Source organism: Streptomyces phaeofaciens, from assembly GCF_014648915.1.
Classification (GTDB): domain Bacteria; phylum Actinomycetota; class Actinomycetes; order Streptomycetales; family Streptomycetaceae; genus Streptomyces; species Streptomyces phaeofaciens.
Genome location: NZ_BMSA01000034.1, coordinates 57,672 through 100,220 on the forward strand (window position 1 = coordinate 57,672; position 42,549 = coordinate 100,220).

37 protein-coding genes, 1 tRNA gene and 4 pseudogenes (1 of these 42 cut by a window edge) are annotated in these 42,549 nt (G+C 71.0%); 25 read left to right on the forward strand and 17 right to left on the reverse strand.

Translation table 11 applies throughout. The features are described 5' to 3' along the window. Positions 1–766 carry the 3' portion of a bestrophin-like domain gene (locus IE275_RS38705; protein ID WP_229871040.1) on the forward strand. 35 nt of this gene lie to the left of the window's left edge, so 766 of the gene's 801 nt are visible here — the last part of the coding sequence; its start codon lies off the left edge, out of view; its stop codon occupies positions 764–766. A 74-nt stretch (positions 767–840) separates the two neighbouring features. Here IE275_RS38705 and IE275_RS38710 read toward each other — a convergent pair whose 3' ends face one another. From IE275_RS38710 to IE275_RS38720, 3 genes are all read right to left on the reverse strand, one after another. Continuing rightward, positions 841–1,275 carry a VOC family protein gene (locus IE275_RS38710; RefSeq protein WP_189717375.1) on the reverse strand — a complete coding sequence of 145 codons (435 nt, stop codon included), beginning with the start codon at positions 1,273–1,275 and terminating at the stop codon, positions 841–843. Positions 1,276–1,381: 106 nt separating this feature from the next. After that, positions 1,382–1,702 (reverse strand): GYD domain-containing protein, encoded by a 321-nt coding sequence (locus tag IE275_RS38715; protein ID WP_189717376.1) that lies wholly within the window; start codon positions 1,700–1,702, stop codon positions 1,382–1,384. A gap of 120 nt (positions 1,703–1,822) precedes the next feature. After that, positions 1,823–2,743, reverse strand: coding sequence for an NAD-dependent protein deacetylase (locus IE275_RS38720; protein ID WP_189717377.1), 921 nt, complete (start codon positions 2,741–2,743; stop codon positions 1,823–1,825). An 836-nt stretch (positions 2,744–3,579) separates the two neighbouring features. Between IE275_RS38720 and IE275_RS46925 the strand changes: the two genes are divergently transcribed. Next, positions 3,580–3,714, forward strand: a complete 135-nt coding sequence (locus IE275_RS46925) for a hypothetical protein (protein ID WP_268255334.1) — start codon at positions 3,580–3,582, stop codon at positions 3,712–3,714. A 215-nt stretch (positions 3,715–3,929) separates the two neighbouring features. Further along, a complete protein-coding gene (locus IE275_RS38725) occupies positions 3,930–4,694 on the forward strand; it encodes an alpha/beta hydrolase family protein (RefSeq protein ID WP_189717378.1) in 765 nt (254 codons plus the stop codon). 156 nt (positions 4,695–4,850) lie between these two features. Here IE275_RS38725 and IE275_RS38730 read toward each other — a convergent pair whose 3' ends face one another. Genes IE275_RS38730 through IE275_RS38740 form a run of 3 tightly spaced genes read right to left on the reverse strand, consistent with a single transcriptional unit; the run spans position 4,851 to position 9,057 of the window. Continuing rightward, positions 4,851–6,128 (reverse strand): acyltransferase family protein, encoded by a 1,278-nt coding sequence (locus IE275_RS38730; RefSeq protein ID WP_189717379.1) that lies wholly within the window; start codon positions 6,126–6,128, stop codon positions 4,851–4,853. After that, positions 6,125–8,326 (reverse strand): bifunctional polysaccharide deacetylase/glycosyltransferase family 2 protein, encoded by a 2,202-nt coding sequence (locus tag IE275_RS38735; protein WP_189717380.1) that lies wholly within the window; start codon positions 8,324–8,326, stop codon positions 6,125–6,127. Before IE275_RS38735 ends, IE275_RS38730 begins: the two co-directional genes overlap by 4 nt. Before the next feature lie 53 nt (positions 8,327–8,379). Beyond that, positions 8,380–9,057 (reverse strand): hypothetical protein, encoded by a 678-nt coding sequence (locus tag IE275_RS38740; protein ID WP_189717381.1) that lies wholly within the window; start codon positions 9,055–9,057, stop codon positions 8,380–8,382. 805 nt (positions 9,058–9,862) lie between these two features. Here IE275_RS38740 and IE275_RS38745 point away from each other — a divergent pair. Both IE275_RS38745 and IE275_RS38750 read left to right on the forward strand, forming a co-directional pair. After that, a complete protein-coding gene (locus IE275_RS38745; protein WP_189717382.1) occupies positions 9,863–10,657 on the forward strand; it encodes a serine/threonine protein kinase in 795 nt (264 codons plus the stop codon). Further along, the gene (locus IE275_RS38750; protein WP_189717383.1) at positions 10,654–12,201 is read left to right on the forward strand and encodes a serine/threonine-protein kinase; all 1,548 of its coding nucleotides are present in this window, start codon (positions 10,654–10,656) and stop codon (positions 12,199–12,201) included. The genes IE275_RS38745 and IE275_RS38750 overlap by 4 nt, the downstream gene beginning before the upstream one ends. Before the next feature lie 67 nt (positions 12,202–12,268). Here the strand turns inward: IE275_RS38750 and IE275_RS38755 are convergent, their stop codons facing one another. From IE275_RS38755 to IE275_RS38765, 3 genes are read right to left on the reverse strand one after another with little or no spacing between them, the layout of a single operon-like run. Then, positions 12,269–13,414 carry a hypothetical protein gene (locus tag IE275_RS38755; protein WP_189717384.1) on the reverse strand — a complete coding sequence of 382 codons (1,146 nt, stop codon included), beginning with the start codon at positions 13,412–13,414 and terminating at the stop codon, positions 12,269–12,271. Next, positions 13,411–13,782, reverse strand: a complete 372-nt coding sequence (locus IE275_RS38760; protein ID WP_189717385.1) for a hypothetical protein — start codon at positions 13,780–13,782, stop codon at positions 13,411–13,413. Before IE275_RS38760 ends, IE275_RS38755 begins: the two co-directional genes overlap by 4 nt. Positions 13,783–13,835: 53 nt before the next feature. Continuing rightward, positions 13,836–14,321 (reverse strand): hypothetical protein, encoded by a 486-nt coding sequence (locus tag IE275_RS38765; protein WP_189717386.1) that lies wholly within the window; start codon positions 14,319–14,321, stop codon positions 13,836–13,838. Positions 14,322–14,668: 347 nt separating this feature from the next. Here IE275_RS38765 and IE275_RS38770 point away from each other — a divergent pair, with 347 nt between their 5' ends. From IE275_RS38770 to IE275_RS38790, 5 genes are all read left to right on the forward strand, one after another. Then, positions 14,669–17,026, forward strand: coding sequence for a bifunctional serine/threonine-protein kinase/ABC transporter substrate-binding protein (locus IE275_RS38770; protein ID WP_189717387.1), 2,358 nt, complete (start codon positions 14,669–14,671; stop codon positions 17,024–17,026). 83 nt (positions 17,027–17,109) lie between these two features. Beyond that, positions 17,110–17,185 (forward strand) — tRNA-Trp (locus IE275_RS38775). Between the two features lie 169 nt (positions 17,186–17,354). Further along, entirely contained in the window at positions 17,355–17,999 is a 645-nt protein-coding gene (locus tag IE275_RS38780; protein ID WP_189717388.1) for a dihydrofolate reductase family protein, read from the forward strand. Positions 18,000–18,206: 207 nt separating this feature from the next. After that, positions 18,207–18,638 (forward strand): DUF5958 family protein, encoded by a 432-nt coding sequence (locus IE275_RS38785; RefSeq protein ID WP_189717389.1) that lies wholly within the window; start codon positions 18,207–18,209, stop codon positions 18,636–18,638. Positions 18,639–18,730: 92 nt separating this feature from the next. After that, positions 18,731–19,471, forward strand: a complete 741-nt coding sequence (locus IE275_RS38790; RefSeq protein WP_189717390.1) for a VOC family protein — start codon at positions 18,731–18,733, stop codon at positions 19,469–19,471. Between the two features lie 91 nt (positions 19,472–19,562). Here the strand turns inward: IE275_RS38790 and IE275_RS38795 are convergent, their stop codons facing one another. The 4 genes from IE275_RS38795 to IE275_RS38810 all read right to left on the reverse strand — a co-directional run bounded on the left by IE275_RS38795 (position 19,563) and on the right by IE275_RS38810 (position 23,221). Further along, positions 19,563–19,976, reverse strand: a complete 414-nt coding sequence (locus IE275_RS38795; RefSeq protein ID WP_189717391.1) for an SRPBCC family protein — start codon at positions 19,974–19,976, stop codon at positions 19,563–19,565. Continuing rightward, complete coding sequence (locus IE275_RS38800; protein ID WP_189717392.1) at positions 19,973–20,992, reverse strand: aldo/keto reductase; 1,020 nt, start codon at positions 20,990–20,992, stop codon at positions 19,973–19,975. The genes IE275_RS38795 and IE275_RS38800 overlap by 4 nt, the downstream gene beginning before the upstream one ends. Before the next feature lie 85 nt (positions 20,993–21,077). Further along, positions 21,078–21,902 (reverse strand): aldo/keto reductase, encoded by an 825-nt coding sequence (locus IE275_RS38805; RefSeq protein ID WP_308435757.1) that lies wholly within the window; start codon positions 21,900–21,902, stop codon positions 21,078–21,080. 101 nt (positions 21,903–22,003) lie between these two features. After that, a complete protein-coding gene (locus tag IE275_RS38810; RefSeq protein ID WP_189717393.1) occupies positions 22,004–23,221 on the reverse strand; it encodes an MFS transporter in 1,218 nt (405 codons plus the stop codon). Positions 23,222–23,383: 162 nt separating this feature from the next. Here IE275_RS38810 and IE275_RS38815 point away from each other — a divergent pair, with 162 nt between their 5' ends. The 4 genes and pseudogenes from IE275_RS38815 to IE275_RS47335 all read left to right on the forward strand — a co-directional run. Continuing rightward, positions 23,384–23,851, forward strand: coding sequence for a MarR family winged helix-turn-helix transcriptional regulator (locus IE275_RS38815; RefSeq protein ID WP_189717394.1), 468 nt, complete (start codon positions 23,384–23,386; stop codon positions 23,849–23,851). 428 nt (positions 23,852–24,279) lie between these two features. Further along, positions 24,280–26,880 carry a rifamycin-inactivating phosphotransferase gene (gene rph, locus IE275_RS38820; protein WP_189717395.1) on the forward strand — a complete coding sequence of 867 codons (2,601 nt, stop codon included), beginning with the start codon at positions 24,280–24,282 and terminating at the stop codon, positions 26,878–26,880. 149 nt (positions 26,881–27,029) lie between these two features. Continuing rightward, positions 27,030–27,521: pseudogene (locus IE275_RS47330) on the forward strand (MMPL family transporter); the annotation flags it as partial. Positions 27,522–27,534: 13 nt separating this feature from the next. Beyond that, positions 27,535–27,825, forward strand: a pseudogene (locus IE275_RS47335) (helix-turn-helix domain-containing protein); the annotation flags it as partial. Positions 27,826–27,966: 141 nt separating this feature from the next. Here the strand turns inward: IE275_RS47335 and IE275_RS38835 are convergent. Beyond that, positions 27,967–28,536 carry a TetR/AcrR family transcriptional regulator gene (locus IE275_RS38835; RefSeq protein ID WP_189717408.1) on the reverse strand — a complete coding sequence of 190 codons (570 nt, stop codon included), beginning with the start codon at positions 28,534–28,536 and terminating at the stop codon, positions 27,967–27,969. 99 nt (positions 28,537–28,635) lie between these two features. Between IE275_RS38835 and IE275_RS38840 the strand changes: the two genes are divergently transcribed. Beyond that, a complete protein-coding gene (locus IE275_RS38840; RefSeq protein WP_189717409.1) occupies positions 28,636–30,831 on the forward strand; it encodes an MMPL family transporter in 2,196 nt (731 codons plus the stop codon). Between the two features lie 179 nt (positions 30,832–31,010). On the opposite strand, the gene eno is transcribed toward IE275_RS38840, so the two are convergent. After that, positions 31,011–32,294 (reverse strand): phosphopyruvate hydratase, encoded by a 1,284-nt coding sequence (gene eno, locus IE275_RS38845; protein ID WP_189717396.1) that lies wholly within the window; start codon positions 32,292–32,294, stop codon positions 31,011–31,013. A gap of 93 nt (positions 32,295–32,387) precedes the next feature. Between eno and IE275_RS38850 the strand changes: the two genes are divergently transcribed. After that, positions 32,388–33,257, forward strand: coding sequence for a winged helix-turn-helix transcriptional regulator (locus IE275_RS38850; RefSeq protein ID WP_189717397.1), 870 nt, complete (start codon positions 32,388–32,390; stop codon positions 33,255–33,257). A gap of 209 nt (positions 33,258–33,466) precedes the next feature. On the opposite strand, the gene IE275_RS38855 is transcribed toward IE275_RS38850, so the two are convergent. After that, the gene (locus IE275_RS38855; protein ID WP_189717398.1) at positions 33,467–34,153 is read right to left on the reverse strand and encodes a cysteine hydrolase family protein; all 687 of its coding nucleotides are present in this window, start codon (positions 34,151–34,153) and stop codon (positions 33,467–33,469) included. Between the two features lie 163 nt (positions 34,154–34,316). Between IE275_RS38855 and IE275_RS38860 the strand changes: the two genes are divergently transcribed. Together IE275_RS38860 and IE275_RS38865 are read left to right on the forward strand one after the other, a co-directional pair. Then, positions 34,317–34,610, forward strand: coding sequence for an ArsR/SmtB family transcription factor (locus tag IE275_RS38860; protein WP_189717399.1), 294 nt, complete (start codon positions 34,317–34,319; stop codon positions 34,608–34,610). Beyond that, a complete protein-coding gene (locus tag IE275_RS38865) occupies positions 34,607–34,993 on the forward strand; it encodes a VOC family protein (RefSeq protein ID WP_189717400.1) in 387 nt (128 codons plus the stop codon). Before IE275_RS38860 ends, IE275_RS38865 begins: the two co-directional genes overlap by 4 nt. A 7-nt stretch (positions 34,994–35,000) precedes the next feature. On the opposite strand, the pseudogene IE275_RS38870 reads toward IE275_RS38865, so the two are convergent. Beyond that, positions 35,001–35,192 (reverse strand): annotated as a pseudogene (locus IE275_RS38870) (molybdopterin-dependent oxidoreductase); the annotation flags it as partial. Between the two features lie 306 nt (positions 35,193–35,498). Here IE275_RS38870 and IE275_RS38875 point away from each other — a divergent pair. The 7 genes and pseudogenes from IE275_RS38875 to IE275_RS38905 form a co-directional block, all read left to right on the forward strand. After that, complete coding sequence (locus IE275_RS38875) at positions 35,499–36,560, forward strand: DUF6215 domain-containing protein (protein ID WP_189717401.1); 1,062 nt, start codon at positions 35,499–35,501, stop codon at positions 36,558–36,560. 284 nt (positions 36,561–36,844) lie between these two features. Beyond that, the gene (gene kdpF, locus IE275_RS38880) at positions 36,845–36,934 is read left to right on the forward strand and encodes a K(+)-transporting ATPase subunit F (RefSeq protein WP_016434100.1); all 90 of its coding nucleotides are present in this window, start codon (positions 36,845–36,847) and stop codon (positions 36,932–36,934) included. Positions 36,935–36,942: 8 nt separating this feature from the next. Continuing rightward, positions 36,943–38,643: a potassium-transporting ATPase subunit KdpA gene (gene kdpA / locus IE275_RS38885; protein WP_189717402.1), complete on the forward strand. Its 1,701-nt coding sequence runs from the start codon at positions 36,943–36,945 to the stop codon at positions 38,641–38,643. After that, the gene (kdpB, locus tag IE275_RS38890; RefSeq protein WP_229871041.1) at positions 38,640–40,772 is read left to right on the forward strand and encodes a potassium-transporting ATPase subunit KdpB; all 2,133 of its coding nucleotides are present in this window, start codon (positions 38,640–38,642) and stop codon (positions 40,770–40,772) included. Before kdpA ends, kdpB begins: the two co-directional genes overlap by 4 nt. Before the next feature lie 5 nt (positions 40,773–40,777). Next, positions 40,778–41,410 carry a potassium-transporting ATPase subunit C gene (locus IE275_RS38895; protein WP_189717403.1) on the forward strand — a complete coding sequence of 211 codons (633 nt, stop codon included), beginning with the start codon at positions 40,778–40,780 and terminating at the stop codon, positions 41,408–41,410. Between the two features lie 138 nt (positions 41,411–41,548). After that, a pseudogene (locus IE275_RS38900) lies at positions 41,549–41,827 on the forward strand (response regulator); the annotation flags it as partial. Positions 41,828–42,068: 241 nt separating this feature from the next. Continuing rightward, a partial coding sequence (locus IE275_RS38905) for a DUF4097 family beta strand repeat-containing protein (RefSeq protein WP_189717404.1) occupies positions 42,069–42,549 on the forward strand: 481 nt, incomplete at its 3' end.

A 42,549-nucleotide genomic window follows, 5' to 3' on the forward strand; every position in this document is an offset into this window, starting at 1 on the left:
GGTGGTGGGCGGGCTCCTCCTCGCCTTCCTGGTCGCGGCCGCTGCGCGGGTCGGCGTCCGGGCGCTCGTGCCGGTCGGGGAACAGGACCGGGTGCCGCAGATCGCCACACCCCTGATGCCGACACTCGGCGCCGCCTTCGCGATCTTTGCGGCACTCTCACTGGCCAGCGAGGCCGGCTACCTGCGCGCGGCGGAGGCACTGGTGAGCGACGAGGCGGCCGCGGCCTCCCGCCTGGCCTGGGCGGCGACAAGTCCACGAGTCCACTCGGAGCCGATCCACGCGGCCCTCCACGACTACTTGCGGACCACGCGTGCCCGGGAGTGGAAGGCCACGCAAACGGCGTCCGGCGGCGACGACGCGGCCACCGCTCGCGCGATCGCCCGGCTGGAGCGGATCGTGCGCGCCGAGGCGGCCCGGCCCGAGGTGGGAACCCCGACGGGCACGGAGCTGGTGGTCTCCCTGGACGGCGTCACCAGTGGTCGTCGCGCCCGCATCGCGGCCGCAGCGCGCGACGTTCCCGCGCTCTACGTCGTCACGCTCGTGGTCAGCGGGCTGGCCCTGATCGTGAACTCGGGCGCACTGGTCTTCCGCAGCAGCCCGCGAACGTCGTTGCTCGTCGCGGGTGTTGCGAGTGTGGTGGGGTTGAGCCTGGCCTTGCTCTTCGCGCTCAGCGCGCCCTGGAGCGGAGCCCTCGTCGTCACCGGGCACCCACTCGACGCCGTCATCGGAGACCTGAATTCCGGCTTCTTCGCCGGCAGTCCCTAGGGCGGGGCGCGACACCACGCACCGGGCAGGGGAACGGCCCCTGACCAGGCCGGGCGGTCAGGGGCCGTCGGTGCTCAGTCGAGACAGAACTCGTTGCCCTCGATGTCCTGCATCAGGATGCACGACTCGTTCTCCTCGTCGGCGGTCAGCAGTCGTACGCGCACCGCGCCGAGCGCCATCAGCCGTGTGCATTCGGCCTCGAGCGTGGCCAGGCGCTCTTCACCCACCAGCCCGGTGCCGACCCGCACGTCGAGATGCACCCGATTCTTGACGACCTTGCCTTCGGGAACACGCTGGAAATACAGTCGCGGGCCCTCACCTGTGGGATCGCCGCAGGCGAACCACGCACCCCGATCCTCGGGCGACCGCGAGCTGTGGAAATCGTCCCAAGTGTCGAACCCCTTCGGCGGCGGGGGCACGACGTACCCCAACACCTCGCACCAGAAGCGAGCGACGCGCTCAGGATCCGCGCAGTCGAAGGTGACTTGGAACTTCTTGATCGATCCCATCGGCTCACCGTACCAGGGGCACTCTGTGCTCAACTCCCGGTGCGCATCGGCTTGATGACGGGAGGACAGACCTGGCCGAGGCCGAGGTCCACAGGTCGCTCTCGGTTCACGCGCCGGGAGGGCGGAAGGAGACCTGCCGACGGGTCGCCTCGTCGATCTCGTCGAGGGTGAGCAGGGGAGTGGCCCGGGTGCGGAGCGCGCCGCTGGCCTTCACGCTGAGGCTGACCGCGGCCATGGAGACCGGGTCCGGGAAGTCGAGGATGCCCACGAAGTCGTCCTCACCGAAGGCGAAGTACATGGCCTCGACCGTCCCGCCGAGGCCGGCGACGACCTGTTCGACGGCCGCGCGACGGCCACTCGCCCCTTCCTCGAGCAGCCCCTTCGCGCCCTCGGGGGTGTAGGTGGCCTGGATGAGGTACTTCGGCATAGGGGGTGCTCCCTGCCCGCGACGTGACCGGTACGCAGGTTGGACTTCCCTCTGGCACGCCGACCGCCACCCGCCCTACGCCTGGATTCACCCGTTGGAAGCCGAACCGCTGCCAGGTGATCACGGCGTCACGAGATGCGGTGGTGGCGGCGCCTCGTCGTCGACGGGGATGCCCAGCCGGCCCGCGACCGTGGTCAGGGCCGTTCCCAGCGGGAGCGCGACCCGGGTGAGGGCGTGCCGGTCGCCCCGGGTCGGGTCCCGGTTGACGATCAGCACGGGCTTCCCGTCCTGGGCCGCCTGGCGGACGAACCGGAGCCCGGACATCACTGTCAGTGACGAGCCGAGGATCAGGAGTGAGGTCGCTTCGCGGACCAGGGTGCGGCAGTGCTCGACCCGCTGTGGCGGAACGGTTTCGCCGAAGAACACCACGTCCGGTTTGAGGATGCCGCCGCAGACCGCGCAGGGCATCACGCGGAAGTCCCCGATCTGCTCGTCGGTGAGGTCGGCGTCGCCGTCCGGGTTGATTCCCGCGGCCACCGGATCGAAGCCCGCGTTGGCCTCCTCCAGCCGTCGGGCGAGTTCCCGGCGCGGGCTGGAGGCGCCGCAGGAGAGGCAGACGACCCGGGCCAGGCTTCCGTGGAGCTCCACGACGTCCTCGCTGCCGGCGGCCTGGTGCAGGCCGTCGACGTTCTGGGTGATGACACCCGAGAGCAGGCCGTGCCGCCCGAACGCGGCCACGGCCCGGTGTCCGGCGTTGGGGTGGGCGCGGCCGAAGGTGCGCCAGCCGAGGTGGCTGCGCGCCCAGTACCGGCGCCGGGCCTGGGCGCCGGCGGTGAAGTCCTGGTAGGTCATCGGGGTGTGCCGGCTCAGGCTTCCGCCCTCGCCCCGGTAGTCGGGGATGCCCGACTCGGTGGAGATGCCGGCCCCGCTGAGCACCAGCAGGCCGCCGGCGCTCAGTGCGTCGGTGACCTGCTCCAGGTCCGTGGTGCCCGGCGGCAGGTCCTCGGTGGGGGTCCAGCTCAGAGTGGGGCGCATGCGCATGCCTGCCAGGGTACGAAACGGGCTGCCCACGGTGCCTCCAGTCGCTCACACCGATCGGCGGGGACCGCCGGTCCGTCGGCGGAGCGCCCCACCGCTTGAGATCACCGGCGGGCGGGCCGACAGTGGGATGCATGAGCCGTCACCGAAGCCCACCGCGCAGGACGCCGTGGATCGTGGGTGGGGCAGCCGTCCTCGTGGCGGGTGGCGTGGGCATCTGGGCGCTCACGGCGTCGGACGACGGCACCCCGCGACCGGCGCCGTCGGCCTCGAGCGACCTGTCCTTGCCCACGCCCTCACTGCCCCCACTGCCCTCCGCGACGGCTGAGCCGGAGACCTCCAGTACGGCGCGGCCGCCTTCCCCCACGGAGGCTCCGGCCCCTCTGCCGACCACACGGGCCCCCCAAACGGCTCCACGGGCCTCGCAGCCGGCTCCGCGGGCCTCGCAACCGGTTCCGCCGGCCTCCCGGCCGACGTCGACGGCCGGGCACGCCGTGCGTCCCGGCGACCATGCGGCAGGCACGCGCGTCCCCTCCACCCCGCACGCGTCACCTTCCCTCGCTCCGCGGAAGCACTCGGCGCCGGCGGAGTCCGCAAGGCCCGCACGGCCACCGCGGCCGGCGCACACGGCGACAGCCGTGCCTTCGTTCACCGCGAAACCACAGCCGCGACCGACGCCTACGGTGTCCGCACCACCTTCGATCCTGACTCCGCCCCCGCCCCCGCCCCCGCCCCCGCCCCGGACTCGGACCCCGGCTCCGACTCGGCCGCCGACGACCGGAAACGGCCAGGCGACGGTCTGGTACACGTCACCTGTCGCTCAGGCCGCCGCCCAGCGCATGGCAGCCTCCGGGACGGTCGGTGACCCGGCGTGCTCGATGTCGGCTCTGGGCGACCCCGACCCGCAGCTGGTCCCGCACGTCAGCCGTATCGGCATCGGTACATATCAGGGCTATTGGTGCCTGATCTGGTAGGCATCGCCAGGGGCGAGTCTGCCTGTCGGGGAAAAGGGTTGGACGACGTGATGTGCGGGCTTGTAGCTTGCGACCGACCGTGACGCCGCCCGAGGAGGTGAGACCCATGAACGCTGTATCGACGTGGGTGCTCCCCCTTTCCGTCACGGCCGGCGATTGACGTAGGTGTCGCCGGGAGCGCCTCGACAACTAGGCACTCCCGAAAGGCAATACCCATGCATTCTCTGCGGTTCACGGCCGAGTCGTCGTCCGACGGCATGGTCGAGCGCGACTTCGTCCTGGGCGAGGTCCCCGGCGTTCTCTGGTCGCCGGCCTCCGGCGCCGATCGCGCGCCTCTGATCCTGGTGGGCCACGACGGTGGCAAGCACAAGAAGCATCCGGCGATGACGGGCCGGGCACAGAGCTTCGTGAACGGCTGCGGCGCCCATGTCGCCGTCATCGACGCGCCCGGTCACGGCGACCGGCCGCGCACGGCATTCGACGAGCGGGTGAAAGCCGCGCTGGCCGAGGCGAGGGCGGCGGGCGAGCCGGTGGGCCCGATCGTCAGGCACCACAACGCGCGGGTGGCGGAGCTCGCCCTGCCCGAGTTCCGGGCGGCCCTGGACGCCCTCCAGGAACTCCCGGAGATCGGCACCGACGGTCCGGTCGGCTACTTCGGCATCCGCATGGGCACGTCCATCGGCGTACCGCTCGTGGCCGTCGAACCCCGGATCACCGCCGCGGTCTTCGGACTGCACTGGCCCGACGACCTGGCCGAGAAGGCGAAGCAGGTCACCGTCCCGGTCGAGTTCGACATGCAGTGGGACGACGAGCACATCCCGCGCGAGGCCGGTCTCGCGCTGTTCGACGCCTTCGCCTCGCAGGAGAAGACGTTGCACGCCAACGCGGGCAGGCAGGGGGAGCTGCCCCGGTTCGAGGTCGACAGCGCGGTCCGGTTCTTCGCCCGGCACCTGGGCCGGGCGGCCACCTCGCAGGCCTGACCCGAGCGGTCGCGGCGTCCGGCCGATGAGCCGGACGCCGCGACGTCGAGGAGGCGAGAAACGCCCGGCAGAAACGCCCGGCAGGAACGCCCGGCAGGAACGCAGGGAGGCCGCCGCGCGCAGCGGCGGCCTCCCTGACCACGGGCAGGCCGTCCGCTACTTGGCGCGTCGGGCCTTGCTCTTGCGCCCGTCGGGCCACAGGCGCGGCTTCCGCTTCGCCGCGATGTCCTCGATCCAGCCGGTCGCCAGGATCATGACTCCGATGAGGGGCCAGACCAGCAGCAGCATCCACACCATGTACGTGGAGTCGAGGGCGGCCGTGGCGCTCGGGTTCTCCATGAAGGGGAGGCCGTACGCCAGGTCGATGATCGGGACGGTGGCCATGATCAGCAGGTTGTGCCACAGGTAGATCGTGACGGCGCGGTTGTTGGAGAGCGTGACGAGCCTGTCCCAACGGGCCAGGCCGCGCGGCAGCTCCTGCCAGGAGGGCGAGTACAGGAGCAGGATGACCACGAACCCGAAGGACCAGGCCGCCTGGGCCATCGGGATGTCGTTGAGGTCCCAGCCGTCCGGCCCCAGGTGCCCCGAGGCCCACCACAGGCCGAAGGCCATGACGAGTGCGGAGCAGGAGACCGCGAGATAGCGGGGTACGCGCGCGAGCAGCCCGTCCTGGTGGGCGAAGCCCAGGACCCAGCAGCTGCCGTACATGACGAAGTCGGTGACCGCGTTGCCGGTCTCGCCGGGTATGGACACCAGGCCCGTACCCACCACGGCCGTCAGCGCCAGCGGCGCGAACAGCGTGACCCAGGGCGCCTTGCGGAACGCCCACAGCAGCAGGGGCGAGGCGAGCACGAACCACAGGTAGGCCCGCAGGTACCACAGCACGCCCGCCGCCTGCACCGCCCAGGTGTTCTCCAGCACGCCGGACTTGGAGCCGACGCTCCAGGGGAACGGAGGCGCACCGAGCGGGACGATGTAGTTGAGCAGTTCGACGACGCCCAGGGCGCCGCCGTGGTCCGGGTCGTCCAGCACATTCCAGCCGCCCGCGAACATCAGCGTGAGGACGACCGCGCCGAACACCCACAGCGGCGGCAGAAGCCGCCGGATGCGGCCCCGGATGACGCCCAGCGCCGGACGCTTCAGCGAGCGCGCCATCAGCGAGCCGGCCAGGGCGAACATGACGCCCATGGACGGGAACAGCACGGTGAGCCAGGCCCAGCCGAACAGGTGGTAGACGACGACGCGGACCAGGGCGATCGTGCGCAGCAGGTCGAGGTAGCGGTCGCGGCCCGGCTTCTTCGCGGCGGTCGCGCCCGTGGTCCCGTCCGCGGCGGGCGGCTCCGCGAGGGGCTGCGCGCTCCGCTGCCGGGGGACGCCGAACGCCGGTGTCCGCTCGGAACCCGCGCTCGTCCCGGTCGGGTGTCCCTGGGTCATGCGACGGGCCTCCGATCGTTGGTGCTGCCGGTGCGCTGACGCGGCACGGGGCCGCCCGGCGCCTCGACGACGCCGGTGCGGCGCAGTTTCTGCCAGCGCAGCCGGCCGCCGGTGAGGGCGGTGATCCAGGACTGGAGCAGGACGACGTACATCAGCTGGCGGTAGAGGATCTGCTGGAGGGGCAGCGAGATCAGGTGGGTCATGCGTTCGCGGTCGAGCCGGAAGGCGTAGGCCGCGCAGACCGCCTGGACGGCGAGGACGCCCAGCCAGGCCACGATCGTCTTCTGCGTGGGGCCGAAGACGACTCCGTAGAGGAGGAAGACGTCGATGAGCGGGGCCAGCAGCGGGGCGACGACCATGAAGAGCGAGACGAAGGGCAGTCCGACGCGGCCGAACCGGCCGGACGGGCCGCGTTCGACGAGCGCCCGGCGGTGCTTCCAGATCGCCTGCATGGTGCCGTAGGACCAGCGGTAGCGCTGGGACCACAGCTGCTGGACGGATTCCGGGGCCTCGGTCCAGGCGCGCGCCTTCTCCGCGTAGACGACCTTCCAGCCGTCGCGGTGCATGGCCATGGTGATGTCGGTGTCCTCGGCGAGGGTGTCCTCGCTCATGCCGCCGACGCGCTCCAGGGCGGAGCGGCGGAACGCGCCGACCGCACCGGGGATGGTGGGCATGCAGCCCAGGACGTCGTACATCCGGCGGTCGAGGTTGAAGCCCATCACGTACTCGATGTGCTGCCAGGCGCCGATCAGGGAGTCCCGGTTGCCGACCTTGGCGTTGCCGGCGACGGCGCCGACCTTCGGGTCGCCGAAGGGCTGCACCAGTTCGCCGACGGTGGACGGTTCGAAGACGGTGTCGCCGTCCATCATCACGATGATGTCGTGCCGGGCGTTGGCGATGCCGCGGTTGAGGGCGGCGGGCTTGCCCGCGTTGAGCTGACGGATGACCCGGACGTTCGGCAGGCCCATGGCCTCCACGATCAGCGCGGTTCCGTCGGAGGAACCGTCGTCGATGACGAGCACCTCGATGGGGTGCTCACTCGCCATCAGCGAACGGACCGTGCTCTCGATGCACTTGGCCTCGTTGTACGCGGGGACCAGCACCGACACCGGTTCGGTGACCGCGGGGCCCCAGCTGAATCCGGGGCGGCGCACCCTGCGGGCGTGCAGGGCGGACAGCAGCAGCATGAGCACGAACCGGCTGATGACCAGGACGCCGATCACGGCGAGGCCGACCATCAGCACCCCGGTGATGTTCTCGGCGGCCCCCACCAGGAAGATCCACGCCGTGCCCTTCCACAGGTCGAGGCCGGTGACCGGGGTGTGCGCGCTGGGCGCGCCGAGAGCCTCGGTGAGGTTCTCGAACTCGTAGCCCTGGGACTGCAACTCGGGCAGGAACCGGTCCAGCGCCTGGACGGTCTGGTGCCGGTCACCGCCGGAGTCGTGCATCAGGACGATCGCGCCCTTGCCGCCCTTGGGCGTGGCGCGCCTGATGATCTCCTCGACGCCGGGCTTCTTCCAGTCCTCGCTGTCGGTGTTGTTGACGACGGTGAGGTAGCCGCGTGAGCCGATGTACTCGGTGACCGGCCAGGACTTGTCGTCCATCGCGTCGGCGAAGGACGAGTACGGCGGACGGAACAGCGAGGTGCGGATGCCCGCCGCGCCGGCGAGGGCGAGCTGGTTCTGCGACAGCTCCCAGTCGATGCGTTTCTTCGACTGGAAGGAGAGGTCGGGGTGGTTGAAGGTGTGCAGGCCGACCTCGTGGCCCTCGTCGACCATGCGCTGCACCAGGTCCGGGTAGCGGGAGGCCATGGTGCCGGTGACGAAGAAGACGGCGTGCGCGTGGTGCTCCTTGAGCACGTCCAGGACCTTGGGGGTCCAGACCGGGTCGGGGCCGTCGTCGAAGGTCAGGACCAGACGGTGGTCGGGCACGTCCCGGCTGGTGCTGCGGCCGTTGCGGGTGTCGATGACCGGGCCGCCGTCCAGGATCTCGTCGGGCACCTTGTTCGCGGTCGCCTCGGGCTGGATCCGGTGGTCGGCGAGGATCTCGCTGTGGACGTAACCGCGCAGCATCAGCATCGCCATCATGGCGACCAGGACGAGGCTGGGCAGCATCAGGCGCATCGGTACGCGGCGGCGCCGGGCGGCGCTGTCACGGGCCGCGGCTGCGGCCCTGCGACGGCGGGCGGGGAATGCCATCGGAAGGTGTGCTCCAGGGACGGAAGAAAGAGCGGGCTGTGCGGAGGGGAATGTCAGGTGGCGGACGACACGGCGTTCGTGTCGCCGGCGACCTCGCCCGCTCCGCCGGTGTCGTCGACGGCGGTCGGCGAGGGATCGCCGCCGCTGTCGGGCTGGCTCGCGTCGGGCGAGGGCACGGAGGAGTCCGGGGTGGTGGGGCTGGACGCGGTCGCCGTGGCGGCGGGGTTCCTGGTCGTCGTCCCGGTGGTCGCCTCGGGCAGCGCGGACGGATTCAGCTGACCGGGGCTCGTGGTGGCACCGGGCGTGGCGGTGGCGCCGCCCGTGGACGAGGCCGCCGTGGCGGAGCCCGTCGGGCCCGCGCTCGGGGCGGCGCCGGCCGAACCCGAGGGGCTCGCCGAGGCCGAAGGCACGGGCGAGGTCTCGACCTTGCCGGCCGGGGTGTCGTCGTCCACTCCCGGCAGCGGCAGCCAGGGCGCGCTGGAGTTGCCGGAGACGAGGGTCGCGACGATGACGAGCGCGTAGACGGAGCAGGCGACGCCGACGGCCGCGCCGAGCCGGCGCAACCGGCGGCTGCGGCGGCCCGACTCGTCGACGAAGACGGGCTTGCCGGAGCCGTCCGGTGACTCGAGCCCACCACCGGAGGCACCCGCGGCCGGCGCCGGGTCGACGCTCGCGAGTTGCACCGTGAGTTCGTGCGGGTCGTGGTCGGGCTCGGCCGCGGCGGTGTCCATGAAGGCCGGGTACAGGGCGGTGCCCCCGGGCAGGGGGTCCGCGGTCTCGGTTCGCGCGGGCTCGGGTTCCTTCGCGGTCTCCCAGAAGCTCCCGGCTCGTGCCGTTCGCGGCTGTATGCCGGTTCTGCGTCCGCCGAACACAGTGTCGTCGGTCGAGGATGCGCCACCCGGCTCTGCGGGTTGGGCGTCATCCAGCCAATTCTTCACGTACCGATCCCCCACGGGACTGCTGCGGGGGCGCGCAGACGATGCCAAGCACACGTCGACCGAACCAAGCCCCCACCTGGTCCGAGCGTCCCCCCAAGTAGTTGATGCTTGGACGGTGACTATAACTCACGTGATCTAAGCGTGGAATTTGTGTCAGAAGTGTGAAGACTTTGGTCTGCCTGAGGTGACCGAAAATGATCCTCGCACACCCGTCCGGCGCGGATACATGCCGATCTCACAAGGTGGGACGACGTTCACAGGTGAGGCATAGGTGACCGCTCGGTAATTCTGGGCACGGGGTGTTTTCCGGGCAAAGTGCCGGTGGCGGGGACAGCGGAGGCGGCCGCCGCGGCCGGCTGGGTCGCCGCTCACGTCGATCGGCGCGCGGAACCCCTGCGGCTCGTCGACCCTCATCTCCCATGGGGCCGTGGTTGCGGTGACCGCCGTGACCCGGAAGGCTCTCGGTGTCGCGGCGACCGGCCCGGACCGACCGTCCGGCGGCGCCGGGAGCCGCGACGCCCCACCACGCACCACGCCGGGCCGGGCGGCAACCGGACCGCCCGCGCAATCCCGGCGACCACATCGGGGGAGAACCGGTATGGAAACGATCATCGTCCAGCCGCCCGGTCCGTCGCGGCCGGACGCCGTCGGCTCGGGCAGGCCCGAACTGCTGCACATGGGACCGGGCGACGTCGCCGAATTCGGGCGCGGGCTCCCCGGCGGCGGGGGAGTCGCCATCGTCCTGCCCGACCCCGGGATCTCCCGGCGGGCCGGCCGGCTGGAAGCGGCCGAGGACTACTGGCGGTTGTCGAACTTCAGCCGTGACACCGCGTACGTGGTCGAGAACCTGGAGGGTGCCGGCGAGTACCTCACCGTCGCGCCCGGACGGCTCGGCGCGCCGGTGCCCTTCGAATTCTCCCGGGTCGTCCTGCCCGCGCTGAGCGGTACCGCCGACTTCAAGGTGTTCGCCCCGCAGCACGCCTTCCTGGACGAGCGGTCCGCCCCAGGTGCCGGCGAGCAGACCGTGCACCCCTACGCGCTCGACGTGACGGCCAAGTACTTCCTCGTCCTGGTGGCGCTGTGCGAGCCACGGCTGCGCGATCTGTCGGACAGCGCGCTGCCGGGCGCCGGCGACATCGCCGAGCGGCTGCGCCCGCTGGAGAGCTGTCGCGGACTGACCCGCTCCGCCGTGAACTACCACATCGACTACCTGGCCTTCGCCAAGCTGCGCCTGGACCTCGGCGACGAACCCCGGGCGGACGACAACGGCCGCACCGGAGCCAAACGCGCCCGGCTGGCCTCCCTCGCCCTGCGCTTCGGCCTGGTACGGGAGGAACATCTCGCCCTGCTGCCGTCCCGCAGGCGCCCCGTGCCACAGGGGGTCGGCGCGTGACCTCGTCAGGCGCCGAGCGGGGCGCCCTCCCGACGCCGCGCTTACCGGCAGGCTTCCGCATCCAGGGGTGGGAGCTGGGCGCGGTCATCGGCTCGGGCGGCTGGGGGACCGTGTACGCGGCCCACGCGGTCGCCGACGGCACGACAGCGGCGGTGAAGGTGCTGCCGACCGGCGCCCTGGCACCCGGACAGCGTGCCGCGCTCGGCGAACTGGTCGCGCGCGAGGTGCGGTTCAGCGCCGAGGCGGACCATCCGCACCTCGTACGGACCCACGCCGTGTGCACGGTCGACGCGCCCGACCTGCCCGCCCTCGACGGCGCGATCGCGCTCGTCATGGACCGCGCCGAGGCCAGCCTCGGCCAGGTGCTCGACTCCGCCGGTACGGGCCGCCCGGTCCCGGACGCCGTGCGCGTCCTGCGCGGCGTCGCCGCCGGCCTGGCCCATATGCACGACGCCGGCTGGGTGCACGGCGACCTCAAACCCGCCAACGTACTGCTGGGCGCGGACGGCGAGGTCTGGCTCGCCGACTTCGGCCTCGCCACCGAACTCGACGGCACCCACGCCTACGTTCCGCCGCTCGGCACGCTGGACCACCTGCCGCCCGAGTGGTGGTCCCAGCGCACCGGATCCCACGGGGCGGTGGTGCGGCCGACCGCCGACATCTGGGCCTTCGGCGTCCTCGCCCACCAGGTGCTCACCGGCGGTCTCCACCCCTTCCCCGGCGCCACCGCCCGCGCCCGCTCGCTCGCCGCCCAGGGCTACGCCCGCGGCACCGCACCGCTGCGCCTCGACGCCGGACTCGACGAGGAGTGGCGCCGGCTCATCGGGGACTGCCTGGCACCGGACCACGCGGCCCGCCTGCGCCACACCGCCCAGAGCCTGGCGACCCGGGTCGAGGGACTCGCGGGCGCGGGCGGCCGACGCCGGATTCCGCCGGTCGCCGCCGTGGCGCTGGTCGGTGCCGCGGCCGCCGCCGTCGCCGGGTTCGCGCTGTTCGGGGGCGGTGACAGTGGCGACGGCGGCGGTGACGAGCGCGGGCGCGGCGCGCCGGCCGTCGTCACCGACGCGCACCGGCCGGCCGCCGGGGAGATCCCGCAGGACGCCGACGTACCCGCGGCGCTGCGCCCGGTCATCGTGAACGCCGCCCGGCGCTGCACCGACGAGGAGGTCACGCCCGCGCTGCTCGCCGCCCTGATCAAGGCGGAGAGCGGCTTCGACGCGAACGCGGCCCGCCCGGCGTCCGACGAGTACGGCATCGCCATGTGGACGCCGTCCGTCTTCCGGGCCTGGGCGGTCGACGGTGACGGCGACGGGGACAAGGACTACCGGTCCCCACCGGACGCCATCGCCACCATGAGCCTGTACGTGTGCTGGCTCGACCAGCGGTTCAAGCAGGCCCGGCTGCCCACCGAGGACCTTCCCGCGCTGATCGCGGCCGGCTACCGCACCAGCGACCGCACCGTCATCGAGGAGGGCGGCGTCCCCGAACGCGTGCGCCCGCACGTGGAAAAGGTGCTCCGCTTCCTCGCCGCCTACGAGCGGTGAGGAAGCGGAGCACCGGTTCCGCGGTCCGACGCGGTCCGCGGGCTCGTCGGTCCGCCGTCCGACGCGTTCAGCAGTCCTTGACGTCCGGCATGCGGTTGTCGGGCGAGCTGATGTAGATGTTGGAGATCCAGCCGCCGTACTGCGGCAGATAGGCCCACCAGTCATTGGTGTACGGCGGCACCTCGACCTCCTCCCCCCGCTTCTGACAGCCCACCAACACCTCCACGCCCGAGGGGAGTTGAGTGATCGGCGCGTCCCCCGTGGACGGGTCGCGACGGACGTTCACATGGTCGCTCCACGTGCCGTACCACCACCCGCCCGGCCGAGCCGCCCCCGGAACGTTCAGCGAGCGGGTCAGCCGGCCGACGTCCGTGTACGCCTTCCCGTACGACGTCCCGACCGGATGCAGTGTGAACACGGCCACGACGAACCGGTCGCCGGCGCCCACCGTCCCCGTGCTGTGCAGCGCGGGCCGCGCGAGGTCCACGCCCGCGGCGGCCGCCGGAGCCGGACTCGCCGTGCGCGACACGGTGGCCGTGCCGCCCGAGCCGCACGTGCCCTTCTCGTACGAACCCGACCAGCCCTGCTTCACCGCCCATGGCTTCTCGAACGCCCCGGCGATGCCGAAGTGCTGGTCGAAGCGGTCCGAGGCACAGCGCGTGGACTGACGCAGGTTGCCCATGACGAAGTCGCGCACGGGGCCCGGCGCCGAGTCCAGGACGTAGCGGTAGATCGTCACGGTGTCGCGCGCCGAGAGCGAGGTGTAGCCCCAGTAGCCCTCGTACCCGGCGGGCGGTGGTGCCGTGTCGCTCAGGCCGAGACGGGCGGCCATGCGGGTGACGATGGCCGAACCGCCGTTCTGCGACCAGTAGTGGTCGGCCGCGTCGTCGTCGCTGCTGCGCAGCATCGGCTCCAGCAGCGCACGGTCGGCGGCGGGCACGGTGTAGTCCGGGCCCCGGTTCCACAGGAAGTCCAGCGTCAGCAGCAGTTTGACGACGGAGGCCGACCGGAAGCGGGCGCCGGTGTTGAGCTGCTCGGTGAAGGTACCGGTCTGCCGGTCGAAGACGGCGACCCCGGCGGTGACGCCGTCGGGCACCTGGACGGACGCGGCGGCACGCGCGGGCCGCCCGGCCGGAGCATCGGCGGCTGCGGCCCCTGCCACGCTGCCGACCAGCAGCAGCGCGGCGAGGACCGGGAGAAGACGACGCCTCACTGGTAGTGCTCCCTCAGCAGGATCGAGTTGATCGGCGTGAGGTCGACGTAGAAGCCTTCCTGCGGGCCGATGGTGAAGTGGCAGTCCGTGTCGACGGAATCGCACGTCTCGGCCAGGGCGCCGTCGTACTGGTTGTTGAGGACCCAGTGGTTGCCGTACTGGTTGTAGATGGGGTGGAACCCGTAGGAGTAGAAGATGTGGCTCGGGCTGACGGCGGGGTTCTGGTTCTGCGGGTAGATGCAGACGGCGCCGTACGGGCAGCCCGCCCACGAGCCGTCGTCCGCCTTGGCCTGGGCCTGGGTGGTGCCGGTCAGGACGGCGACGGTGGTGAGGGCGAGCGCGGCGGCGCCGCGCAGGAGTCTGCGCATGGTCGTGCCTTTCACTGGGAGCGGTGCGAAGCGGGGATGGCGAGCGGGGTGGTCTACCACCAGTCCGAGCAGTGGACCCGGCCGTCGGAGATCAGCGAGCCGCAGACCCGGAACTGGTACTGGGGGTCGGTGCTGGTGCGCCGGAACGGCGTGGTCAGGCTCTGCCCGGCGGACCGCACGGTGAAGGGCCCGCACTGGAGCCAGGGGGACACGGCGCCGTCGTGGTCCCAGCCGGTCGCACGCCAGTCCATCCAGACGTTGTCACCGGGCCGGGTCTGCCCACTGATCTTGCCGAAGGCGATCTGCTGGCCGACGTAGGCGCCCTTCTCGAGCGTGAAGTGAACGTTGCCGAGGTCGAAGCTGCGCGGCTTGACGGTGTCGCCCTCGGCGTTGTCGGGGTGATCGCGGAAACCGTTCCTGCCGCCCTCGCAGTCGGCGGCCGAGGCCTGCGCGGGCTGCGCGGGCTGGGCGAGTACGACGCCGGTGGCGAGCGCGCACAGGGCGGCGGCCGTGGCGAGTGTGGAGCGGAGCAGGCGCATGAAAGCCGTCTCTTCCTGTCGGTGGAGGGTGCCCCGAGGTGCGGTGCGGTGTGGTGCGGCCGGGGCCTGGAAGACGACTCGAACCCTAGGGACAGGACCGGTGCCGGCGGTCCTGACGAATGTCAGGGTGTCGGCCGCGCGGGGCCTTCGCCACGGCTCCGACGACCCGCCGAGCCGGCAATTGACTGTTCGAACGGCGCCGCTTCTTCGCACTCGCGGGCGGACCGTATCGATCATCAATGGTCAACTCCCCCTGTTTATCGGGACATGCGTCGGAGAGCTGATCGCCAGGTGGTACCCAGGGCGGGCACCCGACGTCGAACGGTGCCTGCTGGGGGGAGTCCAGAATGGAAGTCAAGCCGCTCCTTGCGGATGACCCGTCCGAACTGCACGGTTACAGCCTGCGAGGCAGGATCGGGCAGGGCGGGATGGGTGTGGTCTACCTGGCGCGGGACCAGGCGGGCCACGAGGTCGCGGTGAAGACGATTCTTCCGTCGCGGGCGGCTCACGAGGAGTTCCAGAAGCGCTTCGCGCGCGAGACACGCATCCTTCAGACGCTCCGCGATCCTCGTATCGTCGCCGTCCTCGCCGCGTTTCCGGGACCGGACAGTCCGTGCCTGGTCACCGAGTACGTACCCGGCCCCACCCTGGAGGACCGGCTGGGCGAAGGCACGCCCCTGCCTCCCGACGCGGTGCGCAAGCTGGCGCTCGACCTGGCCGGAGCGCTGGAGGCCGCCCACTCACGCGGTGTGGTCCATCGCGACCTCAAACCGTCCAACGTGCTGCTCGGCCCACAGGGCACCAAGGTCATCGACTTCGGGATCGCCCGGTTCGTCGACGGGGAGAGGCTCACGGAGACGGGGCACGTCCTCGGCACCCTGCCGTATCTGGCGCCCGAGCGGCTCAGGCCGGGCGGCCCTCCCGCATGGCCCCCGACCGACGTCTGGGCCTGGGCTCTGACCGTCGGCTTCGCCGCGCGCGGGCGGGGCTGCTTCGCGGTGCCGGACGAGGTCCGCCCGTACCCCGCCGAGGACGACGTTCCCGATCTCGACGGCGTACCGCACGACCTGGTCCCGCTGCTCAGGGCCGCGCTGGACCGGGACCCGGCCAAGAGGCCCACGAGCAGGGATCTGGTGAACACCTTGCGTCCCCTCGTCGAGCCGCCCCCGGTGCGACGGTCGCGGTCGCGGCCGCGACCCCGGGGGTGGCGGTGGCGGGCGGTGAGCGCCACGGCGGCCGCGGCGGTACTCGTCCCCGGCGTGATCGTCGGCTTGATGCACATCCCGTCAGGCCCATCGCACGACGACGAAGGGAAACGCGTAGCCGCGTGCGCCGGCGGACTGACCCGTACCGGCTCCGAGTGTGTCGGCGTCGCCGATCCGGTCGTCCCCGCCGGCACGTTCGGCCCCGAACTGAGCGGGATCGTGGGGAAGATCGCTCAGGAGAACCGGCGCGTGGCCGAGGAGTCCGCCCGGGACAAGCGCAAACCGTTCGTCAAGGTCGCACTCGTGATGCCGTACTCCGCGAACGACAGCAGCCCCATGGCGTGGCAGGCCATCAGGGAGAGCCTCGACGGCGCCTACACCGCCCAGTGCCGCGCGAACGGCTGCCCGGGCCTGAAGAGCCGCAAGGCGACGGGCCTGCCCGGAGGGGTCCCCGGTGTGCAGCTGCTCCTGGCCAACGAGGGCAGCGAGCAGCAGCACTGGAAGGCCGTCGCGGACCGTCTGGCCACGATGACGACCGGCAGTCATCCGGTGGTCGCGGCCGCCGGTCTCGGAGTGAGCCTGCCGGAGACGCAGCGGCTCGCGGACCGGCTGTCCGCGCTGAAGATCCCCGCTGTGGGCGGACCGTTGACGGCGACCAGCCTTGAATCCCCCTACCTGTTCAAGACCTCGCCCTCGAACCTGGAGCACATCAGCGCGGTACGGAAGCACCTCGAGGGCACGAACGGCGGCGAACAGCGAGGATTCCTCGTCTACGACACCAACGACGACCTCTATGTGCAGACCCTTCGCGACGCGTTCGACCAGGAGTTCAAGGACGCCATCGGCAAGCGCCGTACCGGCTACGTGGGGTCGACCAAGGATCACGTGGTCCCCAAGCTCTTCGGGCAGGCCGTACAGAACATCTGCTACTCGAAATCGGAACTCGTCTTCTACGCCGGCCGGGACAACGACTTCCCCGACTTCGTCAAGGCGCTCGCCGATCGCGGGCTGTGCAGCCAGGCGGCCGGCGACCTGCGTCCGATCACGGTCGTCACCTGCTGGTCGGGGCGCTCGGCCTTCAGCGGGAACCCGGCCCGGGTGACGGATCTCGTCCGGGACCGGATCACCGTGGTCGACGTGTCCGTACTGAGCCCGGAGACCTGGAAGAAGGGAACCGACAATCCGCCGGGCTTCGACTCGTTCCGTTCCGGTTTCGAGGAACTGGGCTTCACCGACAAGGAACTCGGCGACGGGTACGCCATCATGAACCACGATGCCGTGCTCACGGTGGCATGGGCCGCCGAGTCCTTCGCCAACCAGAGCGGGGGCGCCGTACCCGGCCCCCAGGACATGTACAACCAGATCATCAATCTGCACGCGAGCAACTGGGTGGCCGCCGCCAGCGGAAACCTCGAGTTCTTCGACCCCCGGTACCCGCCGCACGGCTGGGCCGGGGGAGCGCGGCTCACCATCAGCGAATTCGGCCGGCCCCGGTCGTGAGGTCCACCACGGCCGACTTGGCAGGCCGGCGGAGAAATCCCGTGGAGACGGATCTGCTGGTCATGCCAGGCTGGACCCACCCAAGGGGTGTAGCTCAGAGGCCAGAGCGCCGGTCTCCAAAACCGGATGCCGCAGGTTCGACTCCTGCCACCCCTGCCACCGCACCCCCATCGGCGTGCGGGTCTGGATCAAGGCACACCGCACACCTGCCGATGCACCGGGCGAGGCGGTCGACGAGTTCGAAGCCTGGTGCCGTCGCGGCGATGAGTCCGCCGACGTCCACAGGTCTACCTGCCGACCGGGACAACCAACTCATCGGGAGTAAGCCATGGGCCTGATCCACATCGAGCTGTTCACGACCCTCGACCTTGTCGGGCAGGCGCCCGGCGGCCCCGACGAGGACCCGGTGGGGTTCCCGTTCGGCGGCTGGCAGGCGCCCTTGCTGGACGAGGTCTCCGGGGCGCAGGTCGGCGCCGCGTACGAGGACACGGACGCCCTCCTGCTCGGCCGGCGGACGTACGACCTCTTCGCCGCCTACTGGCCGCACCAGAAGGGAGGCCAGGACAACGAGATCGCCACGCTCTTCAACAGCGTCCCGAAGTACGTGGCCTCCCGCGGCAGGCCCGACCTCTCCTGGGCCGGGTCCACGCAGCTCGGCCCGGATCTGGCCGACGCGGTGCGCGAGATCCGCGACCGGCACGAGCATGTGAAGGTCGTCGGAAGCCTGAACCTGGTGCAGACCCTCCTGCGCGAGAAGCTCTTCGACCGTCTCGACCTCTGGGTCCACCCGATCATGCTCGGCGTCGGGAAGAAGGTGTTCGACGGCGGTGCGGTGCCCACGAACATCACTCTCCTCGAGCCGCCGGTGGCCGGCCCGAAGGGCACCGTGTACCTGCGCTACGGGCTCGCCGACGGCACGCCCGCGACGGGGGACATGAGCGCACCCGATCGCGGTGTCGGGAGCGACGACTGAGGGCCCGGGCGGGCGCCGGCCGCGATCCGGCGGATGCACCTGCCTCTCGACACGGTGGCGCCGCCGCTCGATATTGCGTTGGCGTTCGAGCGGCGGCACACGGCACAGTGACTGGGCTGTGGACGCGTTCCGTGCGGTCGGTCTGGCAGCGCCGCTCGGAATCCTGATCACCGTGGTGCACCGCCGACCGTTCAACGGGAGCCTGTTGTGAGCGAACGCGACGTCGTACTCAACGAACTCGCCCAGGGACTGCGCCCGATGGCACAGGGCGTCGAGTGGTTCGACGGTCTGGGACAGGATGAGCAGTCCGAGGTACTGGTCTTCCTGCGCCACCACTGCATCCAGGCCCGCGCCGTCGCCGAGGACGGACCGGAGAGCATCCGCCGTGCCGGGCTGCGTCCGACGCACACGCCCGCGGTATTGATCACCCGAGGCCGGATCGACCAGCAACTGGGGAAGATCGCCGGCCTCACCCCGGTCGACGAGCGCCGCAAGGCGTTCCGGCTGCTGATCGCCGTACTCGCGATCGCGGACGGACGGCGCCGCGAGCGCTTCTGCTCCGGCGGCTGCGGTCACTGGTGGCACGCGTTGCCCGCCGCTGGTCCCGGCCGCCCCATCGGACCGGACGGCATCTCGTGAACTCCTCCTGGGCGGGCTGAATCGAGAACACCCGCGGTGGACACACCGAGCACTTCGATGCCGCGGCGGAGCCGGCGCATAGGATCGCCGGCATGGCCCTGCGACCCGCTCACGTGATCATCAAGGCTGTCGACGCCTCGACGGTCGGCCGGTTCTGGGCGGAGGCCCTCGGCTGGAGTGCCTACAGCCCCGGCGCGACCACCTATGTCGGACCCGCCGGTGGCCTCGTCTGGCCGGACCCGGTCGTCGTGGGCCTCGACGTCGTTCCCGTCCCGGAGCCCAAGACCGCGACGAAGAACCGGGTGCATCTCGATCTCGCCACCACCTCCGAGGCCCATCAGGCGGAGTTGGTCGCGCGCCTGAAGGCTCTCGGGGCGACGCCCGCCCAGGTGGGGCAGGGTCAGGTGCCGTGGACGGTCCTCGCCGACCCGGAGGGCAACGAGTTCTGCGTGCTGGAGCCTCGGGAGGTCTACCGGGACACCGGGCCGATCGCCGCGATGGTGGTCGACTGCATGGATCCGTGGGCGATGGCCCGGTTCTGGGGTGCGGCGATGGACTGGACCCTGCACGAGGTGTCCGACGATCATGCGACGCTGCGCTCCGCCAAGGGCGTCGGCCCGTATCTCGAGTTCCTCCGCACGCCCGACGTGCAGACCGTGCCGGACCGCGTCCATCTCGACCTGCTGCCGTACCCCGGTGACGACAAGGCGGCGGAGGTGGCCCGGCTGAGGGCCCTCGGCGCGACCGCCCTCGACGTCGGCCAGGGCGACGTCCCGTGGACGTGTCTGGCCGACCCGGAGGGCCACGAGTTCTGTGTCCTCGCCCCGTCCTGACGGGGAGTCGGTTGTCGAGTGCGGGGCGTGCGCCCGAGGGGGCCGGGATCGCTGGGATCCCGGCCCCCTCGTCGGCTGTCGCCCCGCCCGGTCAGGCGCCGAGCCTCTCCGCCAGGGCGGCCAGGCCGTCCCGGTAGATGCCCTCGAAGAGGGCGGTCGCCTCGGCGTCGGTGACACCGTCCGGAGTGAACGTGCCCGACCACTCCACCCGGGATCCGTCGACGCCGCGGTCGACGACCTGGAGCGTCGAGCGGTAGCCCGTGACGGGGAAGGGGGCCCGCGTGATCGAGTAGGTGTAAGCGCGGGCCGTCTCGTCGAAGGCTTCGAGGCGTTCGACGATGACCCCGCCCTCGGCGTTCGTCAGCGTGCGCAGCCGGCCGCCCTCGCCCGGCACGCTCTCGGTGATGTACGGCAGCCAGTCGGGCAGCGAGCCGAAGCCGCCGATGAGCTGCCAGACCCGGTCGGCGGGCCACGGCACGTCGAGGGTGACGCGGGCGGCGGTCACGCCGCGTCCTTCACGGGGACCGGCGCGTCGTGCGCGATGATCCTCTGCTCGCGCAGCGACTTCCAGAAGCCGTACGGGACGTCCTCGGCGAGCGCGGAGAGGTCCTCGGCGATACGACTGGGCCGGGTCGCGCCGGGGATGACCGCGGCGACGGCCGGGTGGGCCAGCACGAACTGGAGGGCGGCGGACTTGATGCCGATGCCGTGCTCCTGCGCGAGCGCCTTGATCCGGCCGACCTTGTCGACGATGTGGGCCGGCGCCTCGGCGTACTCGAAGTGGCTGCCGCCGGCCAGGATGCCGGAGCTGTAGGGGCCGCCGACGACGATGTCGACGCCGCGCTCGGCCGCGGCGGGCAGCAGGCGCTGGAGGGCGCGGGAGTGGTCGAGCAGCGTGTAGCGGCCGGCCAGCAGGAACGCGTCGGGGCGCGGCTCATCCAGGTCGAGCGTCATCTCCAGCGGCTCGACCTTGTTGACGCCGAGGCCCCAGGCCGCGATGACGCCCTCCTCGCGCAGCCGGGTCAGAGCGCGGAACGCACCGGTGCGGGCGCTCTCGTACACGCCGACCCAGTCGTCGCCGTAGAAGTCCTGGGCGACGTCGTGGACCCAGACGATGTCGAGGCGGTCCGTCCGCAGGCGTTCGAGGCTGTCCTCGACGGAGCGCAGCGTCGCGTCGGCGCTGTAGTCGTTGACCATCCTGTGGGGAAGGCCGTGCTCGAACAGGGCGCCCTTCTCCCCGAGTTCACGGCTCGCGGGGTCCTCGACCTCGTCGAGGACGAGCCGGCCGACCTTGGTGGACAGGACGTACGCGTCGCGGGGCTTGTCGGCGAGGACGTCGCCGAGCCGGAGCTCCGCCAGGCCCGCACCGTAGAGGGGCGCGGTGTCGAAGTAGCGGATGCCCTGGTCCCAGGCGGCCTGCACGGTGGCGGCGGCCTCCTCGTCGGGGATGGCGCGGAACATGTTGCCGAGCGGCGCGGTGCCGAAGCCGATGCGGCCCGGCAGCAGTGAGCGGATGCTCATGGTGGTGCCTCAATCTGTACTGCGTGGAGGTGGTGGTACGAAGTGCGGTGCGGGGAAGGCCGTTGGTGGAGGCCGGTCCTGTCGGTTAGTTGAGGGTGTCGGGGTCCGGGCCGGTCCGAAGGCCGCGGTCGAGCCCGGTGAGCGCGTCGATCTCCTGCGCGCTGAGTTCGAAGTCGAAGACGTCGAGGTTCTCGCGGATACGGGTTTCCGTGACCGACTTGGGGATGACCACGTTGCCGATCTGCAGGTGCCAGCGCAGGACGACCTGGGCCGGGCTCTTGCCGTGCGCGGCGGCGATCGTGGTCACCGCGTCGTCCGTGAGGACGGCACCCTGGGCGAGCGGGCTCCATGCCTCGGTGGTGATGCCGTGCCGGGCGTGGAACTCGCGCAGTTCGGCCTGCTGGAGGCCCGGGTGGAGCTCGATCTGGTTCACGGCCGGCACGACCGAGGCGGCTCCGAGCAGGCGCTCCAGGTGCGCGGGCTGGAAGTTGGAGACGCCGATGGCGCGGGTGCGCCCGTCGGCGTACAGCTTCTCCAGTGCACGCCACGTGTCGAGGTACAGGTCGCGGGCCGGGGTCGGCCAGTGGATGAGGTACAGGTCGACGTGGTCCAGGCCGAGCTTTTCCAGCGAGGAGTCGAACGCGGCGAGCGTGGCGTCGTGGCCCTGGTCGGCGTTCCACAGCTTGGTGGTGATGAACAGCTCGTCGCGGGCGATGCCCGAGTCGGCGAGCGCCCGGCCCACGCCGCGCTCGTTGCCGTAGATCGCGGCCGTGTCGATGCTGCGGTAGCCGGCCCGCAGGGCGCTGGTGACGGCGGCGGTGGTCTCCTCGTCGGGGACCTGGAAGACGCCGAAGCCGAGCTGCGGCATGGTGACGCCGTTGGCGAGGGTGACGGTGGGGATGGTGGGCACGATGCTTTTCCTTGTCCTGGTCGATCTTGCGGGTCGCCGACGGCGACGGGGGTGATGGGGCTGGTACGGGGTGGGGGTCCGTGCGCGGCGTCGGCGCACGGTCAGTGGTGCGCGGCGACGGGGCGCTCGGCCGCGGCCGGAACCCGGGCCGGCGCGGTGGCGGCGTGGCGTTCGGGGGCGCGGCGCTCCAGGGTGCTGGAGACGACGGCCAGGATCAGGGCCGCGGCGGCGAGGGCCGCACCGACCCAGTTGGGCGAGGTGTAGCCGAAGCCGGCGGCGATGACGATGCCGCCGAGCCAGGCGGACAGCGCGTTGCCGAGGTTGAAGGCGCCGATGTTGACGGCGGAGGCGAGGGTCGGTGCCCCGTGCGCGTAGTCCAGTACGCGCTTCTGGAGCGGCGGCACCGTGGCGAAGCCCAGGGCTCCGATGAGGAACACGGTGACGGCCGCCGTCACCTTGTCGTGCGCGCCGGCGGTGAACAGTGCCAGGACCACGGCCAGGCCGCCGAGTGCCGTGAAGAGCATCGGCATGAGCCTGCGGTCGGCGAACTTTCCGCCGATCAGGTTGCCGACCACCATGCCGAGGCCGAACAGGACGAGCAGCCAGGTCACGGACGACTCCGCGTAACCGGCGACGTCGGTCATCATCGGCGCGATGTAGGTGATGGCCGCGAAGACACCGCCGAAGCCGAGCACCGTCATGGCCATGGCGAGCAGCACCTGGACGTTCTTGAACGCGGCCACCTCGTGGCGCAGACGTACGCCCTCCGGCTTGGGCATGTCCGGGACGAGCTTGGCGATGCCCGCGAGGCCGACGACGCCGAGCGCGGCGACGATGAAGAAGGTGGTGCGCCAGCCGGCGCTCTGCCCGACGAACGTGCCGAGCGGCACGCCGACGACATTGGCGACGGTCAGACCGGTGAACATCATGGAGATGGCGCCGGCCTTCTTCTCGGGGGCGACCAGCTCGGCGGCGACGACGGAGCCGATGCCGAAGAACGCACCGTGGGCCAGTGAGGCGACCACACGGCCGATGAGCATGACGGCGAAGACCGGGGCGACCGCCGAGATGACGTTGCCCACGATGAACAGGCCCATGAGCAGCATGAGCATGTTCCTGCGGGAGATCCTGGTGCCGAGGACCGTCATGAGCGGGGCGCCGAACATGACGCCGAGGGCGTATCCGGTGACGAGGAATCCGGCGGTGGGCACCGAGACGCCGAAGTCGGCGGCGACGTCGGGCAGCAAGCCCATGATGACGAATTCGGTGGTGCCGATGCCGAAGGCCCCGATGGCGAGGGCCAGGAGCGCGAGAGGCATGGAATGACCTTCCGAGGGGACGTTGCAGTAGCTCCTTACGAGCGACAACAATAATTGCATGCGCGGGTTAATTGCAAGCGCGGTATAGTGGCGTATGCCATGTACGGCTCCGAAGAGACTCTTGAAGGGCTCCGAGGGCCCTCACGGAAGGACGCGTGCCAGATGACCGCCACCGACCCCGCACTCACCGCCCTCGCTCAGGGCTGGTGCGCGTTGTCCCTGCTCCACGGCAGAATCGAGTCGCACGTCGAGCGCGCACTACAGGCCGCACACCACCTGAGCGTGCGCGAGTACGCCCTGCTCGACGTCCTCAGCCGCCAGCACGCTGGCCAGGGCGGCCATCTCCAGATGAAGCAGGTCGCCGACGCCGTCGTCCTCAGCCAGAGCGCCACCACCCGGCTCGTCACGCGTCTGGAGGACCGAGGCCTGCTCGCCCGCTACCTGTGCCCGACCGACCGGCGGGGCATCTACACCAACGTCTCCGAAGCGGGCCTCGCCCTCCTGGAGGCGGCCCGCCCGACCCACAACGAGGCACTGCGCGAGGCCCTCGACTCCGCCGCGACGGAGCCCGAGCTGGCCCCGCTCGTGCGGGTCGTCCGGCAACGGGGCAGCAGGATCGGTGAGCTGTGATCGGTGAGCCGTAGGGGACGCCCGGAACCGTTCGCGACCGGTCAGCTCGGCGACGTGGCGTCAGGGACGGCTCGTGCGCTGTCGCCACCCGCGCGCTGTCGCCACCCGCGTGCGACGACGCCCTCCAGCAGAGACGCCCTCCAGTAAACGCGAAAGGCGAGGAGAACTCTCTCCTCGCCACTCTCAACGTATAGCGCACCGGGGGGCTTGCGGCAAGACCCGGGTCACGGCGGAGAATCATCGGCCGATGCCACAAAACTGCGGAGCTGGGGGCACGACGTGCGTGTGTTGTTGTCGAGGTGTGGGGGACCAGAGGTGAGGACGTGTTCGTCGAGAGGGTCGGCGAGAGGTGCGGCGGAGTGGGCGGCGCCGGTGATGCGATCGGCCACCGCGGTGCGACGGAGCACGGCTGCCTCGGAGGTACAGCAGTGAGTGAGCAGTATGTGCGGAACCTCGAAGAGGTCGACGCCACGCAGATCGCGGCCGTCGGCGGCAAGGCCGCGCACCTGGGCGGACTGTCCCGGATCGAAGGCGTCCGGGTGCCGGCCGGCTTCTGTGTGACGACGGACGCCTTCCGGCGGATCATGGCGGAGGCGCCGTCGATCGACGAGCGGCTCGATCAGCTGTCGCGTGCGGACCCGGACGACCGCGAGGCGATCCGCACGCTCAGCGCGCAGCTCCGCCGGACCATCGAAGAGACCGCCGTTCCGGGCGATCTCGCGGCGGCGATCACCCGCGAGCTCGCCCGGCTCGGCGAGCAGGCCGCCTACGCCGTCCGATCCAGCGCGACGGCGGAGGACCTGCCGACGGCCTCCTTCGCCGGCCAGCAGGACACCTACCTGAACGTCATGGGGACGACGGAGATCCTCCGGCACATCAGCCGGTGCTGGGCCTCGCTGTTCACCGAGCGGGCCGTGACCTACCGCCGGCGCAACGGCATCGACGACTGCACGGTCCACATGGCCGTGGTCGTGCAGCGGATGGTCTTCCCGCAGGCGGCAGGCATCCTGTTCACGGCCGATCCCGTCACGGGCAACCGGAAGACCGCCACCGTGGACGCCGGCTTCGGCCTCGGCGAGGCCCTGGTCTCCGGCCTGGTGAACCCGGACGTCTTCACGGTGCGACACGGCGAGGTCGTCGCCAAGGCGATCGCCGCCAAACAGCGTGCCGTGCAGGCCCTGCCGGCCGGCGGCACGCGGGAAGTGGCGATCGACGCGCAGCGGCAGGAACAGCCGGCGCTGACGGACGCGCAGGTCGTGCGGCTCGTGCAGCTGGGGCGGCGGATCGAAGCGCACTTCGGCTGCCCCCAGGACATCGAATGGTGCCTGGCCGACGACGGCTTCCGGATCGTGCAGAGCCGGCCGATCACGACGCTGTTCCCCATCCCCGACACCGGCGACCAGGAGAACCACGTCTACGTCTCCGTGGGGCACGGGCAGATGATGACCGACCCCATGAAGCCCCTCGGGCTCTCCATGTGGCAGCTGACGGCCATGGTGCCGATGCACGAGGCCGGTGGCCGGCTCTTCGTCGACGTCACCCCGCGCCTTGCCTCGCCCGCGACCCGCGCCGGCCTCCTGGACATCATCGGGAGAGGCGATCCGCTGGTCAGGGACGCGCTGGAGACCGTCCTCGACCGTGACGACTTCGTTCCGTCGCTCCCGGACACGGGACCCGGCGGGCGGCCGCCGGCCGGCGGTGCGTCCGCCCCGATCGAGAACGATCCGGCCGTCGTCACCGAGCTGATCGAGCGCAGCCAGGTGTCCGTCGCCGCCCTGGAGCGCGACATCCGGACGAAGAGCGGACCGGCGCTGTTCGACTTCCTGCTGGATGCCTTCGAGGAGCACAAGCGGGTCCTGAGCGATCCGCTGAGCATGCAGGCGATCATGGCCGGGATGGAGGCCACGTGGTGGCTCAACGACAAGCTGCAGGAGTGGCTGGGCGAGAAGAACGCGGCTGACACCCTCACCCTGTCCGCCCCCGACAACGTCACGTCGGAAATGGGACTGGCGCTGCTCGACGTCGCCGACGTGATCCGCCCCTACCCGGGCGTGGTGGCGTTCCTGCAGCGCGTCGACGGCGAGGACTTCCTGGACGACCTGGCGAAGCTAGCGGGCGGGACCGAAGCGCGCGACGCCATCGAGGCCTACCTCGACCGGTACGGCATGCGCTGCGTCGGCGAGATCGACATCACCAGGCCACGGTGGCGTGAGCGCCCCGCCACGCTCGTGCCCGTGATCCTCGACAACGTCAGGAACTTCGAGCCGGGCGCCGCCGAGCGGCGCTTCGAGCAAGGGCGGCAGAAGGCGCGGGAGAAGGAACAGGACGTGCTGTCCCGCTTGCGGGCCCTGCCGGACGGGGACCGCAAGGCCGACGAGACCAAGCGGATGATCGACCGGGTCAGGACCTTCATCGGGTACCGGGAGTACCCGAAGTACGGCATCGTCAGCCGCTACTTCGTCTACAAACAGGCCCTGCTGGAGGAGGCCGAGCGCCTCGTGCGGGCCGACGTGCTCGCCGACAGGGAGGACATCTTCTACCTCACGTTCCAGGAACTCCACGACGTCGTGCGCGCGCACCAGGTGGACGACCGGCTCATCGAGCGGCGCAAGGACGCGTTCCGGTCGTACCACGCGCTCACACCGCCCCGGGTGCTCACCTCGGACGGTGAGGCCCTCACCGGGGCGTACCGGCGCGACGACGTGCCGGCCGGCGCCCTGGTCGGCCTTCCGGTCTCCGCCGGGACCGTCGAGGGAAGGGCACGTGTCATCCTCGACATGGCGGAGGCCGATCTCGAAGCGGGCGACATCCTGGTCACGCCCTTCACGGACCCCAGCTGGTCGCCGCTGTTCGTCGCCGCCGCAGGCCTGGTGACCGAGGTGGGCGGCCTGATGACGCACGGCGCGGTGATCGCCCGGGAGTACGGTCTGCCGGCCGTCGTGGGCGTGGAGCAGGCCACCCGGCTGATCCGGGACGGGCAGCGGATCCGGGTGCACGGAACCGACGGGTACGTCGAGATCCTGCCCTGACCGACAGCACCGGCAAGCCCCGCCCGGTCCCGCGGATGCCGCGCCGACGGGCTTGCCCGTTCCGTGCCAGAACCGTGGCGCCCGGCCCGTGAGCCGGGCCGGCTGGCTACGTCGACACCTGCACGCCGTCCGCCGTCCGCGCCGCCTGCGTCCTCATCGCCCTGACCGTCGTTCCGGCACTCCTCGGCTTCTGGCCCGACGCCGTACGGCCGAGGGCCACGCGCGGGAAGGCACACGGCCGCCTGCCGCGGTTCCTGAAGTCCGGGAAGTCCTACGGCCCGCCCTCCACGAAGAAGTCCTACGGCCTGCCCTTCAGGAAGGCGAGGAAGGCCCGGCCGAGCGAGCCGCCCCGAGCCGAGGGGGGCGAGGCGGCCAACGGGGGAACCCGTTGGGCGCGGCTCGTGCTGCGCCGCCCCGTCCACGTCCTGCTCCTGGGCGTCCTGGGCCTCGGTGCCCTCGCGATACCGATGACCCAGCTCCAGCTGGGCATGCCCGGGGACGAGGCCAAGCCCACCACCGCCACCGAGCGCCGCGCCTACGACGCCCTCGCCGACGGATTCGGCCCGGGCTTCAACGGCCCGCTGACCATCGTCGTGGACGCCGAGGGAGCCGACGACACCCAGGCCGCGGTGAGCACGATCGGCAACCACCGACATGCTGCCGGCCGGCATCCGCACCATCGCCTCCGGTGAGGCCCTCCTCTCGCCCGGAGCCACCCGCGCCCTCATCACCCGCTTCCTCGCCGCGCCCGCGCCCGGCCCTCTCCTGGCGTCCCCGGAACGGCTCGACGACCTCACTCCCCGGGACCGGGAGGTCACCGCCCTCGCGGCCGAAGGCAGGTCCAACGATGAGATCGCGGAGAAACTCGTCCTGAGCGTGCTGACCGTCCGTTCCCACATCCAGCGCTCCCTGACCAAGCTCGGCGCCCGCGACCGCGCCCAACTCGTCGTCATCGCCTACCAGAGCGGACTCGTCAGACCGACGCGCACCGCGTGGACCCGCCTGCCACGCCCGCCGGGCGAGCGGCCGTTCGACGGCACCTGCCGGGCCCGTGCCGAAGGCCCCTCTGCACGGCGTGGTCCGCGGCTACGCGGAATCGAGGCTGCCGACACCGGCCCGCAGAAAGGTCATCGCCGTGTCGAGGTCGGCTTCCTGTGTGCGGTGGCAGACCTCGCTGACGACCGCTGCCGCGGCCGCGGCCACCATGCGGGGGACGAAGCCGTCCGGCGCGTCCCCCCGCTCCTCGGCGAGGAGGCGCGCACCCTCCTGGATGACCTCCGTCAGGCGGACGTTGGCGACGGCCCTGAGCTGGGGGTTGAGGTCGAGCATGCGGTCGTAGAGGTCGTCCAGGTCACCTCGGAGGACGGTCTCGCTCCGCAGCCAGTGCTCCAGCGCGTCCAAGGTCGTCTGTCCGTCGGGGCGTTCGCGCAGGGCCGTGCCGAGCCGGTCCGCGAACGCGTCGAACTGCGACGTGGCGAGTTCCAGCTTCGACGGGAAGTACAGCGTGACCGTGCGCGGCGACACCTCGGCGGCCGCCGCGATGTCCGCGATCGTCGTGGCCTCGAAGCCATGGGTGGCGAACAGTTCGTACGCCGACCGCAGGATCGCCTCCCGGCGGCGCGCCTTGGAGCGTTCCCGAAGACCCTCGCTCATCATGACCGGCACTTTACCAGTGATGGTGAATTTACAGCTGACTGTAAAAATGCCTTACGGTGTAGCCAAGCCGACGGAGGCCGAGGGAGAGGGAAGAACGACATGGCGTCACGCCTGTACACCTGGGGACGATGGGCGGTACGCCGTCGCGGACGGGTCGTCGCGGTCTGGCTGTTGCTGCTCGCCGTGGTGGGAGGCCTCGGGATCGCCCTGCACGGCAAGCCCACCACCGAGTTCTCGGTCCCGGGGATCGAGTCGCAGCAGGCCCAGGAGCTGCTGAAGAAGGAGTTCCCGCAGGCCGCGGGCGGAGTGGCCCGGGTGGTCCTCGCGGCGCCCGAGGGCGACCGGCTCACCGCGCCCGAAACGGAGGCGGCCGTCGCGGCGAGCCTGAAGAAGGCCGCCCGGGTGCCGGGTGTCGTCGACGTCTCCGACCCGTTCCGGGCGAAGACCGTCTCGGCGGATCTGCGGATCGGCTACGCGGACGTCCGCTTCGGCCGGCAGGCCAGCGAGGTGTCGCAGGAGTCCAAGGACGCCCTGTCGGACGCCATGGCCCCGGCCCGCAAGGCCGGTCTGGAGGTCGAGTTCGGCGGTTCGGCCATGGACGCCAAGACCGAGGTCGGCGGGCCCGCCGAGGTGGTCGGCGTGGTGGTGGCCTTCGTCATCCTGGCCCTGACCCTCGGCTCGCTGATCGCCGCCGGACTGCCGCTGCTGACCGCCCTCGTGGGCGTGGCGATGGGTGTCCTGGGCGTCCAGTTCGTGTCCCGCTGGATCGAGATGACCAGCACCGCCACCGTGCTCGCCCTGATGATCGGGCTGGCGGTCGGCATCGACTACGCCCTGTTCATCATCGCCCGCCACCGCGAGCAGCTCGCCGACCCCGAGCAGGACGTCGAGGACTCGATCGCGCGGGCCGTGGCCACGGCCGGCGGGGCGGTCGTCTTCGCCGGCGCGACCGTGATCATCGCGCTGGCCGCGCTGGCGGTCACCGGCATCCCGTTCCTGACGATCATGGGTCTGGCCGCGGCGGCCACCGTCCTGCTCGCCGTGTTCGTCGCGGTGACGCTGGTCCCCGCCGTCCTCGGTCTCTTCGGTGAGCGGATGCGCCCGCGCGGCCGTCGTACGACAGAACGGGCGCCCGGCGCCTGGGGGCTGGCCTGGGGCCGCGCCGTCACCCGCAAACCCCTGCTCGTGCTCCTCGCCGGGGTGATCGGGCTGCTCGCCCTCGCCGTGCCCGCCCGTGACCTGCGCCTCGGCCTTCCCAGCAACGCCTCGCAGCCGGTCGACAGCACCCAGCACAAGAGCTACGACCTGCTGACGGAGGGCTTCGGGCCCGGCTTCAACGCCACGCTGACCGCAGTGGTCGACATGAGCGGCATCCCCGCCGCCGACCGCACGTCGACCGTGACGGGACTGGGCAGGACCCTGGCGAGCGATGCCGGCGTGGCCGTCGTCGCCCCGGCCGTCACCAACGCGGACTCCACCCTCGCGGTGATCGCCGTGGTCCCGAAGACCGGACCGGACGCCCGGGCCACCACGGACCTGGTGCACCGCCTGCGGGAGAACGCGCCCACCGTCGACAAGGCGGGCGGCACCCTCTACATCGCCGGTACGACCGCGGCGGCGATCGACGTGGCGGGCAAACTGTCCGACGCGCTCCCGCTGTTCATCGCCATCATCGTGATCCTGGCGCTGATCCTGCTGACCATCGCCTTCCGCTCCCTGCTCGTTCCCGCCAAGGCCGCGCTCGGCTTCCTGCTGTCGGTCGCCGCTTCCCTGGGCGCGACCGTGTGGGTCTTCCAGGACGGCCACCTCAACGGTGTCCTCGACATCCCCTCCGCCGGCCCGGTGACCAGCTTCCTGCCGGTCCTCCTCATCGGCGTGCTGTTCGGACTGGCCATGGACTACGAGGTCTTCCTCGTCAGCCGGATGCGCGAGCACTACGAGCACACCGGCGATGCCGCCGAAGCCATCACCCAGGGCGTGGCCCGCAGCGGCCGGGTGGTCAGCGCCGCCGCGCTCATCATGGTCGCGGTCTTCGGCGGCTTCGTCTTCAACCACGACCCGATCATCAAGTCCATCGGCTTCGCCCTGGCGTTCGGCGTCTTCGTCGACGCCTTCGTGGTCCGGATGACCCTCGTCCCGGCCGTCATGGCCCTGCTCGGCCGCCGCGCCTGGGGCCTGCCCGGCTGGCTCGACCGCGTCACGCCCGACGTGGACATCGAGGGGGCGAAGCTGCCCGGTCGCGAGGCGGCGGCGGTGGAGGAGGAGCGTACGGAGCACGTGGTGGCCGTGAGCTGAGCCGCATGCCGGAGGTCACCGGGGCGCCGAAGCGTACGTCGAGGCGGCGGCCGTGGCCGCGGAGGCCGTCGTGGCGGGAATCGCCGAAGGCGAGTACCGGATTCTCGGGCCGTGACGGCCCGGCCGGGTCACGGCAGGCCGGCTCACGGCAGGCCGGCTGCCGTGAGCCGCGGCCGATGTCAGCGGCGCAGCCCGAGGGCTTCCCGGCCCGCGTAGCGGGCCTGGGCGCCCAGCTCTTCCTCGATGCGGAAGAGCTGGTTGTACTTGGCGGTGCGGTCGGAGCGGGACAGTGAGCCGGTCTTGATCTGGCCGCACCCGGTGGCGACGGCGAGGTCGGCGATGGTGGTGTCCTCGGTCTCGCCGGAGCGGTGGGACATCACGACGGTGTAGCCGGCGCGGTGGGCGGTGCCGACGGTGGCCAGGGTCTCGGTGAGGGTGCCGATCTGGTTGACCTTCACCAGGATCGAGTTGGCGACGCCGTCGCGGATGCCGGCGCGCAGGAGCGTCTCGTTGGTGCAGAAGACGTCGTCGCCGGTGAGCTGGCAGCGGTCGCCCAGCCGGGCGGTCAGGTCGAGCCAGCCGTCGTGGTCGTCCTCGGCCATCGGGTCCTCGATGGAGGCGACGGGGTAGCGGTCGACGAGCGCGGCCAGGTAGTCGGCGTGTTCGGCGGGGGTCCGGCGGACGCCCTCGCCGGTGTAGTCGTAGACGCCGTCGCGGAAGAACTCCGAGGTGGCCGGGTCCATGACCAGGGTGATGTCGGTGCCCGGCTTGTAGCCGGTCTCCTCGATGGCCCGTACGACGAAGTCCAGGGCCTCGTCGGCGGTGCGCAGGTCGGGTGCGAAGCCGCCCTCGTCTCCGACGTTCACGCTGTGGCCGGCGGCGACCAGGCTCCTGCGCAGGGTGTGGAAGACCTCCGCGCCCATGCGGACGGCCTCGGCGAAGGTGGCCGCCCCGATCGGGGCGATCATGAACTCCTGGAAGTCGAGCGGATTGTCGGCGTGCGCACCGCCGTTGACGATGTTCATCATCGGCACCGGCAGCAGCCGGGCCTCGACGCCGCCGACGTAGCGGTACAGCGGCAACCGGTGGGCGGCCGCGGCCGCCTTGGCCGTGGCCAGGGAGACACCGAGCAGGGCGTTGGCGCCGAGCCGCGCCTTGTTGTCCGTGCCGTCCAGGTCGATCATGGTGCGGTCCACGGTCGCCTGGTCCTCGGCGTCGAGCCCGATCACGGCGTCCGCGATGCTCTCGTTGACGGCGTCGACAGCGCGCCGAACTCCCTTGCCGTGAAAGCGCGTCGGGTCGCCGTCGCGGAGTTCCACCGCCTCGCGGGCCCCGGTGGAGGCGCCCGAGGGAACGGCCGCGCGGCCGAGCGAGCCGTCCTTGAGCTCGACGTCGACCTCGACGGTGGGATTGCCCCGGCTGTCGATGATCTCCCGTGCGACGACCCGGCTGATGGCGGTCACGGTGCAACTCCTCGCGCTGGGCCCGCGTACCGGCGGGCGGTAAGTTCCATGCGGAAACAAAGTGAGTCCCGAAAAGGAACTTACTATGGGCGCATGAGGATGCACAACGCTGACGAGACCTGCGGCATCGCCCAGGCCGCCCTGGTCCTGGGGGACTGGTGGAACGTGCTGGTCCTGCGGGAGGTCGCCCGCGGACACGTCCGCTTCGACGCGCTGGCCGCCGAGATCGGCCTGTCCCGCAAGGTGCTCACCGAGCGGCTGGGCCGGCTCGTCGCCCAGGGCGTTCTGCGCCGCAGCCTCTATCAGCGGCGTCCGGTGCGCTACGAGTACCTGCTCACCGACGCCGGTGCCGGACTGCTGCCGCTGCTCGTCGCCATGCAGGACTGGGGGGACCGGTGGGTGCTCGGGGACGGCAGCCTCACCGCGACCGCGGAAGCGGACGGCGCCGAACACGCCCGGGTGCACGCCCTGGTCGGCACCCGCCTGCCCGACGGCCTCGACCTGCCCGGCGCGCACGGCGTCGGCCTGCCCCTCGTCGCCCCGGACGCCGTCGCCACCGTGCTGTTCACCTACCCCGGCACGGGAGTCGACTGGGGCGAGCCCCCGATCCCCGGAGCCGCCGGCTGCACGCTGGAGAACCGGCTCTTTCGCGACGCCTGGCCCGACTTCCGCGAGGCGGGCGTGGACGTACGCGGAGTCAGCACCCAACTCGTCCACGAGCAGGCGGAGTTCGCCAGGACCGAGGAGATCCCGTACCCCCTGCTCTCCGACGCCGCCCACGAGCTCGCCGCGGCCCTGCGACTGCCGACCTTCCGCGGCGCGGGCAGGCTGCGGCACAAGCGCCTGATCCTGGTCGTCGATGCCGGACGGGTCGTACGGCACACGCTGTTCCCGGTCGGCGACATCGGGCGCGAGGTCGCCGAGAGCCTGCGCCTGGCCGCGGACTGCGCCCGCGCGACCTGAACCCGAGTCCCCGCATGCTCCACGGAAGCCCGGACGTTCCGCCCGGCCACCGCATGACGACCCTTCAGATCACCGATCCCGCCGCGATCGAGGCCCGGTGGCACCGTCGGGCCCGCGCCGCCCGAGCGGAGCGCCGCCGACCTGCCCGCACGTGCTGCCACCGCCCGCGCCGAGGTGCTGCCGAGAGCGTCGACGTGGGGTGGCGGTCGTCAGTCCGCCCGGGCCGTCGGCTCGGCCAGCCGCCCTTCGAGTGTGGCGGTGTCGAGGATCTCGACACCGATGCCCGCGAGTTCGGACAGCGCGGAGTCCGTCACCCGTGAGACCGCGTCCCGCACCAGTGCCACGCGGTAGTCCCGCTCCGAGGCCTGGATGATGCCGGCCCGCGGGCAGTTGGGCAGGTTGCACCCGGCGAACACCAGTGTGTCCACGCCGAGTTCGGTCAGCAGCTCCTCCAGGCAGGTGCGGTAGAACGCGCCCCAGCGCGGCTTGAAGACCGCGTGGTCGTACGGTCCCAGCCGCTGCGGCCGGCCCGACAGCAGCAGCGCGGGGTCCAGGTCGGGTGTGCCCTCGGGAAGCAGACCGTCGGCCAGCTGACTGCCCGGCGTGCCCGGCGCGGCGATCCGCACCCCCGACTCCAGCAGTCGCCGCCGCACCAGATCGGCGTTGCCTCCGCCCTCCTCGTACAGACGCACGACGTGCACCACCGGCCGTCCCGCGGCGCGGAAGGCGGCCGCGGTCCGCCGCAGCGCGGGGAGGATCTCCGTGGTGCCCGGCACTCCGTACGGGGCCTCGGAGAGGAAGTCGCGCTGCACGTCGACGGTGACGAGGGCGGAAGCCTCGAAGCGCGGTGCGGTGTAGAGGTCTTGGGGGTGGGGGTCGGGTTCGGTCGTGGTCATGTGCCGGGTTACCTCCCGTGGGTGTTCGCGAAACGATCCTGCCAGCGCGGCATCGAGCCCGGGGCGCGATTCTCGATCACGGCACCGGGGTGCACCTCTTCGGTCCGGCGCGGTCCGGGCGCCGGCTTGATAGGCAAGCCGTGACTTGCCTATGGTGGTGGTCATGGCGGAGGATGTCTTCAAGGCGCTGGCCGACCCCACCCGTCGGCGCATCCTCGACGAGCTGACGGAACGGGATGGCCAGACCCTGTTCGAAATATGCACACGGCTGGTGACCAAGCACGGCCTGGGGCTGTCCCGGCAGGCGATCAGCCAGCACCTGGCCGTACTCGAATCCGCGGGCCTGGTGCGTTCACGGCGTCAGGGCCGCTACAAGTTCCATGACCTGAACACCGAGCCCCTCGAACGCATCGCGAACCGGTGGCTCAGGTCCGACAGACCGGAGAGCACCCCATGAAGATCCACCGGACCAGCGTCTTCGTCGACGACCAGGAAGCGGCCCTGCGCTTCTACACCGAGGTGCTCGGCTTCGTGAAGAAGCACGACGTCCCGCTGGGCGAGGACCGGTGGCTGACCGTCGTCTCGCCGGAGGATCCCGACGGGACCGAACTGCTGCTGGAGCCCTCTGGCCACCCCGTGGTGAAGGCGTACCGGGACGGGCTGGCCAAGGACGGCATCCCGCTCGCCGCCTTCGCCGTGGACGACGTACATGCGGAGTTCGACCGGCTGCGCGGCCTCGGCGTGCACTTCACCCAGGAGCCGCTGGAAATGGGACCGGTCACCACCGCGGTCCTGGACGACTCCTGCGGCAACCTGATCCAGCTCCTGCACAGCGCGTAGGCCGGGGCCGAGCGCCCGCCGCGATCTCGATGCCGCGCAGCCACTCGGGGTCCTTGTGGCCGTACAGGTGGGGTGCGACCAGGCGCAGCGGGAAGCCGTGTTCGGCGGTGAGGGGCTCGCCGTCGTGGTGGGTGGCCAGGAGGGTCCGCGGCGAGGTGAAGTCGCCGAGGCGCAGGTCGGCCGAGCAGCCGTACTCCGCCTGCATGGCGCGGCCCTCGCGGACGCCCTCGCCGCCGGGCCGCCCGACTGGCGACCCGGACAACCGGCTCCGCTGATCGTGCTCGCCGGAAAGCGCGCGCCGATGGCGGCGCCTCCGCGGCGGCCCCGCTGCGTACCGATGGGTGCGGGCTTCGTCCTTTCACGGCAGCGGCCACGCATCGGACCCGGTGCCGTGACCCGCTCCCATCGGGATCGTCGGCCGGGCGTCGCTTCTTTGGTCCTGTACATGCCCGGAATTGTGGCTTCCCTCATGGCGAATTCGATCTTGGCCTGATGAGATCACCGGATGCTCGGTCTCCTTCTCCGTCTCCTGCCGTTCTGGGTCCGCGAGCCCCTGCTCATCGTGGTGGGCTCCGTTCTCGGCGTACGCATCATGTATCTCGCCGTGACCGACCACGACCGGGTCGCGGCCGGTCTCGGTGTGGTCTTCCTGGTGTTCACCGCGGTACGTGTCCACGGGGTGGTCCGGGCCCTGCGCGCACGCCGGAATCCGAGCCCGGGGGCCGCCGAGGAGGGGGCGGCCGCCGACGCCGCCGCCCGGCCCCGGCTCCAGGCCACGCTGTCACAAGCCCCGGCCCAGCCTCGGCCCCTGCCTGAGGTCCCGGCCGGAACCGGGCCCCGTCCCGGTCCGGGCACTCCGGAGAAGGACCACAACGCATGGGGCCAGGCCGTCGCCGCCGTGGCCCTCTTCGGGGCACTCGGCGCGGCGCTGTGGCTGGGCCCACGCTTCATGCCGTCCGACGACGTCGACGCCACGCCGCCCGCCTCGTGCTCGGACGAGACCCACGAGGAACTGCCGAAGGCCTACAAGCGGAAGCCCCGGCCCGTGACCGGCGAGGAGCTGTGCGACGCGCTCAACCGGCCGGACCTGGCCACGCTTCTCGGAACGCCTGCCGAGAAGGCGACCAGCGCTTCCGGCAGTGACGACACCGCGCCCCTGACCGATGGGAAGGTCGCCCGCCCGGAGGCCCAGGTCGCCTTCGACACGTACACCGTGAATGTCTCGGCCACCTACAACGACCTGTCGATCGACCAGTACGTGAAGCTGATGGCGTTCGGGGACGAGAGCGACATCAAGCCGCTCAAGGTTCGTGGCCGGTCGGCGGTCCTCTCCACGGATCACACCATGAAGATCGAGATCAATCTCGGGGGGAGCGGCGGATCCGGCGGACCGGTCGAACAAGGTCCCCTGGAGCGGACGCTGACCGTGGCCCTGGACCGTGGTGACCGAGGCGGCTACTGCGAGATCACCGTGTGGAGCGAGTCCGGAGCCCTTCCGAGCGACGCCGCTCTCCTCGATATCGCCGAGAAGGTCCTCCCTAAGATCCCCGAACGACCCGGCCGATGAGACGCCGGTAGTCCGGCTGAGCCAGGGAGGTGCGCGCCGGTCGGGGGCCACCTGTGACCGGCGCCGATCGGAGGGTGCGTAAGAGGCGCGTCAAAGGCGCGGGGGTCGCCGTAAGAGAGGCGTCAACGGCGACCGGATTCGGCCAGGCAGGCGGTTTCCTCGAATCGTCCGCACTTTCCCGAACCTCACTCACAGGAGTTCGCGATGGCCGATCTGGCCTTCGTCGTCACCACGATCGCGGTGTTCGCGCTGGTGGCTCTCGTCGCCAAGGGGGTGACGAAGCTGTGACCGCCGAGAACATCGTCGGCCTCGTCGTGGCCGTCGCCCTGCTGGGCTATCTCGTCCTCGCCCTGATCTTCCCGGAGAGGTTCTGAGAACAGACATGGGTCCCGTTCCTGCCGGTGTGCTCCAGCTGCTCGCGCTCATAGCGGCACTGGCGCTCGCCCACGTCCCCCTCGGCACCTACATGGCCAAGGTCTACTCCTCCGACAAGCACTGGCGGGTCGAGAAGTGGATCTACAAGGGCATCGGTGTCGACCCGAACACCGAGATGCGCTGGCCCGCCTACCTGCGGGGCGTGCTCGCCTTCTCGGCGGCCGGGGTGCTGTTCCTCTACCTGCTCCAGCGGCTCCAGGGCGTCCTGCCCGGCTCACTCGGCTTCCGGGCGATCGACCCGGACCAGGCGTTCAACACGGCCGCGTCCTTCGTCACCAACACCAACTGGCAGTCGTACTACGGCGAACAGGCCATGGGCCACGTCGTGCAGACCGCCGGGCTGGCCGTGCAGAACTTCGTCTCGGCGGCCGTCGGCATCGCGGTGGCGGTGGCCCTCGTCCGCGGCTTCGCCCTCCCCCACTCTCGGCTTCGCTCGAGCGGGGGGACCCCCATCCGCACCGGTGAGCTGGGGAACTTCTGGGCCGACCTGGTGCGGGGCACCGTACGGATCCTGGTGCCGCTGGCCGCGGTCGCGGCGGTCGTGCTGGTCGCCGGCGGTGCGATCCAGAACTTCTCCGGGATCCACGAGGTCGGCCAGTTCATGGGCGGCTCGCAGCAGTGGAACGGCGGCGCGGTCGCCTCGCAGGAGGCCATCAAGGAGCTGGGCACGAACGGCGGCGGCTACTTCAACGCCAACAGCGCCCACCCCTTCGAGAACCCGACGCCCTTCACCAACCTCTTCGAGATCTTCCTGCTGCTGGTGATCCCGGTCGCGCTGACCCGCACCTTCGGTGTGATGGTCGGCTCGATCCGGCAGGGATACGCGATTCTCGCGACGATGGCCACCATCTGGGTCGGCTTCGTGGCCCTGATGATGTGGACCGAGTTCGCCCACCACGGCCCGGCGCTCCAGCTGGCGGGCGGGGCGATGGAGGGCAAGGAGGTCCGCTTCGGCGTCGGCTCGTCGTCGATCTTCGCGGTGTCGACCACCCTGACCTCGACCGGCGCGGTGGACTCCTTCCACTCCTCCTTCACCGGCCTCGGCGGCGGGATCACCATGCTCGGCATGATGCTGGGCGAGATCGCGCCCGGTGGTACCGGCTCCGGCCTCTACGGCATGCTGATCATGGCGGTCATCGCGGTGTTCATCGCCGGTCTGATGGTCGGCCGCACCCCGGAGTACCTGGGCAAGAAGATCGGCACCCGCGAGATCAAGCTGGCCGCCTGCTACATCCTGATCACTCCGGCGCTGGTGCTCGTCTTCACCGCGGTCGCGATGGCCCTGCCGACCCCGGCGCACTCGATGACCAACAGCGGGGCGCACGGCTTCTCCGAGATCCTCTACGCCTATACGTCCGCCTCCAACAACAACGGCTCCGCCTTCGCCGGCCTGAACGCGGACACGCAGTGGTTCAACAGCACCCTGGGCCTGGCGATGGTCCTGGGCCGGTTCCTGCCGATGGTGTTCGTGCTGGCGCTGGCCGGCTCGCTCGCCGGGCAGAAGCCCGTCCCCGTCACCGCGGGCACCCTGCGCACCGAAAAGCCGCTGTTCACCGGCCTGTTGGTGGGCGCGATCCTGATCATCACCGGTCTGACGTACTTCCCGGCCCTGGCGCTGGGCCCGCTCGCCGAAGGGCTGGCGTCATGACGACCGACATAGCGAAGCAAGAGGACTCGATGTCCACAGCCACCCCGACCCGGGCGCCGCACAGCGACGTTCCCACCGGGCACAGGCCCGCCGAAGGACGTGTCGGCGCGGGTCTCTTCGACCCCAGGCAGCTGCTCACGTCGCTGCCGGACGCCTTCCGCAAGCTCGACCCACGCATCATGGTCAAGTCGCCCGTGATGTTCGTGGTGTGGATCGGCTCCGTGCTGACCACGGTGTTCTCCTTCAAGGACCCGGGCGACTGGTTCGGCTGGACCATCAGCGCCTGGCTGTGGCTGACGGTGGTCTTCGCCAACCTGGCGGAGGCGGTCGCCGAGGGCCGGGGCAAGGCGCAGGCCGACACCCTGCGCAAGGCCAAGACCGACACCGTGGCCCGCCGTCTCGTCGGCGACCGTGAGGAACGGGTTCCGGGCACCGGGCTGCGCATCGGCGACCTGGTCGTCTGCGAGGCGGGCGACATCATCCCCGGCGACGGTGACGTCGTCGAGGGCGTGGCCTCCGTCGACGAGTCGGCCATCACCGGTGAGTCGGCGCCCGTCATCCGCGAGTCCGGCGGCGACCGGAGCGCCGTCACCGGTGGCACGAAGGTGCTCTCCGACCGCATCGTCATCAAGATCACGACGAAGCCGGGCGAGACCTTCATCGACCGGATGATCAACCTCGTCGAGGGCGCGGCCCGTCAGAAGACGCCGAACGAGATCGCGCTGAACATCCTGCTCGCCTCGCTGACGATCGTCTTCCTGCTCGCGGTGGCCACCCTGCCGCCGTTCGCGGACTACGCGGGCAGCCATCTGACGATGGTCGTCCTGGTGGCGCTCCTCGTCTGCCTCATCCCGACAACGATCGGCGCGCTGCTCTCCGCGATCGGCATCGCGGGCATGGACCGGCTCGTCCAGCGCAATGTCCTCGCTATGTCGGGGCGTGCGGTCGAGGCCGCCGGTGACGTGTCGACGCTGCTGCTCGACAAGACCGGCACCATCACGCTCGGCAATCGTCAGGCGTCGGAGTTCGTGCCGCTGGCCGGTACCACCGAGGCCGAGGTCGCGGACGCGGCCCAGCTGTCGTCGCTGGCCGACGAGACGCCGGAGGGCCGCTCCATCGTCGTCCTGGCGAAGGAGACGTACGGTCTGCGTGAGCGTCAGCAGGGCGAACTGGCCGGCGCCGAGTGGATCGCCTTCACCGCCCAGACCCGGATGTCGGGCGTGGACGTCGACGGCCGCAAGATCCGCAAGGGCGCGGCCGGTTCGGTCATCGCCTGGGTCGAGGAGCGGGGCGGCACGGTCGCCGAGGACGCGGACCGGACGGCCGGCCGCATCTCCGAGGCGGGCGGCACCCCGTTGCTGGTCGCGATCGAGGACGCCGAGGGTGCCCGGGTGCTGGGGGTCATTCACCTCAAGGACGTGGTCAAGGAGGGGATGCGGGAGCGGTTCGACGAGCTGCGTCGGATGGGCATCAAGACCGTCATGATCACCGGCGACAACCCGCTGACCGCCAAGGCGATCGCCGAGGAGGCGGGCGTCGACGACTTCCTCGCCGAGGCCACCCCCGAGGACAAGATGGCCCTCATCAAGCGGGAACAGGCGGGCGGCAAGCTCGTCGCGATGACCGGTGACGGCACCAACGACGCGCCCGCGCTGGCCCAGGCGGACGTCGGCGTGGCGATGAACACGGGCACGTCGGCCGCCAAGGAGGCCGGCAACATGGTCGACCTCGACTCCAACCCGACCAAGCTCATCGAGATCGTCGAGATCGGCAAGCAACTCCTCATCACCCGGGGCGCGTTGACGACGTTCTCCATCGCCAACGACGTCGCCAAGTACTTCGCCATCATCCCGGCGCTGTTCGCGGCCGTGTACCCGGGCCTGGACAAGCTCAACATCATGGGCCTCACCTCGCCCGACTCCGCGATCCTGTCCGCCGTCGTCTTCAACGCGCTGATCATCATCGCGCTGGTCCCGCTCTCCCTGAAGGGCGTGCGGTACCGGCCGGTCAGCGCCGACCGGATGCTGCGGCGCAACCTCACGATCTACGGCGTCGGCGGCCTGATCGCCCCCTTCGTCGGCATCAAGATCATCGACCTGTTCATCTCCCTCATCCCCGGGATCGGCTGACCGCCATGAACAACTCCGTGACGAACACAGCCCGGTTGCTGGGAGCGGGCCTGCGCGCCCTGCTCGTGCTGACCCTGGTGACGGGCGTCATCTACCCCCTCGCCGTCACCGGCATCGCCCAGGCCCTGTTCAACGGCAAGGCGAACGGCTCCGAGATCACGGCGGACGGCAAGGTCGTCGGCTCCTCGCTGATCGGGCAGCAGGGCTACAGCCTCGCCTACTTCCAGCCGCGCCCCGCCGACGGGCTGGGCGAGAACTCGGTCAACACGCAGTACAAGCTGATCCTTTCGGGCGCCACCAACCGCTCCGCCGACAACGCCGAACTCGTCACCCGGGTCAAGGAGGCCAAGGCGAAGGTCGTCGCCGAGAACTCGACCGCCGACTACCGGCTGAAGCCCTCGGACGTCCCCGCCGACGCCGTCACCTCCTCGGGTTCCGGTCTGGACCCGGACATCTCCCCGCAGTACGCGGAGATCCAGGTCCACCGGGTCGCCGAGAAGAACGGCCTGTCCGTCACCCAGGTGGAGAAGCTCGTCGACGACCACACCCAGGGCCGCACCCTCGGCTTCATGGGCGAGCCCCGCGTGAACGTCCTGGAGCTCAACATCGCCCTCAAGGACCTCGTGGCGAAGCACTGATGGCCTTACGTGACCCGCGCGGGAGTCGGCGGCCAGGAGCGATCCCGGTTCCGCCGACTCCCGTCGCCATGAGGCCGGTTGCACGTGCACCGCGTTCCGCGCCCATGGCCCGACGTACGACAGGAAAGGCGCACACCCATGACACGGGTGCTGGTGGTGGAGGACGACCCACAGCGCGTCCGGGCCCTCGTCATCAATCTCCAGGCACGCCGGTACGAGGTCGACGCGGCCCCCGACGGCACCAGCACGCTCCGCCTCGCGGCCGTACCCCGGCCCGACGTGGTCCTGCTCGACCTCGGGCTGCCCGACATGGACGGCGTCGACGTCATCAAGGGCCTGCGGGGGTGGACCCGGGTGCCGATCCTGGTGCTGTCCGCCCGGCAGGCCTCCGACGAGAAGGTCGCCGCGACCTCCGCCTGACGCCGACCGAGTGCCACCTGCTGGAGATCGGCGACCCCGGAGCCCCCGCATAGCGTTCACTTCTCATCCATTGCAATGACTGGAGGGAGCTCGTTGCGTTAATAGCAAGACTGTTGCAACAGTTTAGTGGCTTCTACCTGCATAAATGTCAATCTTGTGCAACGAGCCTCTTGTCGACGTCTGGAAAGCAACGTAGCTTTTCCCTCGTTCGAAACGACGAGTTCGCGAGGAGAGCACGATGCAGAAGTTCGACACCACCGCCCCGGTCTCCGCCGTCCTGGACATCCCTGCCGGGCGCGTCCGGATCATCGCCGCCGACCGGGTGGAGAGCACGGTCGAGGTCCTGCCGGCCGACCCTTCCAAGGGGCGGGACGTCAAGGCCGCCGAGCGGACCGCCGTCGCCTTCGCCGACGGTGTCCTGCGGATCACGGCCACGGCTCCTGAGGGCCGGCTGTTCGGTACCTCGGGTTCCGTGGAGGTCACCGTCCGGCTGCCCGCCGGCTCCGGTGTCGAGGCCAGGACCGCGAGCGCCGAGTTCCGGGCCGTCGGCCGTCTCGGTGACGTGGTCTTCGAGGGTGCGTACCGGCGGATCGAGATCGACGAGGCCGCGAGTGTCCGTCTCACGGCGGTCGAGGGTGATGTGGAGGTCGGCCGGCTGGGCGGGGCCGCGCAGATCAGCACCACCCGGGGGGACATCCGGATCGCCGAGGCGGTGCGCG

Bases quoted from the DNA above. Each gene is read 5' to 3' on its own strand.
- IE275_RS38710 (WP_189717375.1), bottom strand. From the start codon at position 1,275: ATGGGATCGATCAAGAAGTTCCAAGTCACCTTCGACTGCGCGGATCCT.
- IE275_RS38715 (WP_189717376.1), bottom strand. From the start codon at position 1,702: ATGCCGAAGTACCTCATCCAGGCCACCTACACCCCCGAGGGCGCGAAG.
- IE275_RS38720 (WP_189717377.1), bottom strand. From the start codon at position 2,743: ATGCGCATGCGCCCCACTCTGAGCTGGACCCCCACCGAGGACCTGCCG.
- IE275_RS46925 (WP_268255334.1), top strand. From the start codon at position 3,580: ATGGCAGCCTCCGGGACGGTCGGTGACCCGGCGTGCTCGATGTCGGCT.
- IE275_RS38725 (WP_189717378.1), top strand. From the start codon at position 3,930: ATGCATTCTCTGCGGTTCACGGCCGAGTCGTCGTCCGACGGCATGGTC.
- IE275_RS38730 (WP_189717379.1), bottom strand. From the start codon at position 6,128: ATGACCCAGGGACACCCGACCGGGACGAGCGCGGGTTCCGAGCGGACA.
- IE275_RS38735 (WP_189717380.1), bottom strand. From the start codon at position 8,326: ATGGCATTCCCCGCCCGCCGTCGCAGGGCCGCAGCCGCGGCCCGTGAC.
- IE275_RS38740 (WP_189717381.1), bottom strand. From the start codon at position 9,057: ATGGACACCGCCGCGGCCGAGCCCGACCACGACCCGCACGAACTCACG.
- IE275_RS38745 (WP_189717382.1), top strand. From the start codon at position 9,863: ATGGAAACGATCATCGTCCAGCCGCCCGGTCCGTCGCGGCCGGACGCC.
- IE275_RS38760 (WP_189717385.1), bottom strand. From the start codon at position 13,782: ATGCGCAGACTCCTGCGCGGCGCCGCCGCGCTCGCCCTCACCACCGTC.
- IE275_RS38765 (WP_189717386.1), bottom strand. From the start codon at position 14,321: ATGCGCCTGCTCCGCTCCACACTCGCCACGGCCGCCGCCCTGTGCGCG.
- IE275_RS38770 (WP_189717387.1), top strand. From the start codon at position 14,669: ATGGAAGTCAAGCCGCTCCTTGCGGATGACCCGTCCGAACTGCACGGT.
- IE275_RS38780 (WP_189717388.1), top strand. From the start codon at position 17,355: ATGGGCCTGATCCACATCGAGCTGTTCACGACCCTCGACCTTGTCGGG.
- IE275_RS38790 (WP_189717390.1), top strand. From the start codon at position 18,731: ATGGCCCTGCGACCCGCTCACGTGATCATCAAGGCTGTCGACGCCTCG.
- IE275_RS38800 (WP_189717392.1), bottom strand. From the start codon at position 20,992: ATGAGCATCCGCTCACTGCTGCCGGGCCGCATCGGCTTCGGCACCGCG.
- IE275_RS38810 (WP_189717393.1), bottom strand. From the start codon at position 23,221: ATGCCTCTCGCGCTCCTGGCCCTCGCCATCGGGGCCTTCGGCATCGGC.
- IE275_RS38815 (WP_189717394.1), top strand. From the start codon at position 23,384: ATGACCGCCACCGACCCCGCACTCACCGCCCTCGCTCAGGGCTGGTGC.
- IE275_RS38835 (WP_189717408.1), bottom strand. From the start codon at position 28,536: ATGATGAGCGAGGGTCTTCGGGAACGCTCCAAGGCGCGCCGCCGGGAG.
- IE275_RS38840 (WP_189717409.1), top strand. From the start codon at position 28,636: ATGGCGTCACGCCTGTACACCTGGGGACGATGGGCGGTACGCCGTCGC.
- IE275_RS38850 (WP_189717397.1), top strand. From the start codon at position 32,388: ATGAGGATGCACAACGCTGACGAGACCTGCGGCATCGCCCAGGCCGCC.
- IE275_RS38855 (WP_189717398.1), bottom strand. From the start codon at position 34,153: ATGACCACGACCGAACCCGACCCCCACCCCCAAGACCTCTACACCGCA.
- IE275_RS38860 (WP_189717399.1), top strand. From the start codon at position 34,317: ATGGCGGAGGATGTCTTCAAGGCGCTGGCCGACCCCACCCGTCGGCGC.
- IE275_RS38865 (WP_189717400.1), top strand. From the start codon at position 34,607: ATGAAGATCCACCGGACCAGCGTCTTCGTCGACGACCAGGAAGCGGCC.
- IE275_RS38875 (WP_189717401.1), top strand. From the start codon at position 35,499: ATGCTCGGTCTCCTTCTCCGTCTCCTGCCGTTCTGGGTCCGCGAGCCC.
- kdpA (WP_189717402.1), top strand. From the start codon at position 36,943: ATGGGTCCCGTTCCTGCCGGTGTGCTCCAGCTGCTCGCGCTCATAGCG.
- kdpB (WP_229871041.1), top strand. From the start codon at position 38,640: ATGACGACCGACATAGCGAAGCAAGAGGACTCGATGTCCACAGCCACC.
- IE275_RS38895 (WP_189717403.1), top strand. From the start codon at position 40,778: ATGAACAACTCCGTGACGAACACAGCCCGGTTGCTGGGAGCGGGCCTG.